Genomic DNA, 57671 nt, shown 5'->3' on the forward strand with positions numbered 1-57671 from the left:
ATGTTCGGCTGGGTTATGCAAAACCGGTGCAGTATGTGCCTCAGTGGAGTTTAGACTCCGTGAAATTATTGCTCGGCATAGTTTATTTCTATGCAGGATTGGCCAAGCTCAATAGCGATTGGCTAATTCATGCCATGCCGCTTAAAATTTGGCTGCCCTCCAAATTCGATATTCCTTTTTTGGGGCAGTGGCTACAGCAAGAGTGGGCTCACTATACCTTTAGCTGGCTTGGGGCACTGTACGATTTAACCATCCCCTTTCTTTTGCTCTATAAAAGAACCAGACCGTGGGCATTTTTGGCCGTAGTGGTCTTTCATGTGCTTACTCGTGTGTTGTTTCCTATAGGCATGTTTCCATACATAATGATAGTGAGCGCAACTATATTTTTTAATGCGCAATGGCACCATAAAATGCTAAGCGTTTTGGCTCGGTTAATTCGGGTAAACAAAGCAAAGTGCGACAATGGGCTGGTAATGGCACCTACCAAAATGCAATTGGCAAAAATTGTTTTGGTGCCCTTTTTTGTGTTGCAGTTGCTCATTCCTTTTCGTCATTACCTCTATCCCGGAGAGCTGTTCTGGACAGAAGAAGGCTACAGGTTTTCGTGGCGCGTAATGCTTATGGAAAAAGCAGGTTATGCCAGTTTCAAGGTAGTAGATAAAGAGAGTGGCCAACGTTTTTATGTCAATAATGCCGATTTCTTAACCCCATTTCAGGAAAAACAAATGGCCACTCAGCCAGACTTTATATTGGAATATGCACACTTTCTAAAGCAACATTTCGAAGCTCAGGGCCATAAGAATTTAGGTGTTTTTGTGGAAAGCTATGTAGCCCTGAATGGGCGTAGAAGCAGGCCATACATAGATCCTAAAGTAGACCTCACACAACAGCAAGAATCGTTTAAACACAAAGACTGGATTTTACCATTCGAAGATGAAATTAAGGGCTTATAGTTTACTTATGTTGGCACTGTGTTGTGGAGCCAACGCTTGGGCACAATACAGCATTAAAGGAAAGGTTGTAGACGGAGCAACAGGTTTGCCGGTGCCTGTGGCCGAGGTATATAATGAGGAGACTCAGTACATTGCCCGAACCAATGAAAAAGGCGAGTACGAAATACCCAACCTGAAACCCGGCACCTATAGCCTCGTGGCCTACTCGTTTTCCTACAAAGTAATTGAGCGCAAAGTTACCGTGGCAAGTGCCAATTTGGAGGTAGACTTCCGTCTTCAGGAAATAACTCAGGAATTGTCAGAGGTGGTTATTGCTCAAGAGAGAGAAAAGATATTCAGCATAAACCGACTGAAGCCGGTGGAAGGTACCGCTATATATGCCGGGAAAAAATCTGAAGTGGTATTGCTCGATAAGGCATTGGGAAACCTGGCCACCAACAATGCCCGGCAGGTATATGCTCAGGTAGTAGGGCTCAACATATATGAAAGTGTCGATGCCGGCTTACAACTTAGTGTGGGTGGTCGTGGGTTAGATCCCAACCGAACATCTAACTTCAACACCCGTCAAAATGGTTATGATATAAGTGCCGATGTGTTGGGATATCCCGAAAGCTACTACACCCCTCCGGCCGAAGCATTGAGTGAAATACAAGTAATCCGAGGAGCGGCCTCCCTTCAGTATGGAACGCAGTTTGGTGGCCTGATTAATTTTAAAATGAAAGAGCCAAACCCTAAGAAGAAAGTGGAGCTGACAAGCCGGCAAACTGTTGGGTCTTTTAATCTCTTTACCAGCTTTAACAGCCTTTCCGGAACCACGGGAAAGTTTAGTTACTATGCCTACTTTAACTATAAGACGGGCGATGGGTTCCGGCCTAATTCGGGGTTCGATTCAAAGAATTTCTTTGCGAATATGAACTACCAACTCAATGAAAATACCCGACTGTCGTTCGACTATACCCATCTAAACTACCTGGCACAACAGGCCGGGGGCCTTACTGATACCCAGTTCAACAGGAACCCCAATTTTAGCAACCGGGAACGCAATTGGTTTGAAGTGCAATGGAACCTAATGGCCTTAAAGCTGGAACATAAGTTTTCAGGTAATACAGACTTTAGCCTGAACCTCTTTGGGCTTGATGCTTCCAGAAACTCCGTAGGATTTAGAGGTAACCCTACCCAGTTGAATTCAAACCCCGTGTCGGAGCTGGACGAGCAAAACAATGATGGTACCTATGTGACTCCTCGGGATCTTATTAGGGGAGACTTTAATAATTGGGGTCTGGAGTCTAGGCTGCTTACGCGCTATAAGCTGGGGGAAAAAAATGCTGTTTTTCTCATTGGTACAAAATTTTACAAGGCAGAAAATCGGTCGCAGCAAGGCCCCGGGTCGTTAGGGGTAGGGGCCGATTTTAATTTTGCCAGGCAGGAGTTTCCCGATTACCCCAATCAATCAGACTTTCTGTTTCCAAACCTCAATGTATCCCTGTTTGGAGAAAATATCTTTTACCTAAACAACCGTTTATCGCTTACCCCAGGCTTTCGCCTGGAGTATATTAAAACGGAAAGCCAGGGTACTTATACGCAAGTCAATTTCGACAATGCCGGCAATCCAATTTCCAACCGTACACTACAAGACAACCGGGAACTCAATAGGAGCTTTCTTCTGCTGGGTTTGGGCCTAAGTTACGATCACTCAGATAATTTGGAGGTGTATGCCAATCTTTCTCAAAACTACCGCTCCGTAACGTTTAGTGATATTCGTACGGTGAACCCTACGTTTATCATAGACCCCGAAATTAGGGACGAAACAGGATTTACGGCCGATTTCGGACTTAGGGGCAAGTGGAACGAAACTGTTTCATACGATTTGGGCGGCTTTGGCCTGCTGTATAACGACCGCATTGGCATTATTCTGGACGACAGGGCCAACAGGGTGAGAAAGAACATTGGTAAGGCATTTATTTACGGACTGGAAACTTTTGCCGACTGGAATCTGGCAAGAACACTTCAACTCGATGCTAACCAATTTAAGCTCAATTGGTTTGTGAATGCAGCTTTTACCAGTTCAGAATATTTAGCGTCTGAAGAGAACAATGTGGTAGGCAAAAAGGTGGAGTTTATTCCCACCGTTAACCTCAAAACGGGGCTGAGCGCAGGATATAACAATCTACTTTTGAGCCTGCAGTTTACTCACCTCACCGAGCAGTTTACCGATGTACAAAACTCGGCAGTGCCTGAAGAGGGTGATGCCCGAAACGGTGTGATCGGAGAAATACCGGCCTACAGTGTAATGGATCTGTCCATGTCCTGTACCCTGGGGCGCTGGAAAATTGAATCGGGAATAAACAATTTACTGAACGAGCGATATTTTACACGCAGAGCCACCGGATACCCCGGACCGGGTATTATACCTTCAGACCCAAGAGCCTACTATTTTACTTTGCAGCTGAAGTTGTAGTTCATTCTAAGGCGCTTTTTACATGGAGCCTTAGACTTTTCTTTTATTTACTTAACAAATATGAAAATAATAATTACTTTTACTTTTGTTAAGTAAATAGTAGGCTATGTCAGATCGTACTTTGGGAGAATTTGAAGAGTTGGTTTTGCTTATGGTTGCCGCTTATCATCAGGCGGCCTATGGGGTGTTGATTCTGGAAAAGCTGGAGCAACAGCTCAACCGAAAACTCAACATTAGCGCCATTCATGTAGCGCTTAAGCGATTGGAGGGTAAAGGATTTGTTACCTCTAGTTATGGGGGTATAACAAACGAACGTGGGGGGAGACGCAAGAAGCTTTATGCCCTTACCGCGGCAGGAAAAAAGGCTCTGGATATCAATTATGAGCTTAGAACCGGCATTTATCGCCAAATACCCAACATCTCCTTTGGTCAATGAATCATTTTCCTCCCAAATATGCACTTAAATTTTTGCGCTGGTTTTGTCGCGAAGACTACTTAGAAGAGATAGAAGGCGATTTAGTTGAGGTTTTCGAGAAGCGTATGCCCCGGTCAGGGTTTTGGGCCAAAGTCTACTTCTATTGGTTAGTGCTCCGGTGTTTTAGGCCGGGTTTTGTGAAGTCATTTATTAAGGTCAATTATTCAAATACAACAATCATGTTTAGCAATTATCTTAAAGTTTCCTGGCGGAACTTACTCCGGCAGCCATTCTTTTCATCTCTCAACATACTTGGCCTGTCCATTGGTATGGCAGGGGCACTCATTATTGGTTTGTTCATTCATTTTGAGCTCAGTTTTAATCGTTCTTTTGCTGATTCTGAACGAATTTTTAGAGTTAATATAGACAACAAAATTGCGGGGGAAGTCAATGAATATGCAGCCGTATCAGGCCCGCTGGCCAATGTTATGCTTCGTGACTTTCCACATGCAGAGAGTATAACACGCTTTCGGCATACCAACAGCATATTTATTCGTTCGGAGAATGCAACGCACAATGTAAAGGAAGAACAGGTGGTGGGAGCTGACTCCGCCTTTTTTAGTTTTTTTGGGATAGACTTGCTGTATGGCGACCCACATTCTGCGCTGTCGGAAGTGAATAGTCTTGTGCTCACAAAGAGTGCTGCTGAGAAACATTTTTCTATCCATGAGGCCGTAGGGCAAATAATGATTCTTGACAACGACCAAAAATATTGGGTCAGGGGCATAATAGATGATTTCCCCAAAAACTCATTATTTAGAGATTACACTGTTTTAATCTCCATAAACAGTTTTGATGATTATGACAGTCCTGCCTGGAACAATTGGAACTTTCCCACCTTTATAAAACTAAATCCCGAAGCCACTAAGGCACAACTGGATGACTACCTGGCTACTGTTAAGGAGCGCTACCTTATTCCCTGGGCCATGCAGTTTATCCCCGGGCTTACAATTGAAAGCGCTCAGGAACAAGAAAGGACCACAGGAAACTACATGCGTTTTGAGTCCATAGCACTCACAGATATCCACCTCAAATCGCCTAATATTTCTGGTGAGTTTAGCCTGAATGGTGATATTAAAGACGTTTATATTTTAAGCTTCATAGGTCTGCTGCTCATCTTTTTGGCCAGTGTAAACTTTACTAACCTTTCTACGGCTCGGTCGCTCAACAGAGTTAAAGAGGTGGGTATTCGAAAAACATTGGGTTCTCATAGAAAAAGCCTTGTTCATCAGTTTCTGGTAGAATCCGGTTTGGTGTCTTTCCTTTCCATGGTTTTGGCGCTTTTGCTTAGTTTTTTGGTCTTGCCCTATTTCAACTACCTATCCAATCGCTCGCTCGAAATTCCGGCAGGTCAATGGCAGTTTTGGGCAGTGCTTCTGGTTGCTACCCTGGTATTATCATCGCTTTCAGGTAGTTATCCGGCTCTTTTTCTTTCCCGATTTTCCCCTATAAAAGCACTCAAAGGGCAAGGGGTTCAACCGTCCAATGGGGCTCATATTAGGAGCTTGCTCGTAATTGTGCAGTTTATGGTGTCGGTGTTTCTTATCGCCAGTACTTTGGTGGTATTTCAGCAGCTTTCCTTTATCAGAAATAAAGATCTGGGTTTTAAGAAGGAGCAGGTAGTTGTACTCAACGATGTGCAAGTACTTGGCAATAATGCCCTTACTCTAAAACAGGAAATAGAAAAATTATCTAACGTAAAAAGCGTGTCATTGAGCAGCTATTTACCAACACCTTCGGCCCGCAGCGGACTCACCTATTTTCCTGAAGGTCATGTGTTTGAACCAGATAAAGCAATAATAATTGGTCAGTGGGAGGTAGACTTTGACTACCTGCGTACCTTAGGCCTTGAGCTTGTGGCCGGTAGAGATTTTGACGACAAGTTAAAAACCGATTCGAGCACAGTCATTCTCAACGAGGCCGCTGTTGCCATGTTGGGTAAAACACCCCAATCTGCTATTGGGCTAAGACTAACGCAAGACTTTAAGCGTGAAGACAAGGAGAATATGGAATTTTCTACTGTGATTGGAGTAGTGAAAAACTTTCATTTTGAGACTCTTCGCAACAGTATTGACGGGTTAAGTCTGGTATTGGGTAAGGAAGCCAATCGAATGATGATAAAATTAGAGACAACTGATTATTCCAAAACCCTTGAGAAGGTAGAACAGCACTGGGCCAGCGTGGCAGATGGTCAGCCCTTTGATTATTACTTTATGGACGATTCCTTTGCTACGACTTATGACACAGAGCAACGTCTCAGTAAAATGTTTATCATTTTCACCCTCCTCTCAGTATTCATTGCCTGCCTTGGACTTTTCGGTTTGGCGGCTTTCAATGTTCAGAGGCGATCCAAAGAAGTTAGTATCCGAAAAATATTGGGAGCCAGTGTATTTAATATTTCCGTTAGCCTTTCTGCCGGATTTTTACGGTTGGTGCTGTTGGCCATACTTTTGGCTACACCACTGGCCTGGTACGCCATGAACAGGTGGCTTCAAGACTTTTCCTATCGTATTGATTTACCCCTTTGGGTATTTGTCTTATCGGCTATTCTTGCTATTGGAATCAGCTTGCTTACTGTGAGTTATCAAAGCCTTAGAGCAGCTATACGCAATCCTGTGCATGCTATCAGAAATGAGTAAGTCGCATTTCGTGCAATCGTAGCCTTAAATTTATTTCTGGCCGTGGAACAAATTTTTTGAAGAGCCCTATCTTTGAGTCCAAACAGAAATAACATGAGAAGAAAGATTATAGCAGGAAACTGGAAAATGAATAAAACCCTTTCAGAAGGGCTTGCATTGGCCTCTGAGGTGGTAAACATTGCTCAAGACGAAGTTCCCTCAGGAGTGTCGCTGGTATTGTGCACTCCGGCCATTCATTTGTCTCAGGTTGCTGCCATACTAAAATCTGCCGATCGTGTATTTCTGGGCGCTCAAAACATGAGCGAACATGAGTCAGGTGCATACACTGGCGATATTTCGGCCGATATGATTAAGTCAGTGGGTGCAGGATATGTGATTTTAGGCCATAGTGAGCGCAGAGAATATCACCACGAAACGAACGCTCAACTGGCGGCACGGGTCAAGTTGGCCTTAAATAAAGGGTTGACTCCCATTTTCTGTTGCGGGGAAAGTCTTGCTACGCGCGAGGCAGGAGAGCATGTAGGTTTTGTAAACAACCAGCTGAAAGAAAGCTTGTATGAACTTTCGGCCGAGGAGATGAGCAAAGTAGTAATTGCCTATGAGCCTATTTGGGCCATTGGCACTGGAGTAACTGCTTCTTCAGATCAGGCACAGGAAATGCACCAGAGTATTAGAGCCTCGTTGGCCGGTCAGTTTGGAGAACAGGTAGCCGGTCAGGTATCCATACTTTATGGTGGCTCGATGAAGCCCGATAATGCTGCAGAACTTTTGGCCCAGCCCGATGTGGACGGAGGATTGATAGGTGGTGCCTCTCTGAAGGCACGCGACTTTATTCAAATTGCTAAGTCGTACTAATGGACTTTATACAGATAAACGTTCACTGCGACCCGCCATTTCGAGAAATACTCATTGCAGAAATGGGCGAACTGGATTTTGAAACCTTTATGGATACGGAAGTAGGTTTCGAAGCCTATATTCAGGAAGAGTTGTTTAGCCACCCTGCTTTGCAAACGCTCTTTAACCGGTATAGAAAACAGACCAGAATTTGGTACGAACTCAAGAAAATACCTAAAGAAAACTGGAACGAGGAATGGGAGAAAAATTATGACCCAATAGCTGTTGGAGATCAGATTTATGTAAGAGCCACCTTTCACGAAGCCAAGCCTCAGGTGCCTTACGAGATTATTATTAACCCACAAATGTCTTTTGGCACCGGCCACCACGAAACTACTCACCAATTGCTGGCACTTCAGTTGACGGTAGACCACAAAGGTAAAAAGGTACTGGATGTAGGCTCGGGAACCGGTATTTTAGCCATTATGGCCGCCAAGCTGGGAGCCCTTTCCGTGGCGGCTACCGATATTGACGATTGGTGTATTGAAAACGCTTTGGAAAACTTTGGCCTTAATAATATAGAACCGGCTTTTGTGAAACAAGGTACCATTCATGAACTACGGCTCGGTGAGAGCTACGAAATCATACTGGCAAACATTAACACTCATGTACTTCTCGATGAAATGGAGGAGTATAACAAACTACTAAGCCCGGAAGGACATTTGTTCTTGAGTGGATTCTACGACACCGATAAGGCCAGAATAATGGAAAAAGCAACCTCATTGGGGTTAAAAGAGGTAAAATCTACAACCGAGAAAAACTGGGTTGCGTTAGTTCTTGAGAAAGTGGAGTAATCGCTCAAGAATATCCTTAATTATTCGTTCTTTAAGATAGCCAAATCCAGAACCCCTATGCACAAGAGCATTCTTTGGTCAATATTGCTCAGCTGTTTGTTAGTTCAGTCGCTTGCCGGACAGTCTTCCGAACCTGCCGACTCAGTAGTGCTTACCCCAAATGTTAAGACTATTGTTGAGGCTGCAGATGCAAGCATCTTTCCTCAGGAATATCACTTCTTTATAGAGAACTACCAGAACAATGGTTTTTCTGCCGTTACTAAAAACAATCTTTTACATGCTCTGCTAGCACTGGATAAAAAGCGAGTGAGAATTCGCTACGACATTAAAGAGCTGCTCGATGGTTTGCGTTTGGCCAGAGAGGAAAGAAGCTTTTCTTCCGAAGCCATGGAAAAACTGAGCTATTCTATTCGGAAGGCCGCAGAGAACTACGACAGGATTCAGCTCGACTACTACATAAAAACGCTTTATACATTCTTAAAAGATCAGGCAATTTATAAAGACCGTTACCAGGCAGTATTTTTTAGAAATGCCGAGTATGAAATTGCTTTCAATGAAGACAACTACTCTGACAATCTGATCATTGTTCAACAACCCGAAGAACCGGTTGACATTGAAACCTTAAAGGCTCAGGCGAGAGGAGAATATATTGAGCCAAAGAAGGAGGTTGCCGACCCCTTTACCAAAGAGATGCCCGAAATATATCGTGAAATGGGTTCAGTTATACACTTAAAGCGAGGCGATATAGTACTGGCCAGTCAGACCGATACCTTTACAATTGAGCGAACAGAAGGATATTTTCTGTTCGATCAGAAGTTGTTCAGAGGTCAGGATGGATACATAGACTGGACGGCCTTTGGTGTGGCCAAAGAGGCCATGCAAGTGAGGTTGGGTAGCTATGAATTTCCGGTAAATGCTCACGATTTTAAGTTCGAAAACGTATGGTTCAATCAGCCGGCTAAAATCGATGAGCCAATATCTGGCGAATTGACCCTGAACTTGCGTCCGGCCCGTAGCGAAAGAGGTACCTACCCCAGGTTTATCTCATACAATGCCGGAACACCCATAAAAGGACTTGGCTCTGAAAAGCTCACGTTCAAAGGAGGGGTCAATTATCAGGGCATGAATTTTTATTCGAAAACAGCTTATAATGAACCCTCAACTCTCATTGGCAGAGTAAACGGAGAGGTGCGATTTAAGGCTATTAGCAAAGACTTTGTATTTAATAACAAAGACTCGCTGGTTTCGGCAGTTCAGGCCAATATAACCCTCTACCACGCGCAAGATTCTATTTTTCACCCGGCCATAGAGTTTGTGTATGATTACAAGCGCGATCGTTTGGTGTCTAAAACCAGTGTGCCCGGTTACAAAACCACACCCTTTCGGTCATCTTTCTACAATATGGATCTTACCGGAGACCAGCTTTCATGGGATCTTAACAGCGACTCACTCAATATTTTTATCAATTCAGCCAGGGCCGATGTGCCCTTGAGCATAGAGTCCAAAGATTTTTATAGTGCCGATAGATTTCATGACCTGGCGCAGATATACAGTTTTCATCCGCTAATTGCCGCGGTAAACATGGCCAAGAAAAACGGGGGTGTTTTCTATACCTCGCAAATGGCCCGACAATACGGGGTAGATGAAGGTTTGGTAAAAAAGACCATGGAACTGCTTATGTCTAGGGGGCTGGTGCGTTTCGATGAAGTGTTGGGCGAGGTTGAGGTGTTGGCGAAGGGATATCATTACCTGGAGGCCAGCCGACAAAAAACAGATTATGACGACCTGATCATTTCTTCGGTGATAGCCAACGCTCCCAATGCCACTTTCAACTTTAAAGACTCGGTACTCACCGTGCGAGGGGTAGAAAAATTTTTAGTGAGCGACTCATTGGACGTAATCATTACCCCTACCCAGGGCGAAATTAAAGTGCTGAAGAACCGGGATATTGAGTTCGATGGTGCTCTAGATGCCGGAAATTTCCAGTTCAACGGAGAGAATTTTACGTTTCGCTACGATAGTTTTCTGGTGAATCTGGTAAAGATTGACTCCATAAAGCTGAGGGTAGAAATGGATGCAGGAAAGAAGGATGTGCTGAGCAATCAACTGGTAAAGACATCGGGTATTTTGCGTATCAACGATCCCGGTAATAAATCGGCTCTTAAATCAATGCCACAGTATCCTATATTCAGCTCTTCAGAAAGTGCAAGTGTTATTTTCGATAAGTCCGATGTGCTAAAAGGAGCCTATGATTCTACGGTCTATTTCGATGTACCTCCTTTTGAGTTAGACAGTGTGGCCGATGCGGATCCTTCCCAATATGCTTTTCAGGGAACCTTCTACTCCAACAATATTTTGCCCCAGTTCAAAGAGAATCTTAAGGTAATGCCCGATAAGAGTTTTGGATTTATACATGCCATTCCCGATAGCGGCTATAACCTCTATCAGACGGGAGGCCGTCTTTATGGAGAGGTACACCTCAACAAACAAGGTATTACATCGCCCGGGGTCATTGAGTTTCTCACCGGTAGGTTCGACAATGAGAAAGCCACCATGTTTTTAGATTCACTGGTGGCAGAAAAAGGTATTAAGGGAGAAATGCAGGCAGGGTTTATCGATACCGTTTCTTATCCGGCCATGAACATTGAGGCCTATTCCATGAATTGGCTGGCCAAGAAAGACAGCATGATTCTCAAAAACCTTCAAAAAGATAAGCCCTTTAATATCTTCGACAATCAAGCCAGGCTAAGGGGGAGCTTACTACTGAGAAAAACAGGGCTTTTTGGTTCCGGTGAACTAGAGCTTTCCGGTTCGGTACTCACCTCAGATTCCATTGCCTTTACCATTAATGATTTTGAAGCTAAAAACAGTGACTTTACACTTAAGGCAGACAATTCGGCCAAGCCTATACTTAGCTCTAAACAAGTACGAATAAACTTCGATGTAGAAAACCAAATGGCCACTATTGAACCGGAGGTGGCTGGAGCGGCAGCTTTGGAGTTTCCTTATGCCCAGTTCAAGACCTCCATACCCTCGGCTGTGTGGGATGTGAACAACAAACTGGTGACCATGAGTAAACCGGAAGATTCGCCCATAGAACAATCGTTTTTTTACTCTACCAACACTCGTTTAGATTCACTGGCCTTTAATGCAACCGATGCGGTGTATAACATTGAAACTAAAGAGCTTGATATATCCGGTATTCCGTACATAAAAGTGGCCGATGCCCTCATTACACCGGAAGGAAGCAAGCTCACGGTGTTGGAAAACTCCAAAATTGAAAAGCTTCAGAATGCGGTTATTTTAATGGATACGGCCGGGGCTTACCACCGACTCTACGATGCCGAAATTGAAATACTTTCCAGAACCAGCTTTAAAGGGCGCGGAACTTATGAGTTGGTGAATGCTGTACAAGATACCTTCGCCATTCAGTTCAACGATTTCCAATTCATTCCCAAAGACAAAGAGCATGGGCCACATACCCGGTCTAGCGGCCATGTATCGGCCGAAGAAGGTATTCGTATTTCTCCCGGTTTTATCTACGAAGGAAAAGTAACCATGTATGCCTATAAAAAAGCTCTGGAGTTGGACGGAGCAGTGAAGCTCGATTTAGAAAAGCTTAAAGAGCGCAATATCTGGATCGAATACTCGTCTAACGATGACATTGAGGAGGTGATCATACCTTTTGATGAGGCTACCACCCGTTTGGGGCAACCACTCAATGCCGGCATTCACTTCGATCAGGGGCAGCCTTACATGTCTTTTATAACCGAAAAGCGCAACCGGTTGGACGATGACTTTTTTGTGCCTCGCGGAGGGGTTCTTTATTACGATGCCAATAGCGGATCGTTCCGAATAGATAACCCTAAAAAGAAAGAAGATCCCTCCTACAATTTTGCCGGAAGCATGTTTAGTTACAACGAAGAACAGCAGAGTGTGACCTTTGAAGGTAAGCTCAAGTTCCTGTCGGGTAACAACATGGCCAATGTTCAGGCTGCGGGCAAGGGTAAAGGTAATCTGGATTCGGCCAAGTTTCAGGTAGACGCCATGTTTACCATGGGGTTTGGTTTGCCGCTGGAAGCTCAAGCCGCAATGGCCGGAAACCTGAAAGAGATGGGCGAAAAACTGGGAGTACCCAAAGCCCATGAAGACCGTTCGGAGCTTATTTACAAAGTGGCAGAGTTTATTGGAGACGAAGCCACCCGCACCTGGGATAGGTCGTACCAAACCATTCCCACTCCTTTGGTTGCTGCATCGGGAGGGGTGCTGAATAAAGACCTGGTGATAAGCAATGTTCATTTGGAGTGGTCTCAGCAGAACAAAGCTTTTTACAGCAAGGGTAAAATAAGTCTTTCCAATGTGAGCAACGTAGACCTGAATATGGAACTGGATGGCTACATGGAAATTAGAAAAACGCCTGAAGGAGACATTATGAATCTGCTTTTGGAAATGACCGATGGTACATGGTACTACTTTATGTACGATGGCTTTGTGTTAGAGGCGTTTTCTTCTAACGATGCTTTCAATGCCCTTATACCGAACATCAATGCGGGTAAGGCCAAGGTGGGTAACTTCAGGGCTATTCCAAGTACCAAAGAACGTGTTATTCAGTGGGTAATCGATTATAAAAAACTGTATTTTGGTGTCGATGAACCTTATCAGTTGCTAATGGCTTCAGAGTCTAGCCAAACACTCAAGAAGAAAGGCACTGTTGAAGGAGATGGTTTTGAAGAATAAAACGTATGAGAATTATATATCTGCTCATTTTTACACTTATCCTTCCGGTATTTGTTCAGGCCCAAGACTACGACTTTCTTAACAAGGAATGGAAGCGGCTTGACAGCAAACGAAATATTCAAATAGACATCACGGCTTTGGAAGTTTACTTGCACGATGGCACCAAAGTACCTTCGTCCGAGTTTATGCAGCACTTTATGAGCGTGGATCTGATGACCGCCTTCTATGTAGATGCTCACGGAACACCCAAAGCTGCTGTTTTTGAAGTGGCCAGCGAAGAAGCCAGACAAGCCAAAATCAGTACGTTCGAAAAAATGAAGGGGAGCGACTTTATGCTCAACAAAAAAGCTCCTGATTTTACACTAAAAAATTTAGAGGGAAATTCCATCAACCTACAAGATTTTAAAGGGCAGTATGTACTCCTCAATTTTTGGTTTGCAGCTTGCAAGCCCTGCATTATGGAAATGCCCGAGTTGAATGAGTTAGTGGAAGAGTTTAAACCTAAGGGAATCAACTTTTTGGCTATCGGACTGGATAACCCCGAACGTATCACAAAGTTTTTAGAGCAACACGCCTTCAACTATGAGCTGTTGCCTAATGGTCGAAGGGTGGCTCATTCTTACGGTGTAACCAGCTATCCTACCCATTTGCTGCTCGACCCCAACGGAAAAGTAATCTTTTCTCAGGAAGGCTATTTTCCAGGACTTAAGTATACTTTGCGCAAACGCCTCAAAGACGCTCTCGGCCAATGATAATCTTGTGACCATTGGTCTGTTATTTCTTTGTTAATCCATTAAATTGCACTCAAACGGACGATTTATATGAGTGCAACACAAGACTTTATCAACCAACATAAAGACCGGTTTTTAACCGAACTGTTGGAGCTACTTCGAATCCCTTCAGTTAGTGCAGACAGCCGCCACAAGGCCGATGTAAAAAAAGCAGCCGAATATATTCAGGAAAAATTAAAGGCAGCCGGGGCCGATAAGGCCGAACTGTATGAAACAAAGGGGCATCCGATTGTATATGGAGAAAAGTCTGTAAGTAGTTCGGCACCCACAGTGTTGGTTTACGGACACTACGATGTGCAACCGCCCGATCCCTTACACCTTTGGGATTCACCTCCTTTTGAGCCCGTAATTAAAAAGACGGACATTCACCCGGAAGGAGCCATTTTTGCCCGCGGAGCGTGCGATGATAAAGGCCAGATGTACATGCATATTAAGGCCTTTGAAGCCATGATGGCGGCCGGAGAATTAGATTGCAACGTAAAGTTCATTATTGAAGGTGAAGAAGAGGTGGGCTCTGATAATTTGGAGGTTTTTCTTCGAGAGCACCAACAAATGCTGGCCAATGATATTGTATTGGTTTCCGATACCGGAATTATTGCCAATGATGTACCCTCTATTACGGTTGGGCTCAGAGGACTGAGCTACCTGGAGGTAGAGGTTACCGGTCCTAATCGCGATTTACACTCAGGCTTGTATGGCGGGGCAGTTCCTAACCCCATCAATGTTTTGGCCGAGATGATTGCGTCACTCAAAGATGAAAAGAAGCGTATTAATATACCCGGGTTTTATAACGATGTGCTGGAACTCACTGCCGAAGAAAGAGCTGCCATGGCCAGGGCTCCCTTTAATCTGGAAGCCTACAAAAAGTCTATAGGGTTGAAAGATGTGGAGGGAGAAGAAGGCTACAGTACCATGGAGAGAGCTTCCATTCGCCCTACCTTAGATGTGAACGGAATTTGGGGAGGATATACCGGAGAGGGAGCCAAAACCGTGATTGCCTCAAAGGCATATGCTAAAATTTCTATGCGATTGGTGCCACATCAAGACCCGGATAAGATCACCGAGTTGTTCAAAAACCACTTTGAGTCAATTGCACCTCCATCAGTTAGTGTAGAAGTAAGGCCTCATCATGGAGCCTTGCCGGCCGTTACCCCAACCGACTCACCCGCCTATCTGGCTGCCGCAAGAGCAATGAAAGAAACATTTGGAAAAGAGCCGGTTCCTTTTAGAGGCGGAGGTTCCATTCCTATTGTAGCCTTGTTTGAGCAAATACTGGGTAGCAAGACCGTGCTCATGGGCTTTGGCCTCGACTCAGACGCCATCCACTCGCCCAATGAACACTACGGACTTTTCAATTATTATAAAGGAATTGAAACTATTCCGCTGTTCTACAAGTATTTTGCAGAGATGCGTTAATGAATCAGCCACTAATTTATACCTATGAATAAGCTAAAGTTACTTTTTGTTATAATAGTCGGGCTCATGGCTTTTAGCCAATCTTGGGCTCAGCTCAAGATTACCACCAACTGGACCTTCGATGCCTCCAAAACCGAGGTGCAAACCGGAGAAGTAATAGAGCTTATTTTTAAGGTGAAAATAATAGACAATTGGTACCTCTACTCTAGTGATATAGATCCTGACGTAGGGCCAATGGTAACAGAAGCCATATATGAGGATAACGACAGTTTTGAAGTGGTTGGAGACCTCATTCCCATTGATGCCAAAAAGAAGTTCGATAACATTTGGGAAGCAGATGTGACCTACTTTGAAGGTAAGGGTGAATTTAGGCAAAAGGTAAGGGTGCTGAAGAAAGACCTCAACATTTCCGGAACACTTTCATTTCAGACTTGTACCGATATAGATGGGCAATGCATACCCGGCTATGCCGATTTCGACTTCAATTTTATAAAAGTAGTTAGTGGAGAAGATCAACAGGCTGAGGGAGATTATAGTGTGCTTTTGCAGACCGATGATGGTGGCTCGCTTTGGGGATTCTTTTTGGCGGCTTTTCTCTTTGGTTTGGCTGCCCTTTTAACCCCCTGTGTTTTCCCTATGATTCCCATGACTGTAGCCTTTTTTACCAACAGCACCCAGTCAAGAGCCAAGGCCAGATTAAAAGCGGCCTCTTACGGAATCTCTATTATTCTCATTTATATTCTGGTGGGGCTTATCTTTAGTAGCTTCTTTGGAGCCGGTATTGCCAACGATTTGGCCACCGGAGCCATAGCCAATAGCCTGTTCTTTATCGTATTCGTGATTTTTGCCATATCGTTTTTTGGCTACTTCGAAATTAATCTACCAACCGGATTTGTCAATAAGATGGACAAGAAAGCTAATAAAGGAGGCTTTTTAGGGGTGTTCTTTATGGCGTTTACCCTGGTGTTGGTGTCTTTTTCTTGCACCGGCCCCATTGTAGGTACGGTTCTGATAGAGTCTTTTCAGGGGGCTAAGATAAAGCCATTGGTAGGTATGTTGGGCTTCTCTATCGCCTTTGCTATACCATTTACGTTGTTCGCCTTTTTTCCGGGTATGCTCAAAGAGTTGCCCAAGTCTGGCGGATGGCTCAACTCGGTAAAGGTAGTGCTGGGTTTTATTGAGCTAGGCCTTGGGTTCAAGTTTCTCAGTGTGGCAGATCAGGCCTATCATTGGGGCTTGCTCGATCGTGAAATTTACATAGCCATTTGGTTTGTGTTGGCACTAGGGCTCACCTTGTATTTATTAGGCATTATTCGCTTTCCGCACGATAGCAAAGTAAAGAAGCTTCATCCATTGCGGTTGGTGGTGGCCGCTATATCGCTGGCCTTTGCGGTATATCTGTTTCAGGGCTTTAGAGGAGCACCACTCAGTGGTTTGGCGGGGTATCTTCCTCCCGAAAAAAAGAAAGACTTTTCCTTTGCGGTTACCCTTGGATTGGAAGAAGCACCTGAGGTAGTAGAGGTGGCACCGGTAGGCTTTGACGGTGTAGTAAAATATGCCGACTTTCTGGAGCTTCCGCACAACCTGAGAGGCTTTTTCGACTATGAACAGGCGCTGGAGTTTGCCAGAGAAGTAAACAAGCCCATATTTATAGACTTCACAGGCCATGGTTGTGTAAACTGCCGCAAGATGGAGCAAAACGTGTGGTCTGCCGATCCAGTTTTAGAGCGGCTAAAGCAAGATTATGTGGTGCTGGCCTTGTATGTAGATGATAAAACCGAGCTGCCCGAATCGGAATGGTACACGTCCTCTTTCGATGGTAAGGTTAAAAAGACCATTGGCAAACAGAACTTCGACTTTCAAATCACCAAATTCAATGGAAATGCCCAGCCATATTATGTGTTGCTCGATACCAACGAACAGCCTTTGGTAGCTCCATTGTCTTACGATCCGGACGTTGAAAATTTTGTAGACTTTCTGGACAAAGGCAAGGCTGAGTTTGCCAGAAGAATGAGTGCCACTGCGGCATCGAGCACTACTCTTGATGACTAAGTGCCTTTTGGCAAAATTCAGTGCATGTTGAAGCAAACAAACGGTAATCGACTATAATTAGTCCGATGTTTTTTGAGGTACAGTTTCTAAAAAACCGCCATATACCGGGTGCTTAGGGTTGCTTAACAGCCTAAGGGTCAATACTAAAAAGTATTACTTCCTATACTTTTTTTCTACATTCAAACAGAAATGCTTTACTTTGACGTTAAGCTCAAAACGATAGGTCAATGAATAAACGATTTGCCGGAGTGGCAGGGGCAGTAGCAGTATTGGTTGTTGCAGCATTATTAGTGTTTAAAACACAGAAAAACAGGGGGTTAGAGGCAGAAGAAACGGATTTATCCGCAGAGGAGCTTGTAGAAGAAGCTATAGAGCCTCAGTTTAAGTTTGGCATACCATTAGACCTTTTTGAGATTGAGGAAGGGAGAATTAGAAGAAATCAGACTTTTGCCGATTTGTTGTTTCCTTTCAATCTGAGCAATCAGGATATTTTCACCATCGATCGTATTTCCAAAACAGTTCATAGCGTTCGCAATCTGGTAGTTGGCAAACCCTATACCATTTTTTATACCAACGACTCCATAAAAAGAGCATCCTACTTTGTGTATGAACCCAACGATTTGGAGTATGTAATCTATCAGCTAGATGATTCTCTGGCGGTATTTAAGGAAGAGCGGCAGGTAGAAGTGGTTGAAAAAACCATGTCAGGACTTATTACAGTATCTTTAGACCATGCCATTAGAGAGCAGGGTGGGTCTCCTGCCCTTGTCAATGCAATGGCCGATTTGTATGGTTGGCAGCTTGATATGAGAGCTTTGTTTAAGGGCGATTGGTTTAAGGTAATTTATGAAGAGCGGGTGGTTGATGGACAGCCTGTGGGTATAGGTAATATTATTGGTGCTGAATTTAATCACAGGGGCAATTCCTACATGACTTATGCCTACGATCAGGGAGATGGATTGAACTACTTTGATGAAGAAGGCATGAGCGCACAAAAGGCTTTTCTGCGCTTCCCTGTGGAATACTCAAGGATTTCCAGCCGATATAACCCGAACAGATTTCACCCGGTGCTCAAGCGTAGAACACCTCATCTGGGAACTGATTTTGCGGCCGATAGGGGCACACCTATCAAAGCGGCCGGAGATGGAGTAATCATTGAAAGAGGGTTTACCAAGGGCAATGGCAACTATGTAAAAATAAAGCATAATGGCACCTACACCACCGGGTATTTACACATGAGTAAATTTGGTAAGTACAAGCGAGGAGATAAAGTAAGAAAGGGAGATGTAATTGGTTATGTAGGTAAAACAGGTTTGGCCACAGGCTACCACCTATGTTTCAGGTTCTGGAAACGAGGGGTTCAGGTAGACTTCTTAAGAGAAGAATTACCTGCCGAAACACCACTGAAGGCCGAGCATAAAATTCCTTTTGAGGCGGTGGTTTCTCTCACCAATAAGAAACTCAACGATATTCCTAAAACCTGGGGTAGCAAAGGTATTTCGGCCAGTAACTAAAAAAATTAATCTAAACTTAGAACAGAGCAGGGTGCATTGCCCTGCTTTTTTTGTTTATTCGAGACATGAAGAGGGCTTGTGTCATTGGCTTGATTTTCCTGTGCTCCAACCTGTTGGCTCAACAACAAAAGGTAGGTCTGGTGTTGAGTGGAGGCGGAGCCAAGGGATTGGCACACATTGGGGTCATTAAAGCCCTTGAAGAAAATCACATTCCAATCGATTATATAGTGGGCACCTCTATGGGGGCAGTGGTGGGGGCTTTTTATGCAGCTGGCTATAGCCCCGATGAAATTGAAATGATCGTAAAAGACCCGGCTTTTCAAAATTGGGTTCAGGGAACATCTACCGAACGCTACCAGTACAACTATACGCGGGCCGAAGACAACGCTTCGTGGATTTCGCTCGATTTGATTCTCGACCCTCAAACAGGGCCTCAACTTAACACCCCGTTGGCAAACGACCTCATTATTAACTTTGTGCTCAATGAATACCTTAGCCAGGCTGCTCAGGCTTCCGGCTTTAACTTCAACAAGCTATTGGTGCCGTATCGCGCCATTGCAGCCGATGTGTTTACGCAGCGTACTCTGGCTCTCGACTCGGGTTCGCTTATGAAGGCCGTTCGCTCCTCAATGGCGGTGCCGTTTTTTTACCGACCGATTAAAAATGAAAATCAGTATCTGTTCGATGGAGGCATATATGACAATTTCCCGGTCGATATTATGAAAGAGCATTTTGCGCCCGATGTGGTCATTGGAAGCAATGTGGCCACTAAATTGAGTGAGACCTATCCTTTTGACAAGGATGAAGAGATTTTAAATGACGCCTTGTTGTTTATGTTTCTGGATAAAACAGATCCTTCGGTAATCAAGGAAGGGGATGTTTATCTGGAGCCAAGTATTGAGCAATATACCGCGGTAGATTTCGATAAGGTGGAAGCGCTCATAGACTCGGGCTATTCGGCAACCATAAGGAGTTTGCCTGAGCTAAGACAAAAAGTGCAGGGGCGAAGAGACCCAATAAAACTCACTATTGCCAGAAGAGACTTTCATAATGCCTTTAAGCCCTATTCGTTTGGTGAGTTAAAGCTCTTTGGCTTTACCACAGACCAGCAGAAGTTTATTCGCAAACTCATTGATTTTGACGATGGACCCCAGTCTATCACCCAAGTGAGTAGAGCCTATTTTCAACTGGTTTCTGAACCATATTTCAAGCACATTTACCCCAATTTTGCCTACAATGAAACCAACGGTCAATATGTACTGGAGCTCTATCTTAAACCCACGGCCAAAAATTCACTGACCATAGATTTTGGAGGGAACATATCTACCCGGCAGGTAAGTACTTTGCAGGTGGGTGCCGAATTGAATTCCTTCAACAAAAAGCTAAACACCTACCGAATGTTGGCTTCTACCGGGCGGTTTTATGAGAGCCTGAACCTTGCAACACGGTTTAATGTCAATCCTAAGACCCGATTCTTTGTAGAACCAAACTTTCAATACAACCACTGGGATTACCTGAGTACGGAAGACTTTTTCGATGAGTCGGTTCAGCCTTTAGTACTCGATCGCATCGATCGAAGACTGGGCGTTGTGTTGGGTATTGGTACCGGCCAGCGAAGTGTGGTGACATTAGAAGATGGACTGTTGCGCAATCGTGATGCATATAGCAATACGCCCGGTGTTTCTTCCGATGCCCTGCTCGACAGGCTAGAGCTTACAGGGTTTAGGAGTAAGCTGGCTTATGAGAGAAATAGTCTGAACAAAAAACAGTTCGCTACTGTGGGCTCCCGGTTTTACACATCGTTAAAATACATCAATGCTACGTTCGACTATATGCCCGGTTCCACCTCAACACTGTATAATCCAAGCAACCCGGTTACCTATCGATCTGGCCGCAGCTGGCTCACTTTTCAGTTGAGTTTTGAGGAATATAGTCAGGTAACCTCTCGCTACACTTTCGGGTGGATGGTGGAAAGCTCTTATTCAACCATTCGGCCATTAAGGAACTACCATGCTACGCAGCTCTATGTTCCATCGTTTGAGCCTATGTTCGATTCCAAGACCTTTTTTCTGGAAGATTTTCGAGCCCCCGGATATGTGGCTACCGGAATGAGACACCTCTATGGTTTGGGCCGAAGTCTTAGTGTCCGCGCAGAACTTTATGCCTTTGTACCCTACCGTCAAATTGCAGATGTAAATCAGGAGGCTGTTGTGGATGTGGGTTTCGTAAAGCCTCGCATTAAAGGAATGTTGGCTTTTGTCTATGAAGCCATCCCCGGCCCAATAAGCCTGCGGCTCAACTACATTGAAGGGAATAGCGCACCCGTGGGATTGATGCTTTCATTCGGTTATCTCATTTTCAACCAAAAGTCCCACGATTAGCTATATTTTTTGAATTGTGACAGCAGGCAAAGTTAGTTATCTTTAAATTTGGTTAATATTGGATTGCGCTCAGACGCGCGACTCACCATGAGACACTACCTAAGCCTACTATTCATAGTTAGCACTTTTTTGTCGTTGAGTGCCCAAACCACCGTGCAATGGGCCACTCGGGTAGAACAGGTGTCATCTGAATTTACAGAGTTGGAAAACTCTGCCAGGCAAGCTCTTCTCAAACCAAACATTCTACCTTCCGGTGGCAGCAATCCCAATGCCTGGAGGCCCTACAAACCTAATACGGTAGAATTTATTAAGGTGGGTTTTGATTTACCCATGCCCATAGAGCAGATAGCCATTGGCGAAACTTACAATCCGGGAGCAATTACAACCGTATTTTTATACGATCAGCAGGGCAATGAATACAAAGTGTACGACAAGCCGGCCGAGCCTGTGCGTGAGCGTTGGCGCATGTTCCGTATTTTTATCGACAAAACGCCATACAATGTAGCGGCTGTGAAGGTGGTACTCAACGGGGCTGCCATTGATGGGTTTAGCGATATAGACTGCATTGGAATTTCTAATTCTAAAACCCCTATTGAAGCCAGAATTAACCTGATGCCCAACATCAACACCAAGCTTCAGGTATACCGATTGAACGATTTGGTGAACAGTGATAAACGAGAGATTAAGCCCTTGCTCACCAAAGATGGACAAACCCTGTACTTTAGCCGGAGAGGCCACGAAGGTAATGTTGGTGGTCTTGATGATCTGGAAGATATTTGGTATTCCGACTTTGATAAGAATACTCAAGATTGGGGTCTGGCCTTTAACATTGGTGAGCCTCTAAACAACCTGGATCCCAACTTTATAAGTGCCTTTCTTCAGGAAGATGAGGAGCTCATTATTCTCGGTAATGAATATTTAAAGGGAGGCATGAATTATGGGCTATCCAAAAGCAGAAGAATAGACAAAAGAACCTGGACTTACCCGCAAAATCTTAAGATTTATAATGACCTGAACGTACATGAAAATGTGAACTTCTGGCTGACCCCCGACAGTGAGGTGCTTATTATTTCAGAAGAAGGCCGGGGTACAGAAGGGCAGCGCGATTTGTATGTGAGTTTCCTTCAAAAAGATGGTGTTTGGACAGAACCCGTACATATGGGGCCGGTAATCAATACGGCAGGAGAAGAGGAAGGGCCATTTCTCATGCCAGACAAAAAGACACTTATTTTTACCTCTAACGGGCATAGTGGCTACGGTAAGAAAGACCTGTTTATGACCCGAAGGCTCGATAACTCCTGGCAGAGCTGGACAGAACCTGAAAATCTGGGGCCGGTGATCAACACCGAGGTGGACGATATGTTTTTGTTCATACCCAAAAATGGTGGCTTTGGCTATTTCTGTCGCGAAGTAGAAGGCAACGATCTGGACATCCATTCTTTTACCTTGCCTTTGGTTACACGCCAAATCAGGCTGGTGTCACTGTGTGGCCGAATTGTGGATCCCGATACACAGGAGCCTCTCGATGCAGAGGTTGTATTTTCCAGGCTACGAGATGGAGTAGAAGTAGGAAGAGTAAGAACCGATGCGGGAGGCAATTACTGCATTGAACTTCCTGCAGATGAAATTTATAGTTACAGGGCAGAGATTCCCGGCTATATTCCTGTAGGAAGTACCATCGACTTGCTCGATGTTTCCGACCTCAATGTGTATGCAGTATCGTTAGACAGGCTAGACCTCGATAGTGCCCAGATAGCTCTTGGCGAACCAATAGCAGTGCCGCAAGATGTAGTCAAAGCAGTGGCCATTACATTGGCTCTTCCCGAAATTAAGCGCGATACGTTTGAGGTACTTAACGCCCAGCGCAGAGAACTTGGTTTGCCCGAGCTAAGCCAAAATGCGATACTTTCTAATGTAGCCACTCCAACCGTATATGCTACTCCTGAGATTGTAAAGGCCGCAGTAGGTAAGTCGTTCATCATCCGCAATGTGTTTTTCGACTTCGACAAAGACTTGCTCAAGGAGCAATCGTGGATAGAGATGCGAAACCTGGCTAAGTTTATGAATGATTACCCCAACGCCATTGTAGAGTTGGCTGGTCATACAGACAGCTACGGAACAGATGAATACAATGTGGATCTTTCTTATAGACGCGTAGAGGCTGTAAGAAAGGGGTTAGCCACCTTGGGTATAGATGAAGACCGGTTGAGGTTTGTTTGGTATGGCGAAACAATACCTATAGCTTCTAACCGCACCAGGGCGGGTAGAGCGCTTAACCGAAGAGTAGAGTTCAAAATTCTGAAACTGGAATAGAAATATAAGCCCTTCTTTACCAGAAGGGCTTTTTTGTAAGCATGTATTTGAATTAGGGATAGTATCTGGGATTAGATACTTATTTTGTTTGAGATATTTTTTGTCGCTTTACGAAGCGTACATATTTTTCCAGATACTGATTTTTTACCTCCTCCTTAATCATGTCGTACTTCAAAATCTTGTTAATAATCAGTTGCATAAGTTTTTCGTTTCTTTCTGATGGATACAGATCGTAACCCGTCATAACCATTTCCATTGCTGTGATGTAATCTTTAGCCAGGTAGTGTTTCACAGACTCGTTGAAATATTGTAAGCCTGCTAGTTGCTGAAGGTTGATGGTTTTGTACTGTTGCCCCGGTATTACCTCGAAGTTTTCGAACCAGTCTCCAACCGTACTCAACTGGCTTATTCTACGATGATTGACCCATGGTTGTTCCAAAAGTTTCTCCAATTCTACTGAGGTTTTACGGAAACCACTCATGGGTAATGTCGACTCATAGACATACGAATGATCATCGACCGTGAGGTGAATGAATACATGGTTGGGCAATTCAATAATCTGGTAGTCGTAACCGAAATGTTCTAGCAAAAGCGCATAAACCGCAGTACCGGTCAGGCAACCAAACTTACCGTTAGACAGCGTCTGATTCATGGTTGCCAGTCTGTCGTACTCTTTGAGAATACCCGAATGAGTGCGGTAAAAGAGTGCCTTTAGAAACGCGTAGTCGGTCTTTTTTCGAGTTTCAACCCGTTCCAGTCGTTCAATCAGCCTATCGAATGATTGGAGAATGGCCGAGTCTTCTTCTGAACCGGTAAGTGCTAAAAACTGAAGCAGTTGCTGAGAGGTCTTGGGGCTGTTTTCTATCAGTTTACATGAAAGGTCTTGTCCTAAGCCCGAACTTAGGATAAACGTAGAAAGCCATATGTACACCAACCTCTTCATGTCTCTGTCTGCGCACTGGTTTTGAGTAGCTCATGTAAACTGTGATTAATACAAAGTTAACATTAAATTAACATTAAGCAACTTTTTGGAAAAAATGCCCGACATATCATAGGTTTTTGTCAGTAAGGGAGGCTATATGTTAACTAACTGTTAACATATAAATCTACTTGCGCTCATTCTGGATTTTACAGTTATTGCGCTCCTTTAATTATGGCGTCTCAAAACCTTTCGAAATCACTCAGGAGTTACCGCAAAATTCATAAATGGATAGGGCTGGTGCTGGCTCTCTTCTTATTGCTTTCCGCAATTACCGGCATTTTACTGGGGTGGAAGAAAGACATTGCTTTGCTACAACCGCCTACCCAAAAAGGAGTAAACCAGTCGCTCGAAAACTATCAGTCGGTAGAAGCCTTGGCCAAAGCCTCTTTGGCAGCCGTAGATTCTCTTGGGCTCACGGCCGATAATTTCGACCGGATTGAGTACCGCCCCGGTAAGGGTATTGCCAAGGTAATCTTTGATAGCGGTAGCTGGGAAGTGCAGGTAGATGCCACAAACCTGGAAATTCTTTCTGTGGCCAAACGTCACTCCGACTGGATAGAGCACATTCATGACGGATCTATTGTCTCCGACTTTTTTAAGCTCATTTCTATGAACATACTGGGCATTGGACTGGTTTTTCTTATAGTTACTGGTTTGTGGCTCTGGTATGGGCCTAAGCGAATCAGAAACATAAAAGCGAAGGGCTAATCTGCCGTTTGGAGAGGTTTGCTTCTTTACTTCTCATTAATAAATCTTGAAGTATTTAAACTTTCTGGTGGCAGCACCCGAATATCGCTAAATTGCTTTCGCGTTATTAAGGTTGAATTATGAAGAAGGTTTTTAAGATTCTGTTGGGTTTTATTTTAGTGCTTTTTGTGGCACTGCTACTCATTCCTGTCTTTTTTAAAGATAAAATTAAGGCACTCATCATTAGTGAGTTTGAGAAAAATACGGAGGCCACACTATACTTTGATGACTTTAACCTTTCCCTACGAAGGAACTTCCCTGATTTCACTCTTTCACTATCTGATATGGGCATTATTGGAAAAGGAGTCTTTGATCAGGATACGCTCTTCAAAGTACAAGAGCTTTCTGCCACTGTCAATCTTAAAGAAGTAATGTTCGGAGAAAGCATAAGCCTTAAGTCTATAATGGCCGATGGTGCCGACATTACCATCATTGTTTTAGAAGATGGTACGGCCAACTACGACATCGCAAAGGCAACTACGGAGGAAATTCCAGCTGAAGAAACAGGCGATGGCGAAGGAGTTACTTTTGGTTTGCGCTCCATTACCATCAGTAATAGTGAGTTTGTTTACTTTGATCAGGGCCTATCTTACTTTATGCAGCTGGCGGATATTAACGTGAAAGGCGAGGGCGATTTTGCCAATGATATTTTCGACCTGAAGACCACCGGAACGATTGGAGATGTTGAGGTTACCTATGAAGGAATAGACTACTTGCATAACAAGTCGGTCGATCTGGATGTGGTTCTTTCTATGGATTTGCCAAACTCAACCTATACCTTCAAAGACAATGTGCTCAAAGTAAATACATTTCCCATTTCGGCCAGTGGCTCGTTTTCTATGTTGGAAGATGGCTACGGAATGGATCTCTCCTTTGCTTCTCCCGGAGCCGAATTCAAACAACTTCTATCTCTCGTGCCGGCCGTATATTCCAATTCTTTCAACGAATTAGAGGCTACGGGAAGACTTAATTTCGAGGGCCACCTGAAAGGTGTTTACAATGAAAGTAGCATGCCGGCCTTTCATTTCAATTTGGCTATTGACAACGGCTATTTTCATTATCCCGATTTGCCCGATGCCATAAAGAACGTTAAGGTAAAACTTGGTGTAAGCAACCCTGACGGGGTTGTCGAGAATACCCGAGTAGATCTGGAAACATTGCATTTGGAAATGGGGTCGAACCCGTTAGACGCCTCGCTGGTGGTTGAAAACCTGAAAGACTATCGAATGAAGGCTTCTGTAGACGGGCAACTTAATTTGGCTGAAATTGGAAGATATTACCCCATGAAAGGCTATGAGCTAAGGGGGCTACTCTCTATTAAAGCCGATGCTTCGGGTATTTACGATAGTCTGAAAAAGCAAGTCCCGCTAATGGATATTGGTTTGAGCCTGGAAAATGGCTACATCAAGACACCAGAGGTGCCTGCGCCTGTGGAAAAATTAGTGCTTTTAGCCGGTGTTACCAACAAGACAGGCAAACTGGCGGATACCGAAATAAAAGTCGACAACCTCTCACTACAAATGGATGGTCAGGAGTTTGTGGCTCAGATGAAACTAGAAAATCCGGATAATTTTAAATGGGATGTGAGATCTTCAGGTTCACTGGATTTAGAGAAATTGATGGCGCTTTATCCTATGGAAGGGATGAAGCTGAAAGGGAAGATTGAAACCGATTTGCAAAGTAGTGGCCGAATGAGCGATTTGCAGGCCGAGCGCTACAGTAGCTTGCCTACTTCGGGCCAAATAATACTTACCGGTTTTGCCTATGAAGGCGAGGGGATAGAGCAGGAAATTAGTATTAGCAGCGCAGAGGCTCGCTTCGACAATAACTCCATTGCATTGACCAATTATGTTGGCAAAGCCGGCTCTACCAGTTATAGCATGAGTGGTAAGCTGGAGAATTTTCTTGGTTTTGCCCTAAATCATGAAGTCTTGTCCGGTAGACTTAATGTAGAAGCCGACAGGCTGGATGTGAATGAATGGATGACAGAAAGCGGAGAAGAAGAACAAACTACATCGGGCGATGAACCTCTTGAAGTCATGCGAATTCCGGAAAACGTACTATTCAATCTCACAGCCAAAGTAGGTCAGGTAAAGTACAACAGCCTTAACCTGAACAACATGGAGGGACAAATTGAAGTCAAAAATGGTGCGATTAGCCTAAAAAATTCAGGCTTCAACGCACTTAATGGAACAGTAACGGCCAATGGTCTGTACGATAGCAAACCCGCCAAACCTGTCTTCGATTTCAAGTTCGGAGCCGCAGGAATTTCCATTCCATCTTCATTTCAAAGTGTAGATATGGTGCAAAAACTGGCTCCTGTTACCGAGAAAATGACAGGGCAGTTCTCCACGGACTTCTCTATTAAGGGAGCCTTAGGTGCCGATATGATGCCCGATTATTCTACTTTGACAGGAGAGGGGCTTATTCAGATTTTACAGGCAAGTTTGGGCGAATCGGAAGTATTGGCGGGTTTGGCTTCTGTAACCAAGCTTGGCGATATTGGAGCTGCTACGCTTGAGCGAGTGAAGATGAGTGCTGAAATTAAAGACGGACGCTTACATGTAAAACCCTTCGATGTAAACCTGGGACAATATAAAACAACCATATCGGGCAGTACGGGTATCGATGGCTCCATAGACTATGTTTTGCGTATGAATGTGCCGGCCGGTAAGGTAGGAGCACAACTTAATAGTCTGGTGTCTTCTCTTACCGGAGGCAATAACCCTTTGGGAGGCGATAACCTAATACTCAATGTGGGAATGGCAGGCCAGTTTGCAAAACCTCAGTTTACACTAAAGAGTATTGCCTCTTCCAATGGTAAAACCGTTGAAAATACGGTGAAAGAAGCGGTAGCCGATAAAGTGGCAGAGAAGAAGGAGGAGGTAAAAAAAGAGGTTCAGAATAAAGTAGATGTAGCTAAAGATTCGGCCAAGAATGTGATCGAAGCAAAAAAAGATACCTTGAAGGCCAAGGCCGATAGCCTGTTGCAGGTGAAAAAGGATAGCCTGGCCAGATTGACTGCCGGAAAGTTAGGGGTTGAAAAGGACTCCGTAGATAAAAAGCTCGAAGACGTAAAGGAGAAAGCCAAAGGAGTGTTAGAAGGTATTCTCAAGAAAAAGAAGAAAGATAATAAAGACAATAAGGGAGGCGGAGACAACCGCTAAGACGACCTGCAGTAGATAAAAGTTACAACCTAAAGTTAGAGTTGACGGAAGCTTAATATTGGCTTTCGTCAACTTAACAAAATCTTAAATAGCTCATTATCAATATTATTCCATAAAACTGTTATGCTTGCATAATAAATGGAAAAGGTAAACCCACATATAGACTTAGGCACCGGTTATGTGCTCATATCACGGCTTCCGTTCGATCAGGCCATTAAAATCAGAGAGTTTTTGCCCGAGTCGAGCACGCTTTCATTCAACACAGCCGAGGGCTTTGTTAGCGATGCTCTCGAATACAGCTTGTATGAATATTGGTATGACTTTCATCATACCTCGCCCGAGCCGGAGTTCGATTTTTAGGCCTTCCAGCCGTTTTTGGATACAGCACTAATGCTCTCCTCTACTTTAGCCTTGAGGTTTTCTTTGTATGTCTCAAGTTTGTTGGCAACGTCTTGGTCAAAGGCACCGACAATTTGGGCTGCTAAAATACCTGCGTTTTTTGCCCCATCCAGGGCCACCGTAGCCACAGGTACTCCTCCCGGCATCTGAAGAATAGAAAGTACAGAATCCCATCCATCGATGGAGTTACTTGATTTTACAGGCACCCCAATAACAGGCAAAGTGGTAAGTGAGGCAACCATTCCGGGCAAGTGGGCTGCTCCTCCTGCTCCTGCAATAATAGCCTTAAGTCCTTTCTGGCGAGCTGCTTTGGCGTAATCGAACATACGTTCTGGTGTTCGGTGGGCCGAAACAATGGTGAGTTCGAACGATACACCCAGTTCTTCTAATACCTGAGCAGCATCTCGCATTACCCTCAGGTCTGACTGGCTGCCCATTATTATTCCTACTTGTGGTTGGCTCATGCTTTTACTTTTAAGGTGCTTTTCACGAAGTTAACGGTTTGTTTTAGTTGGTCAATGTTGTGGTTAGCCACGGTTATATGCCCCATCTTTCGAAAAGGTTTGGTCAGTTTTTTTCCGTATAGGTGCACATGCACACCGTTTTTGGCCAGCACTTGCTCCATACCTTCATAGCGAGCCTCTCCACTGTAGCCATCTTCTCCCAACAGGTTTACCATGGCCGAAGGAATGAGAGTGTCTGTGTTGCCAAGGGGCCAGTTTAGTATGGCTCTGAGGTGCTGTTCGAATTGCGAAGTGACATTGCCCTCGATAGTCTGATGGCCACTGTTATGAGTTCGTGGTGCTATTTCATTAACCAACAGTTGGCCTTCTTTGGTAAGAAACATTTCAATGGCCAAAAGACCAACCATATCTAATTTTTCTATGAGCTCCTTAGCGAGTTGTTGAGCTTGGTCTTCAATTTCAGGGCTAATGGAAGCAGGTGAAAATAAGTATTCTACCAAGTTGTGTTCCGGATGAAAGACCATTTCCACCGTAGGAAATGTTTGCACCTGCCCGGCCTCGTTGCGGGCAACAATTACCGCTAACTCTTTATCGAAATCGACCAGTTTTTCTACAAAGCCGGGAGCATCAAAAGCCTTCCCTAAAGCATCTTCTGTACGAATAACCTGTACACCACGTCCATCGTATCCGCCAGTGGCCAGTTTGTTCACAAATGGCAAAAAATCTTTCTTTTGGGCTACTTCGGCTGCTCCTGAAACTTCTTGAAATTCCGCAGTAGGGATGCCATTGGCGGCATAAAATTTTTTCTGATGTAGCTTGTTTTGAATAAGCTCTATAACCCTTGGTTGAGGAAATACCTTCTTTCCCTGCTTTTCCAGTTCGCTGAGTGCTTGCGTGTTTACATTTTCAATTTCTATGGTCAACAGGTCTTTGTCCTGGCCAAAAGCCATTACCCGCTCATAGTCTGTTAATGAACCGGTTTCAAAGCTTGTAGCTATGCATTTGCAGGGAGCATTAGGGTCAGGGTCAAGTACGTGAATGTCCAGGTTGAAGTCAATAGCCGATTGAATCATCATTCGGCCCAATTGCCCGCCACCAAGAACTCCAATTTTTAGATTTGAATCGAAGGCCATGATATTTTTAGAAATGAGCCCAAAAATAAGTAATTCAACCCAAAGCAAAGACTGTTTTAAGCATCTACCTCAATACCCATAAGCTGCATTAGTTTGGTCGCATTAAAACTTTTGCAAATGCCCGGGGTCAGCCTGTAGTCAAAGTGTATTTGGTTGCCCGAAATGGTGCTGTTAAAGCTATAGTTTTTTACCCCTTGGAGTTCGTTGGTCATGTTGCCCAATACAATGTCGTGAGTAGAAACAAAACCAAAGGCATTTTGCCTGTTCAGTTGTTTAATAAGAGCTGTTGCACCTCTGTGACGGTCGTCTGAATTGGTACCCTTCAATACTTCATCGATCATAAAAAGAGTGGGTCTGTCATCATCAATTTGACCCAATAGTTGCTTCAACCTTTTCAGTTCGGCATAAAATGAAGAAACACTTTCTTCCAGATCGTCTTGGGTGCGCATGCTTGTAAACACCTTTAGCTCGCCAATTTCCATGGCCTTGGCGCATACTGGTGCACCGGCCAAAGCCAAAACACTATTTAGGCCAACAGTTCTTAAAAAGGTACTTTTTCCACTCATGTTAGAGCCTGTAATCAGGCAAATTCCTCCGCGACCGGTAAATTCAAAGTTATTACTCACTCGCTTGCCCGGGTTAATGAGCGGGTGTCCCAGGTCGGTCGCTTTAATGGTACAGGCTTCTTTAGAAAGCACAGGGAAGCAATAGTCGGGGTTAGCATAGCCAAAAGCAGCCATGCTCATAAGAGCGTCAAACTCACCAATTATGCTAAACCAGGATTCGAGGTTGGCCTTATTCTCTTTTTTCCAACGGCTTATTTTAAGGTACCAGTATATGTCTAGCAGTAAAGTAAGGTTAAAGAGCAAATAAAGCAGATTGGAGCGGTTTTGCAGGTTGTCCAGAATGTTCGACAATTCACGCAGGGTTTTGGAAGCCCTTTGGTTGTTTCCGGTTAGGTCATGTTTAAGTTGACTAAGTAACGGGCTATTAAAGCTATGGCTTTCAATGAGTGCTATTTGTTCTTTTAGCGATCGCAATGACCGATAACCGTTTTCCGTTTGTTTGGTAATATCGAGGAGTTGACGAAACACAGTACCCAAAACCGCAATATTCACAAAAATGAGAAGGGCAGGTAGCCCTATGGACACAAGGCCGATTGCGCTGACTACAATGGAGGCTAATGTGGCTGTGGCCAGTACCGGCAACAGCACTTTGTACAGACCAAAGTTAGAACGCTGCTGCTCGGTGTTAAGCCAGTTGATTAGCTGCTGTACCTGAGCAGCCTCCGGTAGTTTTTCTGACAAGCCCTCCGCCTGAAATTGCTGACGAAGGTCTATGGCGGGAGCTAATTCCTGAATAGCCACCTGCCGATTGTTTATGGTTTTAGAAGTGGCGTGTGTGCTTAGCCAGCCTGCCAGTGTTTTGCTTCCATAAACCGAAGAGGTTCGATTGATAAGCTGATACAACGAGTGACGACCGAAAATATCCAGATCGATGTGGTATGGATGGTTGGGTTCAAAGAATATAGCACCATCGTCCAGATGTGAAAACTCAAAACGCATTCGGCTCAATTCGTCCGAATTTATATCAACCAGATTGTCGAGCAGCCGCAATTCTCTTTTCAGCCCTTCGTGCTTTTTTAGGAGATAGAGGTAGAGAACTACAAAAGCAAGGCTTATATATACCATTACCTCAGCATGGCCCCGATCAGCCAGGTACACAAAGCCAATCAAATAGAGTATAAAACTGCCGATTCTTAACCAAGAGTAGGTCGATGCTTTCTTTTTAATGAGTTGTTGCCTGCTCTGAAACTTTTCTAGCCTGTTCTGAAAAACAGTTTGCGGTGTTTCTTTCAACGTATTTTGTGTTTTAGACTTGGAGTTACGTATAAAGTAATGGCTAAGTTGAAGCCTGATTGGCTTACTAAGCACTTTCAGCTTGCAATTAGTAAAAACTTTATAAATTCAACCCCAACGAGAAACTACCAAGAGTGTCCACAAGCGAAAGTAAGTTGTTAGAATCCTTTTCAAAGGGAGATAAGTCAGCCTTCGAAAATCTTTTCAAAGAATACTACGAACCTACTTGCAGGTACGTAATGCGCATTGTTAGAGACCAGGATACTGCCGAGGAAATTGTGCAGGCAACATTTGTTAATCTTTGGGAGAAGCGGGAGATGATTCGTTCGGACATCAGCTTTCGTTCCTACTTGTTTAGAGCAGCCTACAATACTGCTCTTAATTACATTAAGCACAAGAAGGTAGTGGCTCGGCACGTAGCCAGTAAGCAAGAACGTATTGAGGAGGTGAGAAGAAACTTTGTGAGCCATCAACCCGATTTTGAATTGCAAAAGCGAATTGACGATGCGCTGGAAAGTCTTCCTCCACAGTGTCAGCGGGTTTTCCGTATGAGCAGGGAAGAAGGGCTTAAATATCACGAAATTGCAGAAGAATTAGGGATTTCGAAAAAAACGGTTGAAGTGCACATGGGTAAGGCACTAAGGATACTGAGGGATAGTTTAAGTGACTACCTGATGTTTTTTTTACCAATTATAACTTTAATGTAGGGGTAAGCGTGCCTAAAATTGTCAGATTATTGTAGATACAAAATACAATGGAAGAGTTGATAGCCAAATACTTGGCTGATGAGATGGGAGCCGAAGAAAGAAGCAAATTTGAAGAGCAATTGCTTCTTGATGAACAACTCAGCAATGAGGTGCAAAAAACCACTGCTGCCTGGGAGATTTCTGGTCGTACCAATCAACCACCTTCCTTGAATTTAAACACCCCACAGGCCTGGGAGAAAGTGGCGCAACAAACCACTAAGCAGCGATCGTTGGTTGCAGAAAAGGGTCGATTCTCTTTCTTAAAAATTGCCGCAAGCATAGCGTTTATTGCCGCTCTTGGCTATATAGGCTGGCAGAACATTGCCCAAAAAACCACTGCCGAACAATTGGCTACAGTGGCTTCATCGGGCGAAATTAAAGAACTTACCTTGCCCGATGGCACCTCGGTGAAGCTCAATGCCTTTTCTACTGTATCATACGATGAAGATTTTGGCAAAACCAACAGGAATATTTCTCTCACCGGTGCGGCTAATTTTGATGTGGTGAGGAATGAATCGTTGCCTTTTGTTATTTCTACCGAAAACAGTGAGGTAGAAGTTTTGGGTACCAGCTTTGAAGTTAGAGCCTATGAGGCAGAAGCGGTAGAGGTCAATGTATCTTCCGGAAAAGTGGGCTTTAGGTCTAAGAAGGCCAAAGGAGAAGAGCAGGTATTAGAAGCCGGAGAAAAAGCCGTGCTTTCGGCCGATGGAACCAAAATGGTTCGGGACAAGGTGCGGAATAAAAACTACGCGGCCTGGTGGACAAGAGAGCTTATTTTTGAAAACGCACGCATGAGCGAAGTGGCCAGAGACCTCGAAAAAACCTATTGGGTGAAAATAGAAGTGGCAGAAGATATTCGCGATTGCCGGATTTCTCAAAATGTAAAAGATAAGTCGTTGGATGAAGCGCTTGAAATACTAGAAGCCACCTTCCCCTCTATGACTATTTCCAGAGTTAAAGAAAATCGTATAAAATTAGATGGTGTTGGCTGTACTCATTAAATTGGTACATGCATCGAAACATCATTGTTTCCCTACTTTTATTCGTTGCTATTAAAATTACTGCTCAAGACAATCAGAATTCTGTTCTTGACCACAAGCTTTCTATTGAGTTCGATGATGTGTCACTTCCCAATGCCCTGCGGCAACTCAACCGGGAGGTAAGCCTCAGCTTTTCCTATAACAGCAATATTATTCCGCGAGATACCCGCATTACAGAAAGGTATGAGAACGTTTCTTTGAGGCTCTTGTTAGACGATTTGCTTTCAAAGGGGAACTTGTATTACCGCGAAGTACAAGGCACAATAATTATTCTCAAACGCATTTATAGCGAACGAAAAATTCAGGGAAAGGTGGTTGATGTTGAAACTCAGGAGCCATTGCCCTTTGCCAATGTGTTTATCGATAACAGTACCCTCGGGGTGGCTACTGATTTAGATGGCAATTTTGTGATTGAGAATATACCTGATATCGGGTTTAACCTTGTGGTGTCTTATGTTGGCTATGAGTCAAAATCTATTCCTTTTAATTACAAGCAGGAGGTTGAAGATCGCAGGTTCATTATTGAAATGAAGATAGACCCAATTGCTCTGGAAAGTATACAGGTAATAGGCAAAGCGCGAAGGCGAAAGACCCGTGAGGCGCGCAGACTCTTCAAACGATTCGAAGAAGAGTTTCTGGGAAAGTCTGAAAACGCCAAAAGTTGTGTGATTGTTAATCCCGAAGTTTTGGAGTTTGAAATACTCGACAGTTTGGATAACTACCGAGTGACTGCCGAAGACATGCTTTTTGTCGAAAATAGGGCCCTTGGGTTTAGGGTTAGTTATTTGCTCGAAGAGTTCAGGTTTGAAAATGGTTTGAAGATGAACATTGGCAAAGCTCAGTTTAAGGAGCTGGAGCCTAAGTCGCGCAGGCAATATCGCAACTGGGAAGAAGCCCGGGAGAAAGCCTATAAGGGTTCTGTGCAGCATTTCCTCAATGCCCTAATTACGGGAAAGCTCGACCAGGAAGGTTTTAAGATCAACGTCATAAACTACGACTCTGTCACTTCAGAGTATACCACCCCCCTTAATCCGGCTCCGGTGAGTGAGATTATTCAGGTAGAAAAAACAGACAAAGAATACCTATACACATTAAAGGCCCGGCAAGATATTGAAGTGACTTATACCGGAGAATATGAAGACGATGAGTATAAAAAGCTCTACCGTAGTTCCAGTAAAAGCGGAAACTACAAGTACACAGACAAAAAAGCCCGCACCTCTATTGAGTTTTCGAACGGACAAAGCCTAACCAGTTACCAGGTGTTTGGAATGGATCTGGAAGATGTAGAGCTTTTTCAAAAGTCCATTATCTTTTTCAATAATCATGAAACTCCAATTGGCTTTCCCGGCCAGTTTTTGAGGCCAAGGGATGTTACTTTTGGTGGTTGGTGGCGATGGGGAGCATTTTCTGACTGGCTTCCGCTCAACTACCGCCCCAATTAATGGCGAATGCCTACTAATTAATTGATGCCTGACTAATTATAACCAACGCATTGATTTATTAATGAGGTACTTTGCAGAGCCTAAATATCAACTAGCTGAATATATTGTAAGTGGCCAGTGCAGCCAGGTAGGCTACCGCACTCATGTATATGGTTTGAATAAATGGCCATTTCCACCCTTTCGTTTCTCTATACACCACGGCCAGCGTACTCATGCACTGCATGGCGAAGGCATAAAATACCATTAGGCTAAAGCCAAGTGCCGGAGTGTACATTTTTTCACCGGTTCTGGGATTAATCTCTTTGGCGAGTTTTTCTTTTATAGTGAGCTCGTCTTCCTCATCGGCTCCAATACTGTAAATAGTTGAAATGGTACCTACAAAGACTTCTCTGGCGGCAAAAGAAGTGATAAGCGCTATGCCAATCTTCCAGTCATAGCCAAGAGGTTTTATGGCAGGCTCTATCAGTTTTCCGAACCTTCCGGCATAAGAGTGCTCAAGCTTATAGGCACTCAGGGCGTTTTCGAACTCCTCTTCCGTAGCCGATTCAGGAAGTTCACGAAGCACAAACTCTTCTGCATTATTAAATCGTTCTCCCGGTCCGTACGATGCTAACACCCACAGAATGATTGAGATGGCCACAATTACCTTTCCGGCCTCAAAAACAAAGGTGGTAGATTTTTCATAAATCGTAAGGCCTACGTTTTTCCATTTAGGGAGCTTATAGCCCGGCAGTTCCATAATAAAGTAACTGCGCTCTCTAGATTTCAGAATGAATTTCATAACCCATGCCGAAAGTATGGCGGCTAGCAAGCCAAGCAGGTACAGAGAGGTGAGCACAAGTCCTTGCAAATTTATGAACCCGAGAACATCTTTTTGCGGTACCACAAGGGCTATGAGTAATGTGTATACCGGCAGTCTGGCCGAACAACTCATAAAGGGTGTAACAAAGATGGTAATGAGTCGATCTTTCCAGCTTTCAATGTTTCGTGTGGCCATAATGGCCGGGATGGCACAGGCCATGCCGGAGACCAACGGAACAACACTTTTTCCGTTAAGGCCAAAGCTTCTCATTATCCGATCCATTAGAAATACAGCCCGAGACATATAGCCCGACTCTTCTAAGAGCGAAATAAACCCGAACAACAGGGCTATTTGAGGGATGAACACAACTACTCCGGCAAGCCCGGCAATAATTCCATCCGTAATGAGGTCGTTAATAACTCCGGCCGGCAGGGCTTCTTTTACCCATGTAGACAAGTCGGCCATGGAGGTTTCAATAAGAGCCATAGGCCACTCTGCCCAGGCAAAAATGGCCTGAAAAATGAGCAGTAGAATGGCAGCGAAAATTGCGTAACCGAATACCTTGTGTGTAACTATCTTATCGATACGCTGAGTTAGGCTAAGTTCATTGGCCTGCTCAGTTTTAATATTTCTATCTACAATTTCTGATATGAGGGCATAGCGACCAAGAACCTCTTGCGACTGTGTGGGTACGTCATAAAAGCCATTATTGCGCTTAATTTCCTCAATTTCTTCGCGTTGTGCCTCGGTAAGAAAGCTCAGTCGTACATTTTGCTGAGCATACTGGTAGGCTCTGTAGTCTTCATTGAGATTAAAAACACTTTTAATTTCCTCAATGGTTTGCTCGGCTAGGTCTTTAACGGGATAAAAGGGTTTTTTGGGTGTTTTTAGTTCTTGAACGAGTACGTTCTTGAGTGTTTCTATGCCCACTCCCGATCTTGAATTGGTAGGCACTATTTTCACCCCTAAATCAATGGCCAATGAGCGGAGGTCAAACTTGAGCTTGCGTCTTTCGGCAAGGTCCATCATGTTTAACACCAGCACACACGGAATATTCAGATCCCTGATTTGGGTAAAGAGCAGTAGGTTCCTTTTTAAGTTAGAGGCATCGGCCACAACAATGATGACATCCGGATGCTGTGGATGATCCTGATCGAGTAGAACCTCCTGAACAATCTGTTCATCAAGTGTTTTCGGGTAAATACTGTAAGTGCCGGGAAGGTCGGTGAGTTCGGCAATTCTGCCATCAGGCAGTTTGAGCATGCCCGATTTTTTGTCTACTGTAACGCCCGGGAAGTTTCCTGTTTTTTGCTTGAGACCAGTCAGCAAATTGAAAAGGGTAGTTTTTCCAGAGTTTGGATTTCCAACAAGCGCTATTTTCAGGTCTTTCTTAGCTGCCATGTTTGCTAGCCTTCAATCAATATACTTGAGGCCTCTGTTCGTCTTAGTGAAAGTTGATACCCGGCCACACCAATGGCTATTGGACCACCCCAGGGGGCAGTTAGTTCCAACGAGATTTCAGTGCCCGGCAAACAGCCCATTTCCATCAGCTTTACCGATAGTACCTCATCAGTAAAACCTTTGATAACGGCTTTTTCATGAAGTTTTAAATGGGTAACGTTTCTCAAGACTTTATTTAGATTAATTATAAAGAGCGGCAAGTTAGCTGCGAAAAACGGTTTAACAAAACCTTTAATACTATTTGTCAGGGCTTAAAATCCATTCGGAATGTTTAAGTGGTTGCCAGGGCATTTTGGCCAGATCTACCTCCGGATCAATAAGCTGAACGAGCGGTTCTTTGTTTAGGCTCACAAAAGCTTCGGCTCTTATTTCAACATCGCCAAAACCCTCCTTCTCGTATTTTTTATGCAAGTAGCGTGCAAACTGCCATATCATGTCCGGATGCCCAGGCAAAGAGGCCGACTGCTGGGCGGTAAGGTGTTGTTTAGGGTTAACTATCCAACTCGAGTCGGCCTGAGGAGAGTATACAGTATAGTTGGTATAGCCTGATTTATAACGGAGCATCATGCGCCAGGCAAGCCGATGCCCTTCTTCAGTGTAGAACACATCGCCTTTGTACAGATGGTGTCTAACAGGTAGGTAAATTTGATGCGCAAAGTAGACTACAAAAAGGGCCACCAGGCCAATGCAACTGGGAGTGAGCGATGGAAGGCTTTTCTCTGTGGTGATAATAGGCTTCTTTTTAAAGAAGATGCGTCTTATGGTTTCCGGCTCAAAGAAGAAGACCATGAGGGCGATCATGAGGTAGGGAAAAATGCCAATGTGGAACACTAAGGAGTTGAATAAGTTAAAAACGATGGCTAGTACAAATGCTGCTTTTCGGGTCTTTTTCCAGAGCAACAAGTAAACAATACAGGCATCGAACAAAATACCACCATAAATTACCAATTGCTGAAGCCAGTCTTTTTGAAGCCAGGGGCCAATTAACCAGCGGTTTCTTTTGCCAAGAAAATTCATGGCTATGAAGTCTGCGTTGAGCCAACCAGGATACAGCTTATGAGCAGCTGCAAAAGTGAAGACTATCCACAATTGAACAATAAAAATGGTAATGCACCACCTGGGGCATGTGGTAGATACTACCGAATTCCACCGTTTTGCATCTCTTGAAGCATAGGCATGAGCCGGCACTATAAGCATGAACAGGCTCAGGAGTATAAGGAGGTAATAGTGGTTGTTGTAATGCGATTTTTGCATCCAATACACCAAAGTCCAAAGAATCGTAAAGAGTCCTACCCCCATTCGATAGTAGTAGCCAAACATAATCATCAGACCACAAACGGACATGGCATAAAAATAAACGTACATCCACGGTCCGTCAGGAGGTTGCAGCCATTCCATGCCTATTAATGTAAAATTAAATTCAGGCTCTATGAGGGCTCTCTTTACCCATCCGGTAAGTGTAGCTACAAAGCACTCCAAAAAGACCAGCGCTCCAAAACAAATTCTGAATAGAATAAGCGGTGAATTATCTACAGGTTGAAATTGTGATTTTAGCCAGTTCAATGCTAAGTTGAATTATTGAAGTCAAGTTAAGGTTAAAGTGGTATGGCTAAAAGTAAAATGAAGGCTTTGAGCAAAAAGTTAAAAGAAAAAGAGAAGGAAAGTAAGGTAAAGCACTATACTGCCGATAATGACTCTCTGGATTTTGGTGGGTTGCCTAAGGATAGGGATCTGAAAAAGAATATAGGCTGCGGGGGCTAGTTATTCCGAATAGAACACACGCTTTACACGGCTACTCACGTTGGTCAGTATTTCGTAAGGGATGGTGTGTGCCCATTCGGCTAGTTGGCTCACGGTAGGTTCGTTTCCAAACACAATCACCTCGTCTCCTTCTTTAGCTTCTATGGCCGTCACGTCAATCATGGTCATGTCCATGCATACATTGCCTATAGTGGGGGCTGGTTGTCCCTTAATGCAAACAAAAGCCTTGCCCTGGCTGAAGGCTCTCAAATAGCCATCAGCATAACCTATGGCAATTACTGCAACAACCATGTCTTTTTCAGCTTTGCCTTGCCTGCCATAGCCTATGGTTTCACCGGCTTTCACCTTTCTTATTTGTGAGATTATAGTTTTTAATACTGCAGGGCGTTGCAGGTGGTTTTGGTATTTATGATTAACCTCCACCCCGTGTAATCCAATGCCAAGTCGAACCATATCGAGCTGATGCTCAGGAAAACGTGTAATACCCCCTGAGTTGAGAATATGCCAAAGCGGTTTGTAGTTCAAAAGCGCTGACAGCTCAGAGGCCATTTGCTTGAAACTTTCAATCTGTGTTAGGGTAAAATGGTTGTGCTCATCTTCATCGGAGGCGGCCAAATGAGAGAATATGCTGTTTACCCGAATGCCCGGATTATAGCGCAGATATTCTTTCAGACTTTCCAGGTCGGTTTGGTTAAAGCCCAGGCGATTCATTCCGGTGTTTAGAATGAGGTGAACTTCTAGTTCTTTTTGAAAAGCATTGTAGGCCTCATGAAACTCACGAAGCAGGGACAATGAATATATTTCAGGTTCCAGCTTATACCTTATCATATTGAAGGCATCGTCCACATTGGGATTCATTACCATTATAGGACTTTTGATGCCGTCTTTGCGCAAAGCTATACCCTCATCGGCATAAGCCACCGCCAGGTAGTCTACCTTATTGTATTCCAGAAGACGCGCCACTTCACTGCTGCCCGACCCATAGGCAAATGCCTTAATTACTGCCATGATTTTGGTGCGAGGCTTTAGTAGCGAACGGTAAAAGTTAAGATTGTGCCGAATGGCATCCAGATTGATTTCGAGAACTGTGTGGTGCACTTTCTCTGTGAGCACTCGAGATACTCTTTCTAATGCAAACTGACGAGCCCCCTTGATCAAGATGAGATGATCTTTCAGGTCTTCCAGGTCGTCCGACTCCAGAAGTGCTTCAGTGTTGTTGTAAAACCTTGCTTCCATATGAAAGGCTTTATGTGCCTCCTTTAGCTGAGGGCCAACGGCAAACAGTTTTTCAATTCCCTTGGCCATTAGAAGCTCATTGAGACTTTCCAGGTCGGCCTTCCCAATGTTGGACTGTATGAAGTCTGAAAGAATTAGTGCCTTTTTGTGGAACATGTGTTGCTGCTCCATAAAGCTTAAGGCTTTACCCAAGCCTGCCAGATCGTTGTTATAGGTGTCGTCAATAATCTGATTGCCCCTTACACCGCGTTTTAGTTCCAGACGCATTTTCACGGGCTTTATCTTGTTAAGCCCTTCCTGAATTTTATGCAAGGGGGTTTGGCAATAGAGCGCAGCAATTATACAGTGTGTAAGGTTTTGCATGGAGGCTTCATCTGTAATGGACGTGCTAAAGGTTAGCCGCTGTCCATTCCATTGAACTGACAATTGACCCGGACTATGGCTTACTTCAATCTCGGCCCGACCTTTTCTGGACCACGCCAGTTTATGCCCGGCAAACACTTTGTCGATTACTGCAGCAAGTTCTTGCTGATCAGCCTCGTAGATCAATACATTACTCCTTTTAAAGAGTTTGAGCTTTTCACGAATTTTTTCTCCTATAGAATTGAAATTCTCCTCATGAGCAGGTCCAATATTGGTGAAAATACCGAGGGTAGGAGCAATCATGAGTTCCAGACTATCCATTTCTCCGGGTTTAGAAATACCTGCTTCAAAAATGCCCAGGTCAAACCGATTGGAGAGTGGCCACACGGAGAGTGCTACGCCCAACTGAGAGTTATAACTTTTAGGATTGGACAGTGTATATTGGGTTGGTGCCAATATGGCGGTAAGCCATTCTTTGACAATGGTTTTGCCGTTGCTGCCTGTTATACCAATTACCGTTTGCTTAAAGGCACTTCTTTGGTAAATGGCGAGTTGTTGAAGGGCTCGGAGACAAGATTCAACCCGTACCACATTGGCATGATCTGGCAGTTCCACTTCTTCATCGACCAGAAAGTGCCGGGTGCCTTGTGCTGCCAGACCCGAAATAAACTGATGTCCGTTGGTATGCTGCCCTCTTAAGGCTACAAATAGCTCGGTCTCTCTAAAAGTGGCCTGCCGACTGTCAAAACAAATGGTTTCGAAAGTGGGGGTTGTGGTTTTAGACAACAACGTGCCACCAGTGATTGCTACCAGTTGATCTATTTCCAATGGCTACAGGTTTAAAAGAGTTTTGCCCCGTTCGGAACAGGTACGTCAGGAGCACAAAGTACTACATTTCCATCCGAGTCAGGAAAGCCGGTAACTAAAACTTCAGAGATCATTTTTCCAATTTGCTTGGGAGGAAAGTTAACCACCGCCAGCACTTGTCGACCAATTAATTCTTCTGGAGTGTATCGTTCCGTAATCTGTGCGCTCGTCTTTTTATGACCGATTTCTTCTCCAAAATCTACGACCAGCTTATAGGCCTTTTTACGAGCCGAATCGTTTATTTCGGCCGAAATAACAGTACCTACACGTATTTCCACTTTCTCAAAATCGTGCCATTCAATAAGGTTCATATGACTTACAAACAAAAAAGGTTTGACAATTGGTGTAATTCGATAAACAAAATTATTTGCCTAACGTTAAGCTAGTTACAATTTTTGATTAATTTAGGCGTCCAGTATTTAAAGTATGGCTCAAAAGATATCAGTTTTTACTCTCTGTTTACTAGGAATTGCTTTCCTCAACCAGGCTGCTTTGGCTCAGGAAGAGGGAGGTTCAGTAGATAAAACCGAAAATGTACAAGTGTCTCCCGTAGATTCTTTAAGCACTATGGAACGGGGAGAACAAGAATCTGTATCTGAGCCAGTCACTACACCTTTCAATATTCCTTCCAACGAATTGAGAAAGACGAAACCCCAGCCCGTGAATAAAGTGAATACTGGCGATAAAACAACTCCTGAGGGACAGGTAAAACCAAAGGAAAATAAACAAGAGGTTTCCTTTAACATCATCTACTACCTGATCTATAAGTTCAAACAGGTCGATAACTAGACTTCTTTTCTTTTACCAACCATTCAAGTAATTACTTTCTTTGTTTTTGCAATAGTGTTGCAATGCTGTATACCTTTGCCGCATGATTCAGCGGTCGCTTTATAGTCTGATCTTCTTTTTATCTGCATTGGCCCTTATGGCTCAGGAGAACTGCTCCTATTCACTCAAGGGAAAAGTAAAGGCCGCTATAACCGATGAAACTATACCGTTTGCTACGGTCATACTCAAAGGCAACACAGAACTCTCGCAAGTATCTACAAGCAACGGTAGCTTTAATTTTTCAGGCCTGTGTTCTTCAGAGGTTATTCTTACTGTACGATTCGTTGGTTTCCAGACTTACTCCGATACATTGACCCTAAGTTCGGGAGGTAATACCGTTGAAGTATTGCTTCAGGAGAATGTACATGAACTAGAAGAGGTACTGGTGATAGAAGAGGGGGTTGAAGAGGTAGCTACAATTGCCCGGGCGGAAGTAAACGCGAAGGCTCTTGAGAAATTAGGAGGAGAGTCGTTGGGTAAAAGCCTTTCAGGCCTATCAGGAGTGAATATGTTGCAATCGGGTCCCACCATTGCCAAGCCGGTAATTCATGGGTTACACAGCAACCGAATACTAATTCTTAACAACGGTATCCGCCAGGAGGGACAGCAGTGGGGGCAGGAACACGCTCCTGAAATCGACCCGTTTGTGGCAAATAACCTGAGGTTGATAAAAGGAGCAGCGGCTGTTAAATATGGTTCCGATGCCATTGGAGGAGTTATTCTTGTTAATCCGGCCGAGCTGCCCCGAAGCGAAGGATTGTCAGGAAAGGCAAGTATGGTTGGTGCGAGCAATAACGGAATGTATGCTGGCTCTATGCTTGTTGAAGGAGGGCTGAAAGGGCTCAGAGGTTTTGGGTGGCGTTTTCAGGGCACTTACAAACGGGCTGGCGATGCCAGCGCACCTCAATACAGACTTACTAATACGGGAACCCTTGAAAGAAATTTTTCGCTTGGTGCAGGGTATCATACCGATGCTTTGGGGGCAGAGCTATTCTATAGCAGTTTCGATGCTGAAATTGGCATTTTGAGGAGTGCTCACATTGGCAATCTCACCGATCTTGAGCGGGCCATAGGACGAGATAGGCCTCTTTTTGTGGAGGATTTCAGTTATACGATAAATAATCCTTATCAGGCCGTAAATCATCAGTTGCTTAAGGCCAATGGGCATATGACCCTCGAGAATATTGGTGAGCTATCAGCTCAATATGGGTTACAAATTAATAGAAGAGAGGAGTTCGATATTCGTAGGGCAGGGCGTTCTACAATTCCTGCCCTTGCACTCGATTTATATACGCATACCATCGACCTGGACTTTGATATGTTGCCTCAGGGAAGCTGGAAATGGGATGTGGGAGCAAGTTTTATGTATCAGAACAATGAAAATGATCCTGAAACAGGGATTAGACCACTTATTCCGGATTTTGAAAACTGGACTGCCGGAGCACATGTAATCTCGCGGTTCATTCAAACCAACTACGAATTAGAAGCCGGGGCAAGGTATGACTTTAGACATTACCTCATCAAACGGTTCGATCGAAACAACAATCTGTTAAAGCCGGAGTTCGATTTTAGCAACCTCACAGGCTCGGTGGGAGCACTGTTTTTCCTTTCCAATAATCTTCAGCTAAGAACCAACATTGGCACAGCCTGGAGAGCACCTCATGTCAACGAACTATATAGCGAGGGGCTTCATCATGGTGCAGCGGCTGTAGAAGAAGGGAATCCCGAGCTTGAGAGTGAAAAATCAGTAAAATGGATAACCAGTCTGGAAAAGAATACGGAGAAGCTCGCTTTTAATTTTTCAGGATATATCAACCTGATTACAGACTATATTTATCTAAGGCCAGAAGATGTGGCTCTGACCATACGTGGTGCTTTCCCTGTGTTTCGATACAGGCAAACCGATGCGCTTCTTACCGGAATAGATGCAGATGTTAGCTATAAAATTAGTGACCGGCTGGAGAACAAAAGCAAACTCTCCGTTATTTATGCTCAAGACCAGCGCCTGCGATCGCCACTTATAAATATTCCGGCCAATTCCGTATCAACTGCTTTGGAGTACGCTCTTAATTTAAAGGGCTTTGAGTCTTCTCATATAGGCTTTGAACTGGCCTTTACAGATAGACAGAGAAATGCACCCCGAGTGGTTTCAATTGCTGAAATTTTGGAGGCTAATGAAAGCGATTCGGACTTGTTTGCGTCAGATCAATCGGTTTTCGATATTCTGGATGTACCCGGAGCGTATGCCCTCGTAAACCTGGAGGCAGGTTTGGAAAAAAGGCTTAGAAATTCAGCACTTCGCGTCAACCTGGCGGTTACCAATCTTTTTAATGTGGAATATAGAGATTATTTGAACCGGTTCAGGTACTATTCGGCTGAGATGGGGCGCAACATTACCCTGCGGTTGAATTACGAGTTTTGAGTTAGAACCAGAAAGAAAAAGCCTACTTCAGCAGGCTTTCAATGTCTTTGAGCGTCAGGTTACCCTCGTAGTATGCCCTTCCGAAAATAACGCCTTTCACTCCAATATCTTCCAGTTTCTTGATGTCATCTACAGAGCGAACCCCGCCACTGGCTAAGAGGTGTACGTTGGGGAAGGTTTTAACCAGATGTTTGTAAAGGTCAAAGTTAGGGCCCTCTTCAATACCGTCTTTGTTCACGTCAGAACACTTCACGTATTTAATACCCCTCATGTAGAAGTAGTCTATATGCTCTTCTACATCGGTATTGGTTGCTGTTTGCCAGCCTCTGATGGTTATTTTACCATCTTTGGCATCGGCTCCAAGTGTAATTTTCTCGCGGCCATAAGACATAAGCCATGAAGAAAACAACTCTCGCTTGTTTATAGCTACTGAAGAGGCGGTTACTGAGGTAGCTCCGTGTTCGTAGGCTTTCGAAATGTCACCGTCAGTTCTTATACCCCCACTGAAATCTACCTTCAGGTCGGTATAGCCCGCAATCATTTGCAGTATGTGGTAGTTAATAGGAGAGCCCTGGCGTGCGCCATCAAGGTCTACAATATGAATTTTCTGGATGCCATAATCTTCAAATTGTTTTGCAATATCTACAGGGCTATCCTGATACACAGTTTCTCTTGAATAATCGCCCTGCTTTAATCGGGTAAGCTTTCCGTTTATTATAGATATTGATGGTATAATCTGAATCATGGTTATTGAGCACTTTAAAAGCGGCTAAAACTAGTAATTTTTTAACCAGAAAAATGAAGCCCAACTTTAATTATTTATTAAAAGCCGGTTGAATAAACTAGTAAAAAATACAGCTTCCTGCAAGCTTTATGCTATGAATCAGTTGGTTAATTGGGCATTGGTAATGAGTTTGAATCCAGAGCCGTGCAGTGTCATGATCTGTACAGAAGGGTCTGCCTTTAGGTGCTTTCGCAATTTGGCAATATATACGTCCATGCTTCGTGCATTAAAGTAGGAGTCGTCTCGCCATATTATTTTTAGTGCCGTACTTCGGTCCAACGGCTGGTTTAAGTGAAGGCAAAGTAGTCTTAGAAGCTCCGATTCTTTAGAGGTAAGTTTGGTTTGGTCATTTCCATGCATGAGCAGCTGCTTATCATAGTCGAAGTGAAATGAGCCAAAGTGAAACTCCTTCTGATCAGAAATTTGAGGGTTCTTTTCTGCTGTTCTTCTCAAAATTGCCTGAATTCGCAATAGCAATTCTTCCATGCTGAAAGGCTTGGTAATGTAATCATCGGCCCCAATTTTGAACCCTTCGATTGTATCTTCTTTCATTGATTTGGCCGTGAGAAAAATAATAGGGGTTACCGAATCATTTTTCCGTATTTCCTTAGCCATAGAAAAGCCATCTTTTTTGGGCAGCATAATATCGAAAAGGCACAAATCGAAGGCCTCTTTTTTAAACGTTGAGAGACCTTCTTCTCCATCTCTGCAAAGTTTGGTTTCGTACCCTTTTAGGGTAAGATATTCGTTGAGAATCTGCCCCAGATTGGGGTCGTCTTCAACCAGCAAAATTTTAAAACTAGCCATGAGCAAACGGTAAAAATACTTTGAATGTGCTTCCTTTTCCGGGTTCACTCTTTACACTTACTGAACCCTGGTGCATATCTACAATGTTTTTGACATACGAAAGGCCTAACCCAAAGCCCTTTACATCGTGAACGTTTCCTGTAGATACACGATAAAACTTGTCGAATATTTTCTGAGTGGCCTCCTTAGACATGCCAATTCCTTTGTCAGATATTTTAATGATCACTCCTGTAGAAATACTTTCTGTGCGAATGTGAATTTCCGGAGCATCGGGCGAGTACTTATTGGCATTGTCCAACAGGTTATAAATTATGTTGGTGAGGTGCACCCTGTCCGCCTCAATCACTGAATTGGAAGCGAGTAATTGGCTGGTTATGGTACCTCCCCTTTTTTCTACCAATATGGTAATGTTCACCAAGGCCTTTTCTATAATGTCGTGAACATCTGAAAGCTCAAATTTGAGCCTAAAGTCTTTTTTATCCAGGCTGGCAATTTGAAGTACCTTTTCAACCTGCATTCCCAGGCGCTTATTCTCATCTCGGATTACCTGTACATAACGGTCAATAATGGCCTTGTTGCTTTTAATATCATCATCTTGCAAAGCTTCTGTAGCCAAAGACACTGTTGCAATAGGAGTTTTAAACTCATGGGTCATATTATTAATGAAGTCGTTCTTGATATCCGAAAGCTTCTTTTGCCGCAGTATTACCATAATGGCATAGGCAAAACAGCCTACCACAATAAACATGAGTAGGCCTGAGGCCGAAAGCGGCAAGAGGGCCTGTTTTAAAAGGTAGTTGCGTTCGTTAGGAAAATCAATGGCCAGAAAATAGTCTTTCACCTCCAGATCCATGGGGAACAGATTGGCCTTTAAAGGAGAAGATTTTATGCTTTCGGCATCTTCTTTAACATTGGCATTCAAGAGCTTAAGCTCGTCTTTGGCGCGGTCTATAATGCCATAGTTATACTCCAGGTCAATACCACGGTTGGTTAGTTCCCTGCGCAGCAGAGTGTCCAGGTCGGCAGGGTTTACACGCTCAAAAAGATTGTTGCTTCCCATTAGATGTTCCAGCCAACTCTGTTTGAGCATGTCCATGCGCTGGTTCATTTGGCGTTCCATGAGCAAACGCTGGCCATTATCAGTAGGAGGCATGGGGCCATAGCCCATGGGAGGTTGGTTTACAAAAGCATTAAAATTGAAAGAAAAAAGAATTTCGCCCGCTTGTTCGTTTACCTCAACCTGTAACATGCTGTTAAACACCTCTTCTATGTTTTGAACCTGGGCATTGCCAGCCCGCTCATAGGCGTTGTTGTTGGCAAATCTGTTAAGGGTGTCTCTCAGAGCTTCCAATCGGTTTTGCTGAATAGGCATTATGCGATTGGCATCGCGCTGCAGAAAATTATAGTCGTTTTGTATGGCCAGTTTGTAGGTCACTTCGTTGAGCGCATCGTTAACCGCTTTGGTAAAACGCTCCTTATTCACTGCGCTTACCTCATTGATCCAGTAAAACTGGAACCCTATGAGCCCGAGCAGTGCTACACTCAACAAACCAATCAACCAACGAATCTTTCTCTGAGTCACGCGACTAAATTACGGCTAAATAACAGGCCTAAAGTGCTGCTTAACAATTATTAACATCGTTTAACCGGCCTTTAACAACGTTTTGCAGCTCTGCCCAGTAATTTAGCATAGTCAAAACAAGAAACTATGAAAAGGTCAATTTTCCACCATTTAAAGTTACTGCTGGGTATGTTTGCCCTGTTGCTGGTTGTGGGCTGCAATCAGGCAGTGCAGGCTCAGAATGAACAGATAAAAGAGAGCCAGTCTGTTTCAATATCTACTACCGAAGAGGGAAAAATCAAGCTGAAAGTAGTGCAAAAGAGGGGCGATGATGAAACTACTTTTGAAAAGACATACGATTCTTATGAGGCCATGCAAAACGACCCCGATTTGGAAAAATACGGCATTAATAAAAATGCATTAGGCTTTACCGGAAGCATGGGCAAACCTCAATTCTTTTTCCACAATGGGCCGGCTCAGGGTTTTTGGAACGATGATGATTTCTCCATGGCTCCTTTTAGAGAAATGGAAGAGCGAATGAGAGAAATGATGGAGCAGTTCGGCCACAGAGGTTTTGCTTTTGGGTTCGATGATGATGACTTCATGAATATGGACTCATTGGTGCAGCGCTTTAGTTTTAAAAATGACAATGGCCGGTTTTTCTTCAACGGGAAGGAAATTACCGATATGGACTCGCTAAAAGAGGTTATGAAAGACAAGTTTAAAAACTTTCATTTCGATTTCGATTTTGGCGATTGGGAAGACGATTCTTTTGGAGCTTGGGGCTTTAGCCATGACGATGATGACGTAAGAGTAATTACACGAGCCAAAGTAATGGTGAAGTCGGCTAGTGAAGAAGATAAAAAAGTGGTAGGAACCGAAAACATGGAAGCACTGGAGTTGAGGGACATTAGTTTCTACCCCAATCCAAGCGATGGCCGCTTCGATGTTGAACTAAAAACGAAAGCCGATTCCCCCATTCAGGTGATAATTGTAGATGACAATGGCAATGAAGTCTTTAACAGAGTCGGCCGTCCGCAGGCCGGAGAATATAAATTCAACGTAGACCTAACGCACGAAGGCAAAGGCATTTACGTTATGAAATTGATTCAAAACGACAAAGCGCTTACCAAGCGAGTGGTAATCGAGTAAATTTTAGTTTTAGTTGAGTATTTCGAAGAGGAAGCCGGTCAAGCTTCCTCTTTTTATTTTATGGCTCTATATTTGGCGCTCAATTAGAAAATTATGGAATTAGTGAATGGCCGATACAATATTCAAGGGATTGACTTAGAGTCTCTTGCTGAAGAGTTTGGCACACCCGTATATGTGTATGATGCGGCCAAGATAAAATCGCAGTTCGATCGTCTTTCCGGAGCTTTTCCTCAGGTAGACCTCCGAATTAAATATGCCTGTAAATCGCTTACTAATATTTCCATACTTAAGCTATTGAAGAGTTATGGTTCTGAGTTAGACTGTGTATCGGTTCAAGAAGTAAAATTGGGTTTAAAGGCAGGTTTTAGCCCTGAGCAAATATTATATACCCCAAACTGTGTTTCGTTTGAAGAGATCCAGCAAGCGGTAGAACTGGGGGTGATGATAAACCTCGACAATATCTCGCTTCTTGAGCAATTCGGAAACAAGTACCATAATACGGTTCCCGTTTGCATTCGCCTCAATCCTCATATAATGGCCGGAGGCAACAAGAAAATCAGTACGGGACATGCCGATTCCAAATTCGGTATATCTATCTACCAAATAGCTCACATTCTCAAGGTGGTTTCTACCTACAACATCGATGTGGTAGGGCTGCACATGCATACAGGTTCCGATATTTTAGACGCGGAGGTGTTTCTAAGAGGAGCCGAAATTCTTTTCGATGCGGCCAAAAACTTCGATGCCCTTCGGTTTATAGACTTTGGTAGCGGTTTTAAAGTAGCCTACAAAGAAGGAGATATTACAACCGACATAGAGGAAGTGGGGGCAAAGCTGTCTTCGGCTTTTGTGCAGTTTTGCGAGACCTATGGTAAAAAACTCGAAATGTGGTTTGAGCCCGGTAAATTTCTGGTAAGCGAGGCCGGTGTTTTTCTGGTGCGGACCAATGTGGTTAAAACAACTCCCGCCACAGTTTTTGCGGGCGTAGATTCAGGATTAAACCACCTCATCCGCCCCATGATGTACGATGCCTACCATGAGATTGTAAACATTTCGAACACCTCTGGCACAAAACGTGTATACACTGTGGTTGGCTACATTTGCGAGACCGATACTTTTGGTTTAGACAGAAAATTGAGTGAAGTAAAAGAAGGAGATATTCTGGCCTTTAAGAATGCCGGAGCCTATGGCTTTAGCATGGCTTCTAACTATAATTCACGCCTGAGACCGGCCGAAGTATTGGTGTATAACGGCAAGGCCCACCTGATTAGGCAAAGAGAAACCTTCGATGATATTCTGCGAAATCAGGTAGAGATAGATATCTAATTTCAGGGCTTCAGAAGTCGGTTTTTCGACTTGCTAAGCCAATTAATTACCCGTTTTGCAACGTGAAAATTGCGAAACTTCATTAGTTTAGAAAATTCAAGAAGAAACGCGCTTATGAACACTAAGAAAATGACTTTACTAGCCCTGTTTGGAGGGTTTTTGTTAGCCTCTTTCTCATTTAAGTCAGTCGACCAGAGCGATGCACTGAAAAAAAGTATGGCAGCCGGAAAGACTACATACGATGCCGTATGTTTGGCCTGCCATATGGACAAAGGCCAGGGAATTCCTAATGTTTTTCCTCCTTTGGCCAAGTCTGACTACCTGATGAAAGATGTAGACCGCAACATTAAAAACCTTATTCAGGGCTTGAGCGGAGAAATAACCGTAAACGGTAAAAAGTACAATCAGGTAATGCCTGCCTCTGGCTTAGACGATGAGGATATAGCCAATGTATTGAACTACGTGATGAACTCGTGGGGCAATAAAGCTGAGAAGATGGTGACTAAAGAGCAGGTAGCCAAAGTAAGAGCAAGTCTCAAATAAGCAAGTATCCGAAAAATAATCGGTCGAGAAAGCAGTTAACACTTTGAAACCTGTAGTGCATTTTTGCTTAATGAATCAGTGGATGAGAAGTATGACTGCTTTTTTGTTTGTATTGCTGTTTTGTGCTCACGGATGTAAAAGTCCGGAAAATGATACCAATCCGCAATTCAGCGATCAGGAAGTGTCCAATGCCTTTGGCCGGGCTCAGGAACAAGCCCAGATTCAGATTCCTCAGTTAGACGAAGCTTCTGGGCTGGTCAATAGCCGATCCAATCCGTTTTACTTTTGGTCTCACAACGATAGCGGAGGAAACCCTCAGTTTTTTCTGTTTACTCAGACAGGAGCCGATTCCAGTCGGCTTATTCTTAACGGGGCTCAAAATGTTGATTGGGAAGATATGGCCATTGGCCCGGGTCCTGTAGATCAGGTAAATTATTTATATGCCGCTGATATTGGCGATAACCGTGCGGTTCGGGCCAATTGCGTTATTTACAGAGTGCCTGAGCCGGACCTTACGGTGGCCGATATACCCGCTACCTATACAGTAAATGCAACAGATTACGAAACCATAACCTATCGGTATGCCGATGGTGCCAGAGACGCAGAAGCTTTGTTTGTGGATCCGGCCACACGAGATATTTACATTGTCACCAAACGAGAACCCAGTGTAATTGTCTATCGCCTGCCTTACCCTCAAAGCCTTAGCTCAGAAAATGTTGCTGAACGTGTTGCGGTCATTCCTTTCACTTTTGTTACGGCAGCCGATCTTTCGGCCGATGGAACCGAGCTCTTGCTCAAAAATTATGAAAACGTATACTATTGGAAGCGATCAGCAACAGAAAGTATACAGGAGATGTTAAGCAAAACCCCTCTTAGGTTAAACTATACCAGAGAGCCCCAGGGAGAAGCTATTGCCTGGGACTCCAGCCACAATGCCTATTATACCATTAGCGAAGCCAACGGTTCCTCACCCGTAGTTTTGTTTCGTTATAACAGAAATTGAGCTGCTCTAGCTGGCGCTAATGGTGTTCAGTGTTGCGGTAAAGGCATTGTAATACGACCTGCCAATTGGAATTTTCTTATTGCCCAGATACACATAGCTGGTATCGATGGCCGTAACCGAGTCTACCAATACCACAAACGATTTGTGTACACGCAAAAACCGGTCTTTTGGCAGTCTGTCGGTAATTTCCTTTAGCGACTTGCGTATGGTAAAATCTCTGCCGTCTTTGGCATGAATCGTAATGTGGTTTCCATCGGCTTCAATCCATTCCAAATCCTCATATTTCACCTTCTCCAACAAGCTTTTCTTCTTAATAAAGATGGAGTCGTTGTTATAAGTAGTTGGGTTGTTTTCGGGTAGTCGCTCACCCTGAATACTCGCCAGGCGATTTTTGTTGAACAAGGCCACTTCTATGGCGGCATAAACATCGTCTTTTGTAAAAGGTTTTACAATGAAGCCTAAAGGCTGAGTCTGTTTTGCACGACTAACGGTTTCTTTGTCAGAATAAGAAGTGATATAAACAAAAGGAACTTTATACTGCTCTTTAATAATACCGCCTAGTTCAATACCATCTTGGTCACCCTTAATTTTAACATCGAGCAAGATCAAATCAGGTCGGGAACTTTTAATCGCTTTAATGGCCTGATTGGCCGAATTGGCTATTTCTGTATTCTCATAGCCAAAGATGCCTAGCATCTCTTGAAGATTTTCAGCAATGAATGGCTCGTCCTCAACGATCAATATTTTGGGACTGTTCTGGTAATCGCTGTCCATGATGTCAGTTATTTGGTTAGGTGAATATCTTAAATATCGAGGTTAATTGGTCGAAAACTACTAAAATAGTAACTTAAAATTATCCAAAATACGCCCTTCTTAAGCGCTCAAGTGATGGAAAACATTTTAAAAGATGTTACGAACGAATTAATAGATGTAAAAAGCAGATCGGTTGAGCTTCAGTCTGTTATCAATAACTTGACTGAGGCAATTTGGTCAATAGACCTCACTTCTGAGCCTTATGAAATCATCTATCACAATAATCCAATCGAACGATTTGGTAACCCTGATGAACTGGATCCGCCACCCCGAACCATGGAAGAATGGCAGCAATGTATACATCCCGATGATCGGGAACGAGTGCTGGAAGAGGTGGTCAATGCGCTTAGTTCAGGCAATGCGAGCTACTCCTATAGGGCCCTTCGTAAAAAAGATCAGTTTCGTTATTTCCGCGACCGGATCAGTGTGCTTTATGAAAATGAGAAACCTGTTCGGCTTGATGGAATAACCATAGACATAGACCATATAAGGCGTTCCAGGCTCAATCTGGAGCTTAGTCAGCAGCGATTAAAAGCAATTGTAGATGCACTGCCCGACCCGGTTTTTATTTCTACAAAAGAAGATGGTCAGGTCATTTTTGCCAATGAAGTGCTTTTTAAGGTTTATGAGATGTCTCCCATAGATTTTCTGGGCAAAAAGGTAATTCAGTTTTACCAGAACTTTGAGGGTCGGAAGTCTTATATAGAACGATTACAGAACGAAGGCCATATTCAGGGGCATGAACTTGTGTTGCGCAACAAAAAGGGCGAATCGTTTTGGGTAAGTGCTTCCACCATGCCACTCGATTTTCAGAATCAGGAGTGCTTTATTACCATTCTACAAGACATTACCGATCGTAAAAATCTTGAAAAACAGCTTCAGGAGAGTAATGAGCGATATCAGTTGGCGGTTGAAGGAACCAATGATGCTATTTGGGAATATGACTTCCACACCAAGAAGTCTTACCTTTCTCCTCAGTTTTGGGAAGGTATGGGGCTGCCTCCGGAAGAAAACCCACTGGATGATCAGCTGATAGCCAAATACCTTCACGAAGTAGACCGAAAGGAATTCATTGTGGTGCTCAACCAGCACCTGGAAGAGAAGAAGGAAAAACTAACACTGGAGTTCAGGCTTTCAGGAGCCGAAAACAAAATAATCTGGGCCCTTTTTAAGGCTGGCATTATTTACAGCGACAAGGGAGTTCCCCTTAGAGCTGTGGGTTCTCTTTCCAACATTACCTCCCTCAAGGAGGCTCAAACCAAACTGAGAGAAAGCGAAGCGAAGTATAAGCTTATATCAGAAAATTCGAGCGATTGTATATGCCTTCAGGAGCTCAATGGGCGCTTTGTTTTTGTGTCGCCTTCATCGAAAGACGTCCTGGGTTACACTCCGGGCGAACTAGCTAGTATGAGGCTAAGAGATATTATTACCGAAGAATATTTACATAAGGTGTCAGACACCATGCTGGGCGTAATTCAAGGTAAGCTAAAAACCGTTTCCATAACTTTTCAGGCCAGGCACAAAAATGGCAGCCTCGAATGGCTGGAAACTGTTGGAGGAGCTATTCTGGACGACCAGGGCGAGCCTATGTTTTTACAAACAAGCACAAGAAATGTAACGGACAGGGTAGAAGCTCAACGACAGCTAAAGGAAAGCGAGGAGCGCTACAAGCTTATTACCGAAAACTCCAACGACATTGTGACGCTCATGGATGTTGAAGGTAACTACGTGTTTATTACTCCTTCTATTAAGGAAGCAATGGGCTGGGAGGTAGATGAGGTAATTGGTCAGAATACACGCAACTTTGTGCATCCGGAAGACCTGCCCGATATTGAAAAAGGCTTTTTAGAAACCCTTGAGAAGAAGATCAAGGAAAGAACGATGATCTTCCGATACAAGCACAAGAATGGCAGCTGGCGATGGATGAAAGCCACAGGCGGAATTATTCTGGATGAGCATCAGAACCCCATCTACTTTAGAGCCAATAAAATTGACATCACAGACAAGAAGCTTACAGAAGAGCGCCTAAAGGCGAAAGAAGAGCAGTATAAGCTAGTGTCTGAAAATTCTGCCGATGTTATTTGCTTACATAAGCTCGATGCTACTTTTACTTTTGTATCGCCCTCTTGTTCAAGGCTGTTGGGCTATTCCGTAGAAGAAAAAATGGAGCTTACCCTAGCAGACCTTATTCACCCTGATGATTATAAGCGAGCCATTGAGGTGTTCGAAGAAACCGCAAAAAACAAGCGCAAGAATACCATTACGCAGTATCGTTACAAGAAAAAGAATGGAGAGTATTTCTGGGCAGGAGTTTCAATGAGTGCGGTCCTGAATAGCGATCAGGAAACACAATTTGTACTTACCTCTACAAGAGACATTACGGAAATTGTGAACGTAATAGAAAAGGAGCGACAGCTCAACAAGCTTAAGTCGAGCTTTATTTCCATGGCATCTCACGAGTTTAGAACACCCCTCACCACCATTCAGTCCAGCAACGAGCTCATAAGCATGTATCTGGAAAACAAGGCAGAAATAAACGATAACCGTCTGGTGAAACACGTGAGTCGAATTCGTACAGAACTGGATCGCCTCAATGCTCTTTTGAAGGACGTGTTTACCCTGGGTAGGCTGGATGTTGGAAAAACCCAACTGAAAAAAGACATTACTTCGCTAACGGGAATTGTTCGCCAAGTAATACTGGAGTGTCAGGTGCAGTTTAAAGACCGCAAGGTGCAATTGAAAATTGAGGGGCAGGAAAGACAGCTATTACTAGATAGCCAACTCATTTCTCATGCCATATCCAACCTCATTAACAACGCCCTTAAATATTCGGGGAATAAAAAAGATCCGGAAGTTATCATCATTTACGAACCTGATTCGGTACAGCTAAAGGTCAAAGACTACGGAATAGGAATTCCTAAGAAAGATCAGGCCAGCTTGTTCGAGTCGTTCTCAAGAGCCTCCAACGTGGGCGATATTGACGGCACCGGTTTGGGGCTGGTAATAGTCAAACAATTTATTGAGATGCATGGTGGTACCATTTCCTTTCAGTCGGAAGTACACAAAGGAACTACCTTTACCATTGCCATTCCCAATGTTTAGTTAAAAGTAAAAACCGAGCCTGAAGAGAGGCAAAAGAGTTTCTTCAGATTTCGCCAGTAGAATGTTTACAGCAAAACGGCCGAATGGAGTAAGGTATACCCCTCCACCATAGCCATGATGCCATTGGTTGGAGTTTTCTCCGCTTACCCATACCCTGCCCAAATCGTTGAAAAACAGAAGACCAACTCTGGCCGGCAGAAAGTAATTCCTCCACTCTAGTAAATCTATTCTTAGGTCTAGCTGATGGTAGAAGCTGCTTTCACCCGCAAAGCGGTATCTTCTATACCCTCTCAGGGTATTGAAGCCATCGAGATAACTGGCCTGGAAAAACTCAAAATCGCCAAACGATTTGTGGTAGCCTACACGGGTAGCCATTGAGGTGCGCCCGAAGCCATCCATAATCCAACGAAATGTAAGGTCGGAGCGCCAGCGCGCACTGTTTGCAGATAGTTCGTTTAGCCCGTTGTCATACAGCAGTTCGGTGTTAAAAGTGATGCCCCGCTTGGCAAAAACGGCATCGTCTCGGGTATCCAGATAAAAGCCCAGGTTAGCCCCTAAATAAGTTCTGTGATTTTCCAGTAGACTTGGATCAAGTCCATTTTCTGCAAAGTTGGAGATAAAACGGTTGTCATTCTTTTCAATCTCCACGTCCCAAAACCTAAGGCCTACCTTAAAATGAGCCTTTGACCCTACCTGAAAGCTTAGGGCCGGGTTGATAAAATAGGATTCGTAGCGGGTGCGGTAGTAGGTTAGGGGTTGGTCTTTGTCGTAGGTCGACTCATTGCCCAAACCAAAGAAGTTGTTCACAAAGTTAGGGGCCTTTATTTCCATATCGAGCAACAGGTTGGCTTTGCCCAGAGCATCAACCCATTCACCGCTGTAGTCCAGGCTATATGAGCTGGTGGCCAGCGCATAGCTGGCCAGCAAAGTGTGCTTTGCAGCAAAAGGCTCCTTGCGAAAGCCATCACTCTTATACATAAACCCACCTCCAAGAAAAATACCATCGTCCGGGTTATAGTTGAATCCAACAAGTGGCATTAGCACGTCAAAGTCGAACTCCTCCATATTGTAGTGGTTTATGAGCGGATCCTTATCGCTGGTCAGGTCTTTGGTTTCTTTGCTGGGGTCCAGGATTGTATTGAGGGACTTGTCGTAAACCACAGTGTGTTTTTTTAGTCCTTTTACCCGGCTTTTGTCTACTACCATATCTTCTCCATCTCCGCCAATGATTCGTACAACTATACTTTCGTTTACATTGCCCGACAGTTCAAACTCATCTTCCTGGTCGAAACCAAAAAGTCGTATTTCTTCAGTTTCTGAAGTCTTAAATGTACGTTGATAGAGCAACTGATCCCGGTTGCCCTTATCAGATATTTTATACACTTCTACCTGGGTTTCTTCATCGCTAAGGCGTTTTACTATAAACCACTCTCTCTTGTCGCTG

The 57671-nt window shown here is 43.9% G+C and carries 41 protein-coding genes and 1 pseudogene (2 of these 42 running past the window's edge); 28 read left to right on the top strand and 14 right to left on the bottom strand.

The window, feature by feature from the left end; genetic code table 11:
* From IE164_RS05475 to IE164_RS05535, 14 genes and pseudogenes are all read left to right on the top strand, one after another.
* Nucleotides 1-953, top strand: partial view of an HTTM domain-containing protein gene (locus tag IE164_RS05475; protein ID WP_189629164.1) — the 3' portion only. It extends 406 nt beyond the left edge of the window; the window shows 953 of its 1359 coding nt (coding positions 407-1359); its start codon lies beyond the left edge, outside the window; it ends in the stop codon at nt 951-953.
* Nucleotides 934-3411: a TonB-dependent receptor gene (locus tag IE164_RS05480; protein ID WP_189629165.1), complete on the top strand. Its 2478-nt coding sequence runs from the start codon at nt 934-936 to the stop codon at nt 3409-3411. The genes IE164_RS05475 and IE164_RS05480 overlap by 20 nt, the downstream gene beginning before the upstream one ends.
* A gap of 106 nt (nt 3412-3517) precedes the next feature.
* Nucleotides 3518-3847 (top strand): PadR family transcriptional regulator, encoded by a 330-nt coding sequence (locus IE164_RS05485; protein WP_189629166.1) that lies wholly within the window; start codon nt 3518-3520, stop codon nt 3845-3847.
* Nucleotides 3844-4017: pseudogene (locus tag IE164_RS18635) on the top strand (permease prefix domain 2-containing transporter); the annotation flags it as partial. The gene IE164_RS05485 and the pseudogene IE164_RS18635, both read left to right, overlap by 4 nt.
* A 48-nt stretch (nt 4018-4065) precedes the next feature.
* A complete protein-coding gene (locus tag IE164_RS05490; protein WP_189629167.1) occupies nt 4066-6525 on the top strand; it encodes an ABC transporter permease in 2460 nt (819 codons plus the stop codon).
* 93 nt (nt 6526-6618) lie between these two features.
* Complete coding sequence (tpiA, locus tag IE164_RS05495) at nt 6619-7380, top strand: triose-phosphate isomerase (RefSeq protein WP_189629168.1); 762 nt, start codon at nt 6619-6621, stop codon at nt 7378-7380.
* On the top strand, nt 7380-8213 hold the full coding sequence (prmA, locus tag IE164_RS05500) for a 50S ribosomal protein L11 methyltransferase (protein ID WP_189629169.1): 834 nt from the start codon (nt 7380-7382) through the stop codon (nt 8211-8213). The genes tpiA and prmA overlap by 1 nt, the downstream gene beginning before the upstream one ends.
* A gap of 57 nt (nt 8214-8270) precedes the next feature.
* Entirely contained in the window at nt 8271-12950 is a 4680-nt protein-coding gene (locus IE164_RS05505) for a hypothetical protein (RefSeq protein ID WP_189629170.1), read from the top strand.
* A 5-nt stretch (nt 12951-12955) separates the two neighbouring features.
* A complete protein-coding gene (locus tag IE164_RS05510) occupies nt 12956-13702 on the top strand; it encodes a peroxiredoxin family protein (protein ID WP_189629171.1) in 747 nt (248 codons plus the stop codon).
* Between the two features lie 69 nt (nt 13703-13771).
* Complete coding sequence (locus IE164_RS05515; protein ID WP_189629172.1) at nt 13772-15157, top strand: dipeptidase; 1386 nt, start codon at nt 13772-13774, stop codon at nt 15155-15157.
* A 24-nt stretch (nt 15158-15181) separates the two neighbouring features.
* Nucleotides 15182-17209 carry a protein-disulfide reductase DsbD family protein gene (locus IE164_RS05520; protein ID WP_189629173.1) on the top strand — a complete coding sequence of 676 codons (2028 nt, stop codon included), beginning with the start codon at nt 15182-15184 and terminating at the stop codon, nt 17207-17209.
* A 227-nt stretch (nt 17210-17436) separates the two neighbouring features.
* Entirely contained in the window at nt 17437-18723 is a 1287-nt protein-coding gene (locus IE164_RS05525) for a M23 family metallopeptidase (protein ID WP_189629174.1), read from the top strand.
* A gap of 65 nt (nt 18724-18788) precedes the next feature.
* A complete protein-coding gene (locus IE164_RS05530; RefSeq protein WP_189629175.1) occupies nt 18789-21104 on the top strand; it encodes a patatin-like phospholipase family protein in 2316 nt (771 codons plus the stop codon).
* An 87-nt stretch (nt 21105-21191) separates the two neighbouring features.
* Nucleotides 21192-23417: an OmpA family protein gene (locus IE164_RS05535; protein ID WP_189629176.1), complete on the top strand. Its 2226-nt coding sequence runs from the start codon at nt 21192-21194 to the stop codon at nt 23415-23417.
* Between the two features lie 79 nt (nt 23418-23496).
* Here IE164_RS05535 and IE164_RS05540 read toward each other — a convergent pair whose 3' ends face one another.
* Nucleotides 23497-24360 carry a hypothetical protein gene (locus tag IE164_RS05540; protein ID WP_189629177.1) on the bottom strand — a complete coding sequence of 288 codons (864 nt, stop codon included), beginning with the start codon at nt 24358-24360 and terminating at the stop codon, nt 23497-23499.
* Between the two features lie 210 nt (nt 24361-24570).
* On the opposite strand from IE164_RS05540, the gene IE164_RS05545 reads away from it, so the two are divergent.
* The 3 genes from IE164_RS05545 to IE164_RS05555 all read left to right on the top strand — a co-directional run bounded on the left by IE164_RS05545 (nt 24571) and on the right by IE164_RS05555 (nt 28673).
* The gene (locus tag IE164_RS05545) at nt 24571-25107 is read left to right on the top strand and encodes a PepSY domain-containing protein (protein WP_189629178.1); all 537 of its coding nucleotides are present in this window, start codon (nt 24571-24573) and stop codon (nt 25105-25107) included.
* Nucleotides 25108-25226: 119 nt separating this feature from the next.
* Entirely contained in the window at nt 25227-28313 is a 3087-nt protein-coding gene (locus IE164_RS05550) for an AsmA family protein (protein ID WP_189629179.1), read from the top strand.
* Nucleotides 28314-28451: 138 nt separating this feature from the next.
* The gene (locus IE164_RS05555; RefSeq protein WP_189629180.1) at nt 28452-28673 is read left to right on the top strand and encodes a hypothetical protein; all 222 of its coding nucleotides are present in this window, start codon (nt 28452-28454) and stop codon (nt 28671-28673) included.
* On the opposite strand, the gene purE is transcribed toward IE164_RS05555, so the two are convergent.
* The 3 genes from purE to IE164_RS05570 are packed head-to-tail and all read right to left on the bottom strand — an operon-like array spanning nt 28670 to nt 32168.
* Nucleotides 28670-29176, bottom strand: coding sequence for a 5-(carboxyamino)imidazole ribonucleotide mutase (purE, locus tag IE164_RS05560; protein WP_189629181.1), 507 nt, complete (start codon nt 29174-29176; stop codon nt 28670-28672). The two genes, IE164_RS05555 and purE, sit on opposite strands and share 4 nt — an antisense overlap.
* Nucleotides 29173-30309: a 5-(carboxyamino)imidazole ribonucleotide synthase gene (locus IE164_RS05565; RefSeq protein WP_189629182.1), complete on the bottom strand. Its 1137-nt coding sequence runs from the start codon at nt 30307-30309 to the stop codon at nt 29173-29175. The genes purE and IE164_RS05565 overlap by 4 nt, the downstream gene beginning before the upstream one ends.
* A 56-nt stretch (nt 30310-30365) precedes the next feature.
* Entirely contained in the window at nt 30366-32168 is a 1803-nt protein-coding gene (locus IE164_RS05570; protein WP_189629183.1) for a MutS-related protein, read from the bottom strand.
* A 134-nt stretch (nt 32169-32302) separates the two neighbouring features.
* Here IE164_RS05570 and IE164_RS05575 point away from each other — a divergent pair, with 134 nt between their 5' ends.
* Genes IE164_RS05575 through IE164_RS05585 form a run of 3 tightly spaced genes read left to right on the top strand, consistent with a single transcriptional unit; the run spans nt 32303 to nt 35396 of the window.
* Complete coding sequence (locus IE164_RS05575) at nt 32303-32875, top strand: RNA polymerase sigma-70 factor (protein ID WP_189629184.1); 573 nt, start codon at nt 32303-32305, stop codon at nt 32873-32875.
* Nucleotides 32876-32922: 47 nt separating this feature from the next.
* A complete protein-coding gene (locus IE164_RS05580; RefSeq protein ID WP_189629185.1) occupies nt 32923-33915 on the top strand; it encodes a FecR family protein in 993 nt (330 codons plus the stop codon).
* 8 nt (nt 33916-33923) lie between these two features.
* On the top strand, nt 33924-35396 hold the full coding sequence (locus IE164_RS05585) for a carboxypeptidase-like regulatory domain-containing protein (RefSeq protein ID WP_189629186.1): 1473 nt from the start codon (nt 33924-33926) through the stop codon (nt 35394-35396).
* 91 nt (nt 35397-35487) lie between these two features.
* On the opposite strand, the gene feoB is transcribed toward IE164_RS05585, so the two are convergent.
* From feoB to IE164_RS05600, 3 genes are all read right to left on the bottom strand, one after another.
* A complete protein-coding gene (feoB, locus tag IE164_RS05590; protein WP_189629187.1) occupies nt 35488-37599 on the bottom strand; it encodes a ferrous iron transport protein B in 2112 nt (703 codons plus the stop codon).
* Between the two features lie 5 nt (nt 37600-37604).
* Nucleotides 37605-37826 carry a FeoA family protein gene (locus tag IE164_RS05595; RefSeq protein ID WP_229838535.1) on the bottom strand — a complete coding sequence of 74 codons (222 nt, stop codon included), beginning with the start codon at nt 37824-37826 and terminating at the stop codon, nt 37605-37607.
* Between the two features lie 70 nt (nt 37827-37896).
* Complete coding sequence (locus IE164_RS05600; protein ID WP_189629188.1) at nt 37897-39222, bottom strand: HTTM domain-containing protein; 1326 nt, start codon at nt 39220-39222, stop codon at nt 37897-37899.
* Nucleotides 39223-39264: 42 nt separating this feature from the next.
* Between IE164_RS05600 and IE164_RS05605 the strand changes: the two genes are divergently transcribed.
* Nucleotides 39265-39420: a hypothetical protein gene (locus tag IE164_RS05605; protein ID WP_189629301.1), complete on the top strand. Its 156-nt coding sequence runs from the start codon at nt 39265-39267 to the stop codon at nt 39418-39420.
* Here IE164_RS05605 and IE164_RS05610 read toward each other — a convergent pair whose 3' ends face one another.
* Both IE164_RS05610 and IE164_RS05615 read right to left on the bottom strand, forming a co-directional pair.
* Nucleotides 39421-41847: a bifunctional UDP-N-acetylmuramoyl-tripeptide:D-alanyl-D-alanine ligase/alanine racemase gene (locus IE164_RS05610; RefSeq protein ID WP_189629189.1), complete on the bottom strand. Its 2427-nt coding sequence runs from the start codon at nt 41845-41847 to the stop codon at nt 39421-39423.
* Between the two features lie 11 nt (nt 41848-41858).
* Complete coding sequence (locus IE164_RS05615; protein ID WP_189629190.1) at nt 41859-42197, bottom strand: tRNA-binding protein; 339 nt, start codon at nt 42195-42197, stop codon at nt 41859-41861.
* Nucleotides 42198-42312: 115 nt separating this feature from the next.
* Between IE164_RS05615 and IE164_RS05620 the strand changes: the two genes are divergently transcribed.
* Both IE164_RS05620 and IE164_RS05625 read left to right on the top strand, forming a co-directional pair.
* Nucleotides 42313-42675, top strand: a complete 363-nt coding sequence (locus tag IE164_RS05620; RefSeq protein WP_189629191.1) for a hypothetical protein — start codon at nt 42313-42315, stop codon at nt 42673-42675.
* Nucleotides 42676-42757: 82 nt separating this feature from the next.
* On the top strand, nt 42758-45136 hold the full coding sequence (locus IE164_RS05625) for a TonB-dependent receptor (RefSeq protein WP_189629192.1): 2379 nt from the start codon (nt 42758-42760) through the stop codon (nt 45134-45136).
* 22 nt (nt 45137-45158) lie between these two features.
* Here the strand turns inward: IE164_RS05625 and IE164_RS05630 are convergent, their stop codons facing one another.
* From IE164_RS05630 to IE164_RS05640, 3 genes are all read right to left on the bottom strand, one after another.
* A complete protein-coding gene (locus IE164_RS05630; RefSeq protein WP_189629193.1) occupies nt 45159-45881 on the bottom strand; it encodes a 1-(5-phosphoribosyl)-5-[(5-phosphoribosylamino)methylideneamino]imidazole-4-carboxamide isomerase in 723 nt (240 codons plus the stop codon).
* Between the two features lie 138 nt (nt 45882-46019).
* Nucleotides 46020-46727 carry a response regulator transcription factor gene (locus IE164_RS05635; protein ID WP_189629194.1) on the bottom strand — a complete coding sequence of 236 codons (708 nt, stop codon included), beginning with the start codon at nt 46725-46727 and terminating at the stop codon, nt 46020-46022.
* Nucleotides 46720-48309 carry a sensor histidine kinase gene (locus tag IE164_RS05640; protein WP_189629195.1) on the bottom strand — a complete coding sequence of 530 codons (1590 nt, stop codon included), beginning with the start codon at nt 48307-48309 and terminating at the stop codon, nt 46720-46722. Before IE164_RS05640 ends, IE164_RS05635 begins: the two co-directional genes overlap by 8 nt.
* 126 nt (nt 48310-48435) lie before the next feature.
* On the opposite strand from IE164_RS05640, the gene IE164_RS05645 reads away from it, so the two are divergent.
* The 4 genes from IE164_RS05645 (at nt 48436) to IE164_RS05660 (ending at nt 52312) form a co-directional block, all read left to right on the top strand.
* Nucleotides 48436-49440 (top strand): T9SS type A sorting domain-containing protein, encoded by a 1005-nt coding sequence (locus tag IE164_RS05645; RefSeq protein WP_189629196.1) that lies wholly within the window; start codon nt 48436-48438, stop codon nt 49438-49440.
* Between the two features lie 93 nt (nt 49441-49533).
* Nucleotides 49534-50766 (top strand): diaminopimelate decarboxylase, encoded by a 1233-nt coding sequence (lysA, locus tag IE164_RS05650; RefSeq protein ID WP_189629197.1) that lies wholly within the window; start codon nt 49534-49536, stop codon nt 50764-50766.
* A 114-nt stretch (nt 50767-50880) separates the two neighbouring features.
* Nucleotides 50881-51309 carry a c-type cytochrome gene (locus tag IE164_RS05655; RefSeq protein WP_229838537.1) on the top strand — a complete coding sequence of 143 codons (429 nt, stop codon included), beginning with the start codon at nt 50881-50883 and terminating at the stop codon, nt 51307-51309.
* A 91-nt stretch (nt 51310-51400) separates the two neighbouring features.
* On the top strand, nt 51401-52312 hold the full coding sequence (locus tag IE164_RS05660) for a hypothetical protein (protein ID WP_189629198.1): 912 nt from the start codon (nt 51401-51403) through the stop codon (nt 52310-52312).
* Nucleotides 52313-52318: 6 nt separating this feature from the next.
* Here IE164_RS05660 and IE164_RS05665 read toward each other — a convergent pair whose 3' ends face one another.
* Nucleotides 52319-53086 carry a response regulator gene (locus tag IE164_RS05665; RefSeq protein ID WP_189629199.1) on the bottom strand — a complete coding sequence of 256 codons (768 nt, stop codon included), beginning with the start codon at nt 53084-53086 and terminating at the stop codon, nt 52319-52321.
* A gap of 114 nt (nt 53087-53200) precedes the next feature.
* Between IE164_RS05665 and IE164_RS05670 the strand changes: the two genes are divergently transcribed.
* Nucleotides 53201-56227 carry a PAS domain-containing protein gene (locus tag IE164_RS05670; RefSeq protein WP_189629200.1) on the top strand — a complete coding sequence of 1009 codons (3027 nt, stop codon included), beginning with the start codon at nt 53201-53203 and terminating at the stop codon, nt 56225-56227.
* Here IE164_RS05670 and IE164_RS05675 read toward each other — a convergent pair whose 3' ends face one another.
* On the bottom strand, nt 56228-57671 hold the end of the coding sequence (locus tag IE164_RS05675; RefSeq protein WP_189629201.1) for a bifunctional metallophosphoesterase/BamA family protein. The gene runs 1688 nt beyond the window's last position; 1444 of the gene's 3132 nt are visible here — the last part of the coding sequence; its start codon lies off the right edge, out of view; it ends in the stop codon at nt 56228-56230.

Origin of the sequence: Roseivirga thermotolerans (genome assembly GCF_014653175.1) — a bacterium.
In the GTDB taxonomy this organism is placed as follows: domain Bacteria; phylum Bacteroidota; class Bacteroidia; order Cytophagales; family Cyclobacteriaceae; genus Roseivirga; species Roseivirga thermotolerans.

Coding starts and splice junctions, on each gene's coding strand:
- IE164_RS05615 (WP_189629190.1), bottom strand. CDS start 42,197: ATGAACCTTATTGAATGGCACGATTTTGAGAAAGTGGAAATACGTGTA.
- IE164_RS05535 (WP_189629176.1), top strand. CDS start 21,192: ATGAGACACTACCTAAGCCTACTATTCATAGTTAGCACTTTTTTGTCG.
- IE164_RS05665 (WP_189629199.1), bottom strand. CDS start 53,086: ATGGACAGCGATTACCAGAACAGTCCCAAAATATTGATCGTTGAGGAC.
- IE164_RS05585 (WP_189629186.1), top strand. CDS start 33,924: ATGCATCGAAACATCATTGTTTCCCTACTTTTATTCGTTGCTATTAAA.
- IE164_RS05540 (WP_189629177.1), bottom strand. CDS start 24,360: ATGAAGAGGTTGGTGTACATATGGCTTTCTACGTTTATCCTAAGTTCG.
- feoB (WP_189629187.1), bottom strand. CDS start 37,599: ATGGCAGCTAAGAAAGACCTGAAAATAGCGCTTGTTGGAAATCCAAAC.
- prmA (WP_189629169.1), top strand. CDS start 7,380: ATGGACTTTATACAGATAAACGTTCACTGCGACCCGCCATTTCGAGAA.
- IE164_RS05625 (WP_189629192.1), top strand. CDS start 42,758: ATGATTCAGCGGTCGCTTTATAGTCTGATCTTCTTTTTATCTGCATTG.
- tpiA (WP_189629168.1), top strand. CDS start 6,619: ATGAGAAGAAAGATTATAGCAGGAAACTGGAAAATGAATAAAACCCTT.
- IE164_RS05510 (WP_189629171.1), top strand. CDS start 12,956: ATGAGAATTATATATCTGCTCATTTTTACACTTATCCTTCCGGTATTT.
- IE164_RS05670 (WP_189629200.1), top strand. CDS start 53,201: ATGGAAAACATTTTAAAAGATGTTACGAACGAATTAATAGATGTAAAA.
- IE164_RS05555 (WP_189629180.1), top strand. CDS start 28,452: ATGGAAAAGGTAAACCCACATATAGACTTAGGCACCGGTTATGTGCTC.
- lysA (WP_189629197.1), top strand. CDS start 49,534: ATGGAATTAGTGAATGGCCGATACAATATTCAAGGGATTGACTTAGAG.
- IE164_RS05525 (WP_189629174.1), top strand. CDS start 17,437: ATGAATAAACGATTTGCCGGAGTGGCAGGGGCAGTAGCAGTATTGGTT.
- IE164_RS05660 (WP_189629198.1), top strand. CDS start 51,401: ATGACTGCTTTTTTGTTTGTATTGCTGTTTTGTGCTCACGGATGTAAA.
- IE164_RS05645 (WP_189629196.1), top strand. CDS start 48,436: ATGAAAAGGTCAATTTTCCACCATTTAAAGTTACTGCTGGGTATGTTT.
- IE164_RS05630 (WP_189629193.1), bottom strand. CDS start 45,881: ATGATTCAGATTATACCATCAATATCTATAATAAACGGAAAGCTTACC.
- purE (WP_189629181.1), bottom strand. CDS start 29,176: ATGAGCCAACCACAAGTAGGAATAATAATGGGCAGCCAGTCAGACCTG.
- IE164_RS05605 (WP_189629301.1), top strand. CDS start 39,265: ATGGCTAAAAGTAAAATGAAGGCTTTGAGCAAAAAGTTAAAAGAAAAA.
- IE164_RS05620 (WP_189629191.1), top strand. CDS start 42,313: ATGGCTCAAAAGATATCAGTTTTTACTCTCTGTTTACTAGGAATTGCT.
- IE164_RS05530 (WP_189629175.1), top strand. CDS start 18,789: ATGAAGAGGGCTTGTGTCATTGGCTTGATTTTCCTGTGCTCCAACCTG.
- IE164_RS05565 (WP_189629182.1), bottom strand. CDS start 30,309: ATGGCCTTCGATTCAAATCTAAAAATTGGAGTTCTTGGTGGCGGGCAA.
- IE164_RS05635 (WP_189629194.1), bottom strand. CDS start 46,727: ATGGCTAGTTTTAAAATTTTGCTGGTTGAAGACGACCCCAATCTGGGG.
- IE164_RS05480 (WP_189629165.1), top strand. CDS start 934: ATGAAATTAAGGGCTTATAGTTTACTTATGTTGGCACTGTGTTGTGGA.
- IE164_RS05485 (WP_189629166.1), top strand. CDS start 3,518: ATGTCAGATCGTACTTTGGGAGAATTTGAAGAGTTGGTTTTGCTTATG.
- IE164_RS05515 (WP_189629172.1), top strand. CDS start 13,772: ATGAGTGCAACACAAGACTTTATCAACCAACATAAAGACCGGTTTTTA.
- IE164_RS05505 (WP_189629170.1), top strand. CDS start 8,271: ATGCACAAGAGCATTCTTTGGTCAATATTGCTCAGCTGTTTGTTAGTT.
- IE164_RS05655 (WP_229838537.1), top strand. CDS start 50,881: ATGAACACTAAGAAAATGACTTTACTAGCCCTGTTTGGAGGGTTTTTG.
- IE164_RS05550 (WP_189629179.1), top strand. CDS start 25,227: ATGAAGAAGGTTTTTAAGATTCTGTTGGGTTTTATTTTAGTGCTTTTT.
- IE164_RS05580 (WP_189629185.1), top strand. CDS start 32,923: ATGGAAGAGTTGATAGCCAAATACTTGGCTGATGAGATGGGAGCCGAA.
- IE164_RS05520 (WP_189629173.1), top strand. CDS start 15,182: ATGAATAAGCTAAAGTTACTTTTTGTTATAATAGTCGGGCTCATGGCT.
- IE164_RS05545 (WP_189629178.1), top strand. CDS start 24,571: ATGGCGTCTCAAAACCTTTCGAAATCACTCAGGAGTTACCGCAAAATT.
- IE164_RS05490 (WP_189629167.1), top strand. CDS start 4,066: ATGTTTAGCAATTATCTTAAAGTTTCCTGGCGGAACTTACTCCGGCAG.